At 62.0% G+C, this 55,788-nt stretch carries 52 protein-coding genes and 8 pseudogenes; 42 read left to right on the top strand and 18 right to left on the bottom strand.

Annotation, left to right across the window (positions count from 1 at the left end; genetic code table 11):
• The first annotated feature begins 57 nt into the window (after positions 1–57).
• Together NKI29_RS24275 and NKI29_RS24270 are read left to right on the top strand one after the other, a co-directional pair.
• Complete coding sequence (locus NKI29_RS24275; RefSeq protein WP_023679646.1) at positions 58–291, top strand: helix-turn-helix domain-containing protein; 234 nt, start codon at positions 58–60, stop codon at positions 289–291.
• A gap of 154 nt (positions 292–445) precedes the next feature.
• Positions 446–673, top strand: coding sequence for a hypothetical protein (locus tag NKI29_RS24270; protein WP_352750056.1), 228 nt, complete (start codon positions 446–448; stop codon positions 671–673).
• Positions 674–887: 214 nt separating this feature from the next.
• Here the strand turns inward: NKI29_RS24270 and NKI29_RS24265 are convergent, their stop codons facing one another.
• Complete coding sequence (locus NKI29_RS24265) at positions 888–1,052, bottom strand: hypothetical protein (RefSeq protein ID WP_352624422.1); 165 nt, start codon at positions 1,050–1,052, stop codon at positions 888–890.
• 344 nt (positions 1,053–1,396) lie between these two features.
• Here NKI29_RS24265 and NKI29_RS24260 point away from each other — a divergent pair, with 344 nt between their 5' ends.
• From NKI29_RS24260 to NKI29_RS24210, 11 genes and pseudogenes are all read left to right on the top strand, one after another.
• The gene (locus NKI29_RS24260; RefSeq protein ID WP_352750055.1) at positions 1,397–2,359 is read left to right on the top strand and encodes an ArdC family protein; all 963 of its coding nucleotides are present in this window, start codon (positions 1,397–1,399) and stop codon (positions 2,357–2,359) included.
• 51 nt (positions 2,360–2,410) lie between these two features.
• Positions 2,411–2,557, top strand: a complete 147-nt coding sequence (locus tag NKI29_RS24255; protein WP_352517888.1) for a hypothetical protein — start codon at positions 2,411–2,413, stop codon at positions 2,555–2,557.
• 14 nt (positions 2,558–2,571) lie between these two features.
• Positions 2,572–2,979 carry a DUF2958 domain-containing protein gene (locus tag NKI29_RS24250; protein WP_352750054.1) on the top strand — a complete coding sequence of 136 codons (408 nt, stop codon included), beginning with the start codon at positions 2,572–2,574 and terminating at the stop codon, positions 2,977–2,979.
• Between the two features lie 91 nt (positions 2,980–3,070).
• Positions 3,071–4,792 (top strand): ParB/RepB/Spo0J family partition protein, encoded by a 1,722-nt coding sequence (locus NKI29_RS24245; RefSeq protein ID WP_352797413.1) that lies wholly within the window; start codon positions 3,071–3,073, stop codon positions 4,790–4,792.
• A 544-nt stretch (positions 4,793–5,336) separates the two neighbouring features.
• Positions 5,337–5,660, top strand: a complete 324-nt coding sequence (locus NKI29_RS24240; RefSeq protein WP_023672372.1) for a DUF736 domain-containing protein — start codon at positions 5,337–5,339, stop codon at positions 5,658–5,660.
• A 150-nt stretch (positions 5,661–5,810) separates the two neighbouring features.
• Positions 5,811–6,080: a helix-turn-helix transcriptional regulator gene (locus NKI29_RS24235; protein WP_023679653.1), complete on the top strand. Its 270-nt coding sequence runs from the start codon at positions 5,811–5,813 to the stop codon at positions 6,078–6,080.
• Positions 6,077–6,625, top strand: a complete 549-nt coding sequence (lepB, locus tag NKI29_RS24230; protein WP_023679654.1) for a signal peptidase I — start codon at positions 6,077–6,079, stop codon at positions 6,623–6,625. The genes NKI29_RS24235 and lepB overlap by 4 nt, the downstream gene beginning before the upstream one ends.
• Entirely contained in the window at positions 6,613–7,299 is a 687-nt protein-coding gene (locus NKI29_RS24225; RefSeq protein ID WP_352610897.1) for a lytic transglycosylase domain-containing protein, read from the top strand. The genes lepB and NKI29_RS24225 overlap by 13 nt, the downstream gene beginning before the upstream one ends.
• Positions 7,300–7,488: 189 nt before the next feature.
• The gene (rlxS, locus tag NKI29_RS24220; RefSeq protein WP_023679655.1) at positions 7,489–9,459 is read left to right on the top strand and encodes a relaxase/mobilization nuclease RlxS; all 1,971 of its coding nucleotides are present in this window, start codon (positions 7,489–7,491) and stop codon (positions 9,457–9,459) included.
• A gap of 454 nt (positions 9,460–9,913) precedes the next feature.
• Positions 9,914–11,040, top strand: a pseudogene (locus NKI29_RS24215) (IS701 family transposase).
• A gap of 297 nt (positions 11,041–11,337) precedes the next feature.
• On the top strand, positions 11,338–12,339 hold the full coding sequence (locus NKI29_RS24210) for an NAD(P)H-dependent flavin oxidoreductase (RefSeq protein WP_352772934.1): 1,002 nt from the start codon (positions 11,338–11,340) through the stop codon (positions 12,337–12,339).
• Here NKI29_RS24210 and NKI29_RS24205 read toward each other — a convergent pair.
• Positions 12,327–12,828, bottom strand: a pseudogene (locus NKI29_RS24205) (IS5 family transposase); the annotation flags it as partial. The gene NKI29_RS24210 and the pseudogene NKI29_RS24205 overlap by 13 nt on opposite strands.
• Before the next feature lie 700 nt (positions 12,829–13,528).
• Positions 13,529–15,175, bottom strand: a complete 1,647-nt coding sequence (locus NKI29_RS24200) for an MFS transporter (protein WP_031213434.1) — start codon at positions 15,173–15,175, stop codon at positions 13,529–13,531.
• A gap of 484 nt (positions 15,176–15,659) precedes the next feature.
• Here NKI29_RS24200 and NKI29_RS24195 point away from each other — a divergent pair.
• Positions 15,660–16,684: pseudogene (locus NKI29_RS24195) on the top strand (class I tRNA ligase family protein); the annotation flags it as partial.
• Here the strand turns inward: NKI29_RS24195 and NKI29_RS24190 are convergent.
• Positions 16,607–16,774: a hypothetical protein gene (locus tag NKI29_RS24190; RefSeq protein ID WP_198023621.1), complete on the bottom strand. Its 168-nt coding sequence runs from the start codon at positions 16,772–16,774 to the stop codon at positions 16,607–16,609. The pseudogene NKI29_RS24195 and the gene NKI29_RS24190 overlap by 78 nt on opposite strands.
• Positions 16,775–16,873: 99 nt before the next feature.
• On the bottom strand, positions 16,874–18,019 hold the full coding sequence (locus tag NKI29_RS24185) for a trans-sulfuration enzyme family protein (protein WP_023679121.1): 1,146 nt from the start codon (positions 18,017–18,019) through the stop codon (positions 16,874–16,876).
• 92 nt (positions 18,020–18,111) lie between these two features.
• On the opposite strand from NKI29_RS24185, the gene NKI29_RS24180 reads away from it, so the two are divergent.
• Together NKI29_RS24180 and NKI29_RS24175 are read left to right on the top strand one after the other, a co-directional pair.
• Complete coding sequence (locus tag NKI29_RS24180; protein ID WP_352572066.1) at positions 18,112–18,774, top strand: helix-turn-helix domain-containing protein; 663 nt, start codon at positions 18,112–18,114, stop codon at positions 18,772–18,774.
• A 31-nt stretch (positions 18,775–18,805) separates the two neighbouring features.
• Positions 18,806–19,444, top strand: coding sequence for an FMN-binding negative transcriptional regulator (locus NKI29_RS24175; protein WP_023679119.1), 639 nt, complete (start codon positions 18,806–18,808; stop codon positions 19,442–19,444).
• Positions 19,445–20,427: 983 nt separating this feature from the next.
• On the opposite strand, the gene NKI29_RS24170 is transcribed toward NKI29_RS24175, so the two are convergent.
• A complete protein-coding gene (locus NKI29_RS24170; RefSeq protein ID WP_023679117.1) occupies positions 20,428–20,937 on the bottom strand; it encodes a GNAT family N-acetyltransferase in 510 nt (169 codons plus the stop codon).
• The gene (locus NKI29_RS24165) at positions 20,938–21,222 is read right to left on the bottom strand and encodes a type II toxin-antitoxin system TacA family antitoxin (RefSeq protein ID WP_023679116.1); all 285 of its coding nucleotides are present in this window, start codon (positions 21,220–21,222) and stop codon (positions 20,938–20,940) included.
• Positions 21,223–22,227: 1,005 nt separating this feature from the next.
• Between NKI29_RS24165 and NKI29_RS24160 the strand changes: the two genes are divergently transcribed.
• From NKI29_RS24160 to NKI29_RS24050, 22 genes and pseudogenes are all read left to right on the top strand, one after another.
• Positions 22,228–23,304 carry a hydrogenase small subunit gene (locus NKI29_RS24160; protein WP_023679115.1) on the top strand — a complete coding sequence of 359 codons (1,077 nt, stop codon included), beginning with the start codon at positions 22,228–22,230 and terminating at the stop codon, positions 23,302–23,304.
• Complete coding sequence (locus tag NKI29_RS24155) at positions 23,304–25,100, top strand: nickel-dependent hydrogenase large subunit (protein WP_023679114.1); 1,797 nt, start codon at positions 23,304–23,306, stop codon at positions 25,098–25,100. Before NKI29_RS24160 ends, NKI29_RS24155 begins: the two co-directional genes overlap by 1 nt.
• Positions 25,101–25,113: 13 nt before the next feature.
• Positions 25,114–25,338, top strand: a complete 225-nt coding sequence (locus NKI29_RS24150) for a HupE/UreJ family protein (RefSeq protein WP_051406206.1) — start codon at positions 25,114–25,116, stop codon at positions 25,336–25,338.
• Positions 25,335–25,688: a HupE/UreJ family protein gene (locus NKI29_RS24145; protein ID WP_352797444.1), complete on the top strand. Its 354-nt coding sequence runs from the start codon at positions 25,335–25,337 to the stop codon at positions 25,686–25,688. The genes NKI29_RS24150 and NKI29_RS24145 overlap by 4 nt, the downstream gene beginning before the upstream one ends.
• Before the next feature lie 9 nt (positions 25,689–25,697).
• The gene (gene cybH / locus NKI29_RS24140) at positions 25,698–26,408 is read left to right on the top strand and encodes a Ni/Fe-hydrogenase, b-type cytochrome subunit (protein ID WP_023679113.1); all 711 of its coding nucleotides are present in this window, start codon (positions 25,698–25,700) and stop codon (positions 26,406–26,408) included.
• Between the two features lie 443 nt (positions 26,409–26,851).
• Positions 26,852–27,538 (top strand): HyaD/HybD family hydrogenase maturation endopeptidase, encoded by a 687-nt coding sequence (locus NKI29_RS24135; protein ID WP_352572506.1) that lies wholly within the window; start codon positions 26,852–26,854, stop codon positions 27,536–27,538.
• Complete coding sequence (locus NKI29_RS24130) at positions 27,538–27,870, top strand: HypC/HybG/HupF family hydrogenase formation chaperone (protein ID WP_023679110.1); 333 nt, start codon at positions 27,538–27,540, stop codon at positions 27,868–27,870. The genes NKI29_RS24135 and NKI29_RS24130 overlap by 1 nt, the downstream gene beginning before the upstream one ends.
• A 4-nt stretch (positions 27,871–27,874) precedes the next feature.
• Positions 27,875–28,318 (top strand): thioredoxin domain-containing protein, encoded by a 444-nt coding sequence (locus NKI29_RS24125; protein WP_023679109.1) that lies wholly within the window; start codon positions 27,875–27,877, stop codon positions 28,316–28,318.
• Positions 28,319–28,343: 25 nt separating this feature from the next.
• Positions 28,344–29,189 (top strand): hydrogenase expression/formation protein, encoded by an 846-nt coding sequence (locus NKI29_RS24120; protein WP_023679108.1) that lies wholly within the window; start codon positions 28,344–28,346, stop codon positions 29,187–29,189.
• Positions 29,186–29,407 (top strand): rubredoxin, encoded by a 222-nt coding sequence (locus NKI29_RS24115; RefSeq protein ID WP_023679107.1) that lies wholly within the window; start codon positions 29,186–29,188, stop codon positions 29,405–29,407. The genes NKI29_RS24120 and NKI29_RS24115 overlap by 4 nt, the downstream gene beginning before the upstream one ends.
• 1 nt (position 29,408) lies before the next feature.
• Entirely contained in the window at positions 29,409–29,987 is a 579-nt protein-coding gene (hybE, locus tag NKI29_RS24110; RefSeq protein WP_023679106.1) for a [NiFe]-hydrogenase assembly chaperone HybE, read from the top strand.
• A complete protein-coding gene (locus tag NKI29_RS24105) occupies positions 29,984–31,117 on the top strand; it encodes a hypothetical protein (RefSeq protein ID WP_023679105.1) in 1,134 nt (377 codons plus the stop codon). The genes hybE and NKI29_RS24105 overlap by 4 nt, the downstream gene beginning before the upstream one ends.
• Entirely contained in the window at positions 31,117–31,458 is a 342-nt protein-coding gene (gene hypA, locus NKI29_RS24100; RefSeq protein ID WP_023679104.1) for a hydrogenase maturation nickel metallochaperone HypA, read from the top strand. Before NKI29_RS24105 ends, hypA begins: the two co-directional genes overlap by 1 nt.
• The gene (gene hypB, locus NKI29_RS24095) at positions 31,458–32,336 is read left to right on the top strand and encodes a hydrogenase nickel incorporation protein HypB (protein ID WP_023679103.1); all 879 of its coding nucleotides are present in this window, start codon (positions 31,458–31,460) and stop codon (positions 32,334–32,336) included. Before hypA ends, hypB begins: the two co-directional genes overlap by 1 nt.
• On the top strand, positions 32,336–32,581 hold the full coding sequence (locus tag NKI29_RS24090) for a HypC/HybG/HupF family hydrogenase formation chaperone (RefSeq protein ID WP_023679102.1): 246 nt from the start codon (positions 32,336–32,338) through the stop codon (positions 32,579–32,581). The genes hypB and NKI29_RS24090 overlap by 1 nt, the downstream gene beginning before the upstream one ends.
• The gene (gene hypD / locus NKI29_RS24085; protein ID WP_023679101.1) at positions 32,578–33,723 is read left to right on the top strand and encodes a hydrogenase formation protein HypD; all 1,146 of its coding nucleotides are present in this window, start codon (positions 32,578–32,580) and stop codon (positions 33,721–33,723) included. Before NKI29_RS24090 ends, hypD begins: the two co-directional genes overlap by 4 nt.
• Entirely contained in the window at positions 33,723–34,772 is a 1,050-nt protein-coding gene (gene hypE / locus NKI29_RS24080; RefSeq protein WP_352797411.1) for a hydrogenase expression/formation protein HypE, read from the top strand. Before hypD ends, hypE begins: the two co-directional genes overlap by 1 nt.
• Positions 34,773–34,774: 2 nt before the next feature.
• Complete coding sequence (locus tag NKI29_RS24075) at positions 34,775–36,538, top strand: enoyl-CoA hydratase-related protein (RefSeq protein ID WP_352642970.1); 1,764 nt, start codon at positions 34,775–34,777, stop codon at positions 36,536–36,538.
• Complete coding sequence (locus tag NKI29_RS33495; protein ID WP_023679098.1) at positions 36,535–37,113, top strand: response regulator; 579 nt, start codon at positions 36,535–36,537, stop codon at positions 37,111–37,113. Before NKI29_RS24075 ends, NKI29_RS33495 begins: the two co-directional genes overlap by 4 nt.
• Positions 37,113–39,449 carry a carbamoyltransferase HypF gene (hypF, locus tag NKI29_RS24060; protein ID WP_352797409.1) on the top strand — a complete coding sequence of 779 codons (2,337 nt, stop codon included), beginning with the start codon at positions 37,113–37,115 and terminating at the stop codon, positions 39,447–39,449. The genes NKI29_RS33495 and hypF overlap by 1 nt, the downstream gene beginning before the upstream one ends.
• 268 nt (positions 39,450–39,717) lie before the next feature.
• Positions 39,718–41,399, top strand: a pseudogene (locus tag NKI29_RS24055) (ISL3 family transposase).
• A gap of 283 nt (positions 41,400–41,682) precedes the next feature.
• Positions 41,683–42,648, top strand: coding sequence for a glycosyltransferase family 10 domain-containing protein (locus NKI29_RS24050; RefSeq protein ID WP_198023618.1), 966 nt, complete (start codon positions 41,683–41,685; stop codon positions 42,646–42,648).
• A gap of 137 nt (positions 42,649–42,785) precedes the next feature.
• On the opposite strand, the gene NKI29_RS24045 is transcribed toward NKI29_RS24050, so the two are convergent.
• The 4 genes from NKI29_RS24045 to NKI29_RS24030 form a co-directional block, all read right to left on the bottom strand.
• Positions 42,786–43,139 carry a hypothetical protein gene (locus NKI29_RS24045; protein WP_023679095.1) on the bottom strand — a complete coding sequence of 118 codons (354 nt, stop codon included), beginning with the start codon at positions 43,137–43,139 and terminating at the stop codon, positions 42,786–42,788.
• A 198-nt stretch (positions 43,140–43,337) separates the two neighbouring features.
• A complete protein-coding gene (locus tag NKI29_RS24040; RefSeq protein ID WP_352579643.1) occupies positions 43,338–43,703 on the bottom strand; it encodes an ATP-binding protein in 366 nt (121 codons plus the stop codon).
• Entirely contained in the window at positions 43,591–43,824 is a 234-nt protein-coding gene (locus NKI29_RS24035) for an ATP-binding protein (protein ID WP_352797441.1), read from the bottom strand. Before NKI29_RS24035 ends, NKI29_RS24040 begins: the two co-directional genes overlap by 113 nt.
• A 243-nt stretch (positions 43,825–44,067) precedes the next feature.
• The gene (locus NKI29_RS24030; RefSeq protein ID WP_352571661.1) at positions 44,068–45,252 is read right to left on the bottom strand and encodes a glycosyltransferase family 9 protein; all 1,185 of its coding nucleotides are present in this window, start codon (positions 45,250–45,252) and stop codon (positions 44,068–44,070) included.
• A gap of 318 nt (positions 45,253–45,570) precedes the next feature.
• Between NKI29_RS24030 and NKI29_RS24025 the strand changes: the two genes are divergently transcribed.
• Positions 45,571–45,843 (top strand): hypothetical protein, encoded by a 273-nt coding sequence (locus NKI29_RS24025; protein ID WP_031212413.1) that lies wholly within the window; start codon positions 45,571–45,573, stop codon positions 45,841–45,843.
• On the opposite strand, the gene NKI29_RS24020 is transcribed toward NKI29_RS24025, so the two are convergent.
• From NKI29_RS24020 to NKI29_RS24010, 3 genes are all read right to left on the bottom strand, one after another.
• Positions 45,835–47,901 (bottom strand): carbamoyltransferase family protein, encoded by a 2,067-nt coding sequence (locus tag NKI29_RS24020; protein WP_023679092.1) that lies wholly within the window; start codon positions 47,899–47,901, stop codon positions 45,835–45,837. The two genes, NKI29_RS24025 and NKI29_RS24020, sit on opposite strands and share 9 nt — an antisense overlap.
• A 921-nt stretch (positions 47,902–48,822) precedes the next feature.
• Positions 48,823–49,245, bottom strand: coding sequence for a type II toxin-antitoxin system VapC family toxin (locus NKI29_RS24015; RefSeq protein WP_352480554.1), 423 nt, complete (start codon positions 49,243–49,245; stop codon positions 48,823–48,825).
• Positions 49,242–49,508: a type II toxin-antitoxin system prevent-host-death family antitoxin gene (locus NKI29_RS24010; RefSeq protein WP_023679089.1), complete on the bottom strand. Its 267-nt coding sequence runs from the start codon at positions 49,506–49,508 to the stop codon at positions 49,242–49,244. The genes NKI29_RS24015 and NKI29_RS24010 overlap by 4 nt, the downstream gene beginning before the upstream one ends.
• Before the next feature lie 388 nt (positions 49,509–49,896).
• On the opposite strand from NKI29_RS24010, the gene tyrS reads away from it, so the two are divergent.
• Positions 49,897–51,156 (top strand): tyrosine--tRNA ligase, encoded by a 1,260-nt coding sequence (gene tyrS, locus NKI29_RS24005; protein WP_352797407.1) that lies wholly within the window; start codon positions 49,897–49,899, stop codon positions 51,154–51,156.
• A 50-nt stretch (positions 51,157–51,206) separates the two neighbouring features.
• Here the strand turns inward: tyrS and NKI29_RS24000 are convergent.
• Positions 51,207–51,584 (bottom strand): annotated as a pseudogene (locus tag NKI29_RS24000) (IS30 family transposase); the annotation flags it as partial.
• A 5-nt stretch (positions 51,585–51,589) separates the two neighbouring features.
• Between NKI29_RS24000 and NKI29_RS23995 the strand changes: the two are divergent.
• Positions 51,590–51,907: pseudogene (locus tag NKI29_RS23995) on the top strand (integrase core domain-containing protein); the annotation flags it as partial.
• A 977-nt stretch (positions 51,908–52,884) separates the two neighbouring features.
• Here the strand turns inward: NKI29_RS23995 and NKI29_RS23985 are convergent.
• Positions 52,885–53,272 (bottom strand): annotated as a pseudogene (locus NKI29_RS23985) (Tn3 family transposase); the annotation flags it as partial.
• Positions 53,266–53,481, bottom strand: a pseudogene (locus tag NKI29_RS23980) (leucine zipper domain-containing protein); the annotation flags it as partial. The pseudogenes NKI29_RS23980 and NKI29_RS23985, both read right to left, overlap by 7 nt.
• Positions 53,482–53,621: 140 nt before the next feature.
• Between NKI29_RS23980 and NKI29_RS23975 the strand changes: the two are divergent.
• On the top strand, positions 53,622–55,283 hold the full coding sequence (locus tag NKI29_RS23975) for a tannase/feruloyl esterase family alpha/beta hydrolase (RefSeq protein ID WP_352797405.1): 1,662 nt from the start codon (positions 53,622–53,624) through the stop codon (positions 55,281–55,283).
• Between the two features lie 254 nt (positions 55,284–55,537).
• Here NKI29_RS23975 and NKI29_RS23970 read toward each other — a convergent pair.
• Positions 55,538–55,788, bottom strand: a 251-nt coding sequence (locus NKI29_RS23970) for a tyrosine-type recombinase/integrase (RefSeq protein WP_352797403.1), incomplete at its 5' end; no start/stop codon positions are given.

Here is a 55,788-nt window from a genome sequence, read left to right as displayed (position 1 = left end):
ATAATCCGAAACCGGGATTAGTCGCTGATCCGGTCTTTACCCGACCGGTTCGCCTACATGCCCAAGTCTCTTCGATCGCCCCGCCACCAGCGGTTTCTGGCCCAGCTGGTTTCCCTGCGGAAGGCCAAAGGCCTGACTCAGGCGCAGGTGGCCGAGAAGCTTGATCGTCCCCAATCCTTCGTGGCCAAGTACGAGGGTGGAGAGCGTCGTCTCGACGTCATCGAGTTTCTCGACTTAACTGCGGCGCTTGACGCTGATCCGTGCGAGATTCTGTCCAGCCTGCGGTCCTAACGGGCGCCCGCGCGCCTAACGGCTCGCGCCGGTGCTGTGAACCGAGCGCGCTTTTCTTCGGCAAGCTGCCATTCCGCTGCGGGTGGGTCTTTACCAGGCCATGCCGATATAGGATGATAATCCTAGGTGGGGCGATTCCTCAACGGAGATCGCAATGGCTAGGACCAAACTTTGCAAGCAGCTTTCACAGGCTGAAATCGAGCGCTTTCTGGCGGAGGCGGAACGGCTGCGCAAGAGCATCGTCCAGCCGCTTCTATCACCTAGCAGCAACCATTACCGGGCTCTCCAACGCACCCATGAAGCGCTGTTAAAGACGGTGAAGGATATCACGGGTAAGGATGCGCCGTTCATTCAATGGTTCGGAACAGGACCGGTGAATTAGACCCGACTTGTAGACTCCAGGCCGCAAACGTCGCATTCTCTCTTCGGAGGGAAGGGCGTGGGCAATCATAGCTATCAAAGCAACTCCTGGCTGGCTTTCTTGCCTTCGAATCGACCCTGCCGTTGTCGGCTGCAACATCAAAGCCAATATAAGCCACAAACGGGCGAGCGCGTCTATCATGATCCCGGTCAGGAATATTACTGGGACACGCGCCTCAACCTGTTGAAAGGCGAGCGCTGGTTTTGTTCGGAGGAAGCCGCGCCACGGCGGCGATGTCGTCGAGTTTCTCGACGTAACTGCGGCGCTTGACGATGATCCGTGCGAAAAATCTGTCCGGCCTGCCGTCCTGGCGGGCGCCCGCGCGCCTGACGACGCGCACCAGGTGCTCGTGAACCGAGCCCGCTTTTCTTCGGCAAGCTCAGGCGGTCTCGGCCATTCGGCTTCGCCCCTTGGCGTGGGCAGCCCTTCGGGCTGTGACGGCCGCCGCCCTTGCGGGCGGCGCGGTTTGTCTGTTGGCCTTTCCCGGTGGCGCGGGGTGGGCGGCACTCCCTTCTAGGCCCGCCGCGGCAGCCCGCAACCCTTCGCGTGCCGCTCAGGGTCCTCCTCTTCGTTCCGGTCCTTCGGATGCGGTCCGCCTCCCACGGCGGGCCTTTCCGGTCGCGACTCGCCGCCCACCTCGCTTCCGGGGAAAGGCGCGGCGATTGGCGAGCGGAGGATGAGACGATGCATGCAAACAGCAAGCGTACCGCCAGCGGAGAGGCTGGCGCAGGCAAGGGCGGGCGCCCCGGCGCCAGCCTTTATCAGGAGATCACCGACCGCATCATTGCCGAGCTGGAGCGCGGCACCGTGCCATGGGTCAAGCCATGGGGCAGCGCAAAGGCAGGCCTTGGCCTGCCGAGGAATGCGTCCACGGGGCGCACCTATTCCGGCATCAATATCCTCATCCTGTGGGGCGCGGTCATCGAGCGCAGCTATCCCAGCCAGAACTGGCTCACCTTCCGGCAAGCGCTCGTCCTTGGCGGCAATGTCAGGAAGGGCGAGCGCGGCACGACCATCGTGCATGCCGACCGCTTTGTCCCCAAGGGCGAGAAGGAGCGCGCACGCCACGAGGGCGATGAACCACAGGCCGTGCCTTTTTTGAAGCGCTTCACCGTCTTCAATGTCGCGCAGTGCGATAATCTTCCGGAACACCTCTATGCCGCCGCCGAGCCGCTGCCTCAGTGCGAGATCGTGCCGCAGGCCGAGACGCTCATTCGCGCCAGCGATGCGGATTTCAGGGTCGGCGGCGATCGCGCTTTCTACATGCCGGGCAGCGACCACATTCAGGTGCCGCCGCAGCCGGCGTTCCATCAGCAGATCGACTATTACCGGACCTGCTTTCACGAGCTTGGCCACTGGACCGGCCACCCGACGCGGCTTGCTCGCGACCTCTCCGGCTCGTTCGGCTCCAAGGCCTACGCGCGTGAAGAATTGGTCGCCGAAATCACTGCCGCCTTCGCCTGCAGCAATCTCGGTATCGAGCCGACCGTGCGTCATGCCGATTACATCGGCTCATGGCTGAAGGTGCTGCGCGAGGACAACCGCGCCATCTTCCGTGCCGCCAGTCTTGCCTCCAAGGCCGCCGATTTCCTGTTTGGCCTTCAGGCCGATGCCGAAGGCGAGGCGCAGGAAGGGATTGCGGCATGACGATGCGCGATCCTCAACTGACCGCGACCGAGCCGACGCCAAGGCGAGCAGATGCTCATTCCCGGTGTCCGGCCGATCACCACGCGCGATCGGCTCACCCTCCTGATGGACGCGCCGATGTGTCCGCGCGCGGCGCAAAAGCCGCTCGATATCGGCCTTTTCGATGAAGCCAGCAGAAATCAACTCGACCTGTTCTGACAAGGAGTCTTTCCATGATCCTGATCACCGATCCACTGCGCGCACGACTGCTCGCCAATGGCGCCGCCGACGCCGACATCGACCATTTTCCCGTTGTGAAACTGTTTAATCCGACAGGTGCCGCCACGTGGCTTTTGACCGAACTCGACGCCGATGGCGACACGCTGTTCGGCCTTTGCGATCTCGGCTTCGGCTTCCCCGAACTCGGCAGCGTCAGTCTGGCCGAGCTTGCATCCCTAAAAGGTCCGCTTGGCCTCGGCATAGAGCGCGACCTGCATTTCCAGGCGCGCTTTACGCTCTCCGTCTATGCCGAAGCCGCCCGCATTTGCGGCCACATCACCGAGGCCGAGCGACTTCTGCGGCAGGCAGCAGACGCCCTTTCAAAGCCCCATTCCGAGCTTCCGCCCGACACGGCGGAATAGCAGCGCCGATAGGCGCAAAAACCGTCCCGCCGCGCCGGCCTTCGGCCTCTGCGGCGGGGACAACCTCAACCAAAGCGAAAGGAGAGTAACCATGCAGCTTGCCCACATTCCCTTGGATCAGCTCAACATTTGCGCGCTCAACATGCGCCATGGAAAACGCGCGCCCGACATATCCGACATCCTGCCCTCCGTGCGTGCGCGCGGCGTGCTGGTGCCTCTCCTTGTGCGGCCGAACGGCCAGCCGGAAACCTTCGAGATCGTCGCCGGCAGGCGGCGCTATTTCGCCGCGAAATCGCTTGCCGACGAGCGCGGCGAAGGCGATCCCTTGCCCTGCGCCATCATGGAGGACGGTGACGACGCCGATGCGCTGGAAGCCTCGCTGATCGAAAACCTCGCCCGCCTCGATCCTGACGAAGTATCGCAATGGGAGACGTTTTCGCGGCTCGTCAGGCAAGGCCGCACCGTTCCGGACATCGCTGCGACCTTCGGCATCACTGACCTGAAGGTCAAACGCATTCTGGCGCTTGGCTACCTCTTGCCCAAAATCCGCGAAGCCTATCGGCGCGAGGAGATCGACGCCGAGACGGCGCGCCATCTCACCATGGCGTCCAAGGCGCAGCAGAAGGACTGGCTGGCACTCTGTGCCGATCCCGATCAATACGCGCCGCGTGGCTTTCAATTGAAGCAATGGCTGTTCGGCGGCCAGTCGATTTCCACCAAGGTGGCGCTGTTTGCCATCGACGAATACCCCGGCCTGATCACCTCGGACCTGTTCGGCGAGGACAGCTATTTCGCCGATGCCGACCTGTTCTGGCAAAAGCAGAACGAAGCGATTGCCGCCAGACGCGACACCTATCTCAACGACGGCTGGAGCGAGGTGGTGCTGCTGGAGCCGGGCCAGTATTTCCACCCATGGGACCACGAGAAGACCCCGAAGAAGAAGGGCGGCAAGGTCTTCATCGCGGTCACGTATCGCGGCGAGGTCGAGTGTCACGAGGGCTGGCTGTCACACAAGCAAGCCCGCCGCGCCCGCGAGGGCGGTGAGCAAGACGAAACAGCCGCCAAGCCGCCGCGCCCCGAACTCACCGGCCCGATGCAGAACTATGTCGATCTGCATCGCCATGCTGCCGTGCGTGCGGCCATGCTCGACCATCCCGCCGTGGCGCTGCGCCTCGTGGTGGCGCACGCCATCACCGGTTCCGGCTTGTGGCAGGTGCGCCGTGAGCCACAGCGCGCAGCCAACGAGACGGTGACTGCCAGCCTTGCCGGCTGCAAGGCTGAAGCTGCATTCGGCAAAAAGCGGCGCGAAGTGTTGGCCCTGCTCGGATCACCGGATGAGGATGGCGTGGTCGCCGGCGGCAATGGCGACGCCTTTGCTATCGCCGGCGTGTTCGCGCGCCTCTTGGCGCTGTGCGACGACGATGTCATGCGCGTTCTCACCCTTGTCATGGCCGAGACGTCTGCAGCCGGCAGCACCGTCATCGAGGCGCTCGGCAACCATCTGAACGTCGATATGGGCACATGGTGGCAACCGGACGATGCCTTCTTCGACCTCTTGCGCGACAAGGAAATCGCCAATTCGATGCTGGCCGAGGTCGGCGGCAAGCTGGTCGCGGACGGCAATGTCGCCGAGAAGGTCAAGACGCAAAAGAAGATCATCCGCGACTTCCTGGCGGGCGAGAATGGCCGCCTCAGGGTCGAGACCTGGCTGCCGCGCTGGATGAAATTCCCCGCCGAAAGCTACACCAGTCGCGGCGGTTTCCGCACCGCCGATCAGTGGGCACAAGTGCAGCCGCTGTTCGCGCGCGAATAGTCGATCAGGGCCCGAGCGGCGGTTCTCTCGAGTGCCGCAGCTCAGGTCGCGCGCGCCGCTCCGGGCCGCGCCGGCTGCCGATTGCTCGTCTTGTCGAGTCAGTGCCGCGCGCGAGAAATCCCGACGCCAATTCGCCCCCGTTTCGGCAGCCCTGCACCACGCCGGGTTGCTTGCCGAGGCGCCAGGCGCATGGGTCCAATTGTCCGATCGGGTTGCCGACAGAGCCCGCGCAGCCGGCGCCCTGTAATGCCGCCTGCTCGTTGTGCCGCCGATCGCGCCACCTGTCTCCATGTGTCTCAGGGACCATTCCCCTGCGGCTGGCTTGACGACCTATGGGCGGATCCGGCCCGCCCGAAACCCTCGCCAGCAGCTTTTTTCCCCGCCGCCTGCGGCGGCTTCCTCGCGCCGCTTCGCTTCAAAAAAGCTGCCCGCTCGGGTCCTCCGCTATCGCTGCGGCCGTCCCGGTTCCGGCGGTCCGGACGCGCCCATCACGGTCCGCCATCGCAGGGGAATGGTCCCCTACGAGCACCAAAGGAGACTGAAAATGACCGCGATCGGATACGTTACCAAACAGGAAAACGGCGGCTACAAGGGCCAGCTCAAGACGCTTAGCGTCCGCGCCGACATCGACATCGTGCCCAATCAGGCAAAGAGCGCCGACACCCATCCCGACTTCCGGGTGCTGACGCAAGGGGTCGAAGTAGGGGCCGGCTGGATCCGCACCGGCGAGACCTCCGGCAAGGACTATGTGAGCCTGTCGATTGCCGCCCCGGAGTTCGGCCCGCGCAAGCTCTACGCCAATCTCGGCCGCGCCGCCGGCCAGGATGACGACGACACATACGCCATCATCTGGAACCCGGTCGACTGAACCGCCAGCCTCGAGCCCCGCGCCGCAACCGGCGCGGGGCTCTTTCGGGAGGGGGCGGCGAAAACTCGCCCCCCACTCTTCGCCCGTCCCCAAAACGATCTCGCTCGCCGATCCTCGCCTTCGCTTGTCCGTAGCGAAACGAGGATCATCATGGACGACGAAAACGAACGCGCGGCCCGCGCGAAGAAGGGCAGTCCGTTTCTCAACACCGCGCAGGCCGCCTTCTATATCGGGCTGTCCCAGCGCACGCTGGAGAAGATGCGGCTCAAAGGCGGCGGCCCGCAATTTCGCAAGCACGGCCGCTATGTCCGCTATCACATCGACGAGCTCGACGACTGGTCGAAGGGACGCGCGCAGGAGACCAGGCCCGAGGATGCCGGGCACGATTCCGGCTCGGCCGGTGAGGGAGGCCGCTCATGAGCCGGCGTCCCACTATCCGTCTGATCGGCAGCCATCTGCGGCGCATTCGGGCGCGCAAGACGATCGCCGTGGCTAGTGCAGGCCTCAGCCTGATCGGCTTCGCCGCCTTCGGCAAACCATCGCCCTGGCTGGTCTGGAACGCCTCGGCCAGTGCGCCGGTCGGCCTTTATCGCGTCGCGTCCGGATCGCCGGCTCGTGGCGATCTCGTGCTCGTCCGCCCGCCAAAACCGGTCGCCGATCTCGCCGCCGAACGCTTCTATCTGCCCAGCAACGTGCCGCTGGTCAAGCGCCTTGCCGCGCTGCCTGGCGAGCATGTCTGCGCCTTCGGCGACGCCATCATCATCGGCGGCGAGATTGTCGCGCGCCGGCTGGCAACCGACACGCAGCACCGTCCGCTGCCTTGGTGGAATGCCTGCCGCAAGCTCGCCGCCGACGAGTTTTTCCTGCTCGGCAACGATAGAAACCGCTCCTTCGACAGCCGCTATTTCGGGCCGGTGCCGGCCGAAAATATTGCGGGGAGGCTCGTGCCGCTATGGACCGAGTAACCCTCCTGATGCTGGGCATGGTCGCGATAGCGCCATGCGCCTGTTCCGCCGCGACCGACGCTCAGCCGGCCGCCATCTCCCGTGGTCCGCAGCTCCAACGATGGCAGCCCTTGGTGGCCGAAGCAAGCCGGCGATTCAGCATTCCACAGCCCTGGATTTATGCCGTCATGGATGCCGAAAGCCGGGGGCAGACAATGGTGGACGGACGGCCGATCACATCGAGCGCCGGCGCCATTGGCCTCATGCAGGTGATGCCCGGCACCTACGAGGAGGTGCGCGCAGAGCTTGGCCTGGGAGCCGATCCGCACGACCCTCGCGACAACATTCTGGCAGGCACTGCCTATCTGCGCGCCATGTATGACCGCTTCGGCTTTCCCGGCCTGTTTGCCGCCTATAACGCTGGGCCGGACCGCTACGAACAGCATTTGCAGCGTGGGCGACCGCTGCCCAGCGAGACGGTTTCGTATCTGGAAGAGCTCAAGGCGGCGGGGATCTCGGCCGCCGACATGGACGCGTTCACCGGCAAATCCCGTTCCGGAAAAGCGCCGGAAATCCCGTCCGGGCAGTCGCTGTTTTTCCTGCGAAACGGTGTTTCCGCGACCGATCCGAATGGCCAAATTGTGGTGCCGCTCGGATCGGAGCGAGCAAGGTCAGGCCGGCCGGATCGCAGGTGAGGGCAGGGGTACCGTGGGTCGGGGCAGGAAGGCAGGGAGGCAGGTCCGCTGAAGGCAAGATAAAGGCATCGCCTCCTGGAGCCGGCGAAGTCTTTGTCTGCACATCGTTTTTCACGGAGGCTGCCTTCAGCGTCAGGAGAGCTGCTGCCGACAAACATGTGATTTTGTTAAAGATTACTAGGAGGCTCAATGCAGGATGAAGAGTTCAAGCCGAGCCTGGGCAAAATCGGATCGCGCGGCTCGAAGGCAGGCAAGCGTTTCGCCGGCCAGATTCGCGCCGCGATCAACCGAGCCGGCGGCGGCAGCGGTCGCCGTGGCCGCTTCATCGGAAGCCGGGCGGGGCGCGGCGGGGCTGCTGCCGCCGTTCTCAGAGCGCGCGATCGCCACGCGGCGTTTCGGCAGCGGCGCGCCGTCGTCAAGGCGCGTATCGTCAAGCTGGCCGGCAAGGGTGTTGACGGGGCACGTGCACACCTTCGCTACCTCCAGCGCGACGGCGTCACCCGGGAAGGCGAGCCTGGCGAGCTCTATAGCGCCGACAGCGACCGCGTCGATGGCAAGGCGTTCATCGATCGTGCCGATGGCGACCGGCATCAGTTCCGCTTCATCGTCGCACCTGAAGACGGCATCGAGTATGACGACCTCAAGCCGCTCACGCGGCGCCTCATGGCGCAGATGGAAGGAGACCTCGGCACCAAGCTCGACTGGGTCGCTGTCGATCATTTCAACACTGGTCATCCGCATACCCATATTATCGTCCGCGGCAAGGACGACCGCGGCGAAAATCTTGTCATCGCGCGAGACTACATCTCGTCTGGAATCCGTGAACAGGCGGCCGAGCTGGTCAGCCTCGACCTTGGCCCGAGAACGGACCGCGAGATCGAGCAACGCCTGCGCCAGGAAATGGAGCGGGAACGCTTCACCAGCATCGATCGGCAGCTGCTCCGCATGCGCGACCATGAGGGGCATGTCTCACCGGCCAGCCGAGACACGTTTCGCCAGACGCTGCACCAGGGCCGCCTGCGCAAGCTCGAGCGGATGGGTCTGGCTGAGGAAGTCGGCTCGGGCCGCTGGCGCCTTGATGGCGAGCTTGAAGCGACGCTGCGCCGCATCGGCGAGCGGGGCGACATCATCAAGACCATGCACCGCGAACTGACCGGCAAGGGGCTCGCCCGCAGTGCCGCCGACTATGTTGTCCATGATCGATCTGCAGAGCAGATGCAGCCTGTCGTTGGCCGCATCGTTGCGCGCGGCCTGGCCGACGAAATCACTGACCGCCATTACCTCGTCGTCGACGGCGTGGACGGCAAAAGCCACTATGTTGATATCGGCAAAGGCGAGGCCACCCAACCGACGCCAGAGGGCTGCATAGTGCGGGTCACGCCGAGGGACACCGGGCCAAGGCAAGTCGACCGCACAATTGCCGAGATCGCCACGGCCAATGACGCGCGCTACAGCATCGATATCCATCTCAAGCATGACCCGTCGGCCACCGAACGCTTTGCCGAAACGCACGTGCGGCGACTGGAGGCGATCCGCCGGGCGACCGGTCGTGTCGAGCGCGAGCCGGACGGCACCTGGATCGTCGCACCGGATCATCTCGACCGTGTGTCTGACTACGAGCGTAAGCGAGCGAGGGCCGAGCCTGTCACGGTTCACAAGCTCTCATCGATGCCGCTGGAGAGACAAGTCAGGTTCGACGGCGCCACCTGGCTCGATCGAGAGCTGGTTTCCGACACACCGGAGGCCTTGCACAGCTCTGGTTTCGGCCGCGATGTCCGAGAGGCGCAAGGCCGCCGACGGCAGTGGCTGATTGCGCAAGGTCTTGCTCGGGAAGAGCAGGACCGGATCGTCTATCGCGCCAACATGCTTTCGATGCTGCGTCAACGTGAGCTGAACCGTGTTGCCGGTCAACTGTCTGACGAACTCGGACTCTCGTATTCCGAAGCGCAGCCTGGTGATCGAATAGAGGGTCGATTGCGCCGCTCGATCGACCTTGCCAGCGGCAAGTACGTCATAGTCGAGAAGGCGCGCGAGTTCACGCTGGTACCATGGAGGCCAGTGCTTGATCGGTCTATTGGCAAGGAGGTGTCTGGTGTCATGGGTGGGGAGGGGATTTCATGGACCATCGGCCGGCAGAGAAGCGGACCAAGCATTTCGTGACATGACTACACAACTTCTTTTGCCCGCCTTGAAACAGGTACTCAGTCCGGACGGAGTTCGCCTGCTAATTGCCCGCGGCATTGATCTCGCGAGGGATAAATGGCTGGTCGTGCAAGACTTATCGTTCGCTCTACAAAAAGCGCCGCGATGATTCATCGTGTTCCATGATTCTGAGCCAAAACCCTCCTGCGCCACCACGGCACTCTTCCCGGTGCCACGGAAGCCGCGCCGACGACGGCGGTGCCGGCCTGGTTGCGCAGGGCTGCCGCCGACCCAAACAGTTGCGGCGCATTGAGGACATTGCAATCACTGCATGTGCGGCCATCGGCGCGCTCGATGCGATGGTCCGCCAGCTAGAGAGGTGGGCTGGCGCCTGGTGACAGCGCCTAGGGCTTTCGGCGGCCGCGGTACGGCGAGCAGGCTCGCGGCGTCGAGGATGAAGCCGCACTTCGCGATGTTCTTCTGCTCACACGACCGGGAGACGAGTCGGCCCCACGGGCCGGATGCTTGTTGGCCGCTCACAGCGCTGAAGGCGCGGGTTGGGCGGGTGCTTCCTCGTCGTGAGTTGCGGGAAACGGGCGCAGATTTCCTTGACGGCCTTCTTTCCGGCATTGAGCGCAAGACAGGCTGGCTGATGGCTGAGCAATCCGGAGCGGAGCGGCCCTATCGGATGCAGTCGCTGAGGATGGCGTCCTGATCGTCGACGAGACGGGATTTGTGAAGAAGGGCGATCGTTCCGCCGGTGTCGCGCGTCAGTACTCGGGAACGGCGGGGCGGATCGAGAACAGCCAGGTCGGCGTGTTCTTGGCTTACGCGAGCCGCTACGGCCAAGCGCTGGTCGATCGTCGCCTTTATCTGCCGGAGAGCTGGACAAGGGATCGGGCGCGATGTGCCAGAGCGTCGATCCCGGAGATGGTCGAGTTTGCGACCAAGCCAAAGATGGCGCGCGCCATGGTCGAGGCGGCGCTCGATGCCGGCGTCCCGTGCGCTTACGTTCTGGGCGACGCTGTCTACGGGGCGGACAGCAGCCTTCGCCGGATGCTGGAAGCTCGCGAGCAGCCCTATGTCTTGGCGGTTCGAGGCGCTCACTTCATGCGCCGGGGAGGGGATCGTCTGTTTGAGGAAACCTCGCCCGAGGAACTGGCCAGCGAGTTCGAGCCCGACGACTGGGCCTGTCATGCGGCAGGTGAAGGCGCCAAAGGCCCTCGGCTCTACGACTGGGCACGCATCCGCCGCCCTTGGACGTCAAAAGGCGGCTTCGAGCATTGGCTTCTCGTCCGCCGCAAGCGATCGACATCCGGAGAAAAAGCCTACTACCTGGTCTTCGCCCCGCCCGGTTCCTCCTTGGCCGAATTGGCGGCAGTGGCCGGCCTGCGCTGGGCGATCGAGGAGTGCTTTGAGCGCGCCAAGGATGATCTCGGACTTGATCATTGCGAGGCTCGGTCCTGGCACGGATGGCATCGCCACATGAGCCTGTGCATGGCCGCCCTGGCATTCCTCTCGAAGCTATCGGCTGATCTTCGCCGCAGCGCATGGAGCAAACCGAACGAAACGAGTCCAAAGGAGCCAATCGCCGCCTGATCCGGATGGCTGCGCTCGTCCCGAGCGTCCCCGAGATCCGCTATCTCCTCGCCGCCTCATCTTCCCACCGACACAAAAGCCCTTCATCATCGCCTGGTCGCTATGGCGACGACGACATCAGGCTGCGGCCACCATCTGTCACTACAAACGGCATCGGCATCCGCAACTGTAGTACTAAGGTCCGGACTCATAACCGTTGGTCGACTGGGGGCTCTGGTTGCCGTTAATCGCGGGGCGCTGAGCGGGGCTCGATAGAATCAACCGAACCTGCGATACTCAAGGCAATCTGTTGGAGTGATGATGCGCATCGTAACCCGTCTCACTGATCGGCTTGAACTGCAGCATCCGATCATCAGCGCGCCGATGGCATTCGCATCGGGCGGGGAACTCGCAGGTGCGGTCAGTTCAGCCGGAGGGCTTGGGCTTATCGGCGGCGGCTATGGCGACGCTGATTGGCTGACGCGAGAGTTCGAGCGATCTGGCAACCGACCTGTCGGCTGCGGCTTCATAACATGGTCACTCGCCAGGAACCCGCGCCTACTCGATAAGGCCCTGGAGCGGCGACCAAGTGCGATTTTCCTATCCTTTGGCGACCCGGCGCCTTTTTCGCCGGCGATACGGGCCGCCGGGGTCCCCTTGATCTGCCAGGTCCAGAGCCTCGACGACGCGCGCCGCGCTCTTGATGTCGGAGCCGACATCGTCGTCGCCCAAGGCGCGGAAGCCGGCGGTCACGGTGAGAAGCGAGCGACATTCACATTTGTTCCGGAGGTCGCGAACTTGGTACGGCGACGGGCGCCGGACACGCTCATCTGCGCGGCCGGTGGCATCGCCGATGGTCGTGGGCTTGCAGCGGCGCTGATGCTTGGCGCTGATGGCGTCGTGATGGGATCACGTTTCTGGGCCTCGTTGGAGGCTCTCGTTCATCCAAATCTGCACCAGGCTGCCCTTGCGGCGACCGGAGACGACACGGTTCGAACCTCGGTGATGGACCTAGCGCGCCGCCTGGATTGGCCATCGCGGTTTTCACTGCGCGTTCGGAAGAATGCTTTTACGGAAGCCTGGCACGGCAATGAGGCCCATCTCCTCGCCGACATTGACGCGCAGTCCGCTGCCTACCGCGAAGCGTGGGCAAGCGGCGATCCCACGATAGCCGCGATCATGATTGGTGAGGCCGCCGGCCTCATCCACGACATCGAGCCGGCGAGTGACATACTCCTTCGCACCGTTTCTGAAGCGATCACCCTGCTTCAGGGCGCAAGTTCGCTTCTGTTTGTCGAGGACAACTGTCACAGCCAGTAACCGACCGTAGCGGCGAGGCAGACGGCAGCGAGGAAGTTAGTGGCCGATCGATCGTAGCTGGTGGCAATGCGGCGGAAATCCTTGAGCCGTCCAAACATGGCGTTGCGATCACGGTAGAGGAAGGGGAGAGGCAGTTCTTCCAGCGCCGGTTGGCTTTCGACGGAATGTTCGGCATCGCCCCTTTAGCCTCGACCTTGTGGCGAATGGCATTGGTGTCATAGCCCTTGTCGGCGTGCAGGATCGGGCTCTCGGGCATCTGCTCCAGAAGCAAATCTCCGGCGCTGCAATCGGCGACCTGGCCACCGGTCAAGAGGAAAGCGATCGGGCGGCACAGGCCATCGGTCAGGGCGTGGATCTTCGTGGTTCGCCCACCGCGCGACCGGCCAATCGCCTGATTTTGCTCCCCCCTTTGCCGGCAGAAGCGCAGCGATGCGCCTTCACGGCCGAAGAGTCGATCAGGACCTCAGCCGGAGGACCGCCAGCGCTTGCCGCGCGTGTCGGTTGGCAGCAGCGCCTGCAGCCGCGAAAACTGCTCCTCGGTCAGCCAGAAATAATCGCGATTCATCGGTGGCCTCCCTTTGGAGACCGTGAATCATAAAACCACCGTCAGTGGAACCCTTTATGGGTCCGGACCCTAGCAGGTTGTGACCATTGCTGTGGCAATGCAGCAGTCCTGGATAATAAGTCCAAGATGCCCCGGGTGCGCTTCCACCGCACCACCGGGACCTTCGCTGCAGCTAAATGCAGAAAATCCACGCGCGCGCTGAAGCCCGAAAAGGCGGCGGCGCTGGCGGGTTGAAACTCCAGTCGGGCTACGCCCTCCCTGCGTTCCAACCCGCCAGCATTCTCATCTTGATTGAGGCAACGCTCGCAGCTTCATTGTCGCGCCGCAGGTGGCGGATTCCTCCGTCTGCCCGCTTCACTCCGTGCCCGGCGAGACCCCTCCGCCCCCCTTGCTCCCCGCTGCTCGCCGCGATGCACGGGGACAGGCGACCTGAACCCGTCCCCAAGCCGATCTGATGGCAGAGGCGGTGGGGCTGGACATGGGCCCGTGGTGGACATACGTGCCACACAAATCCTCATGCTCGCCTAACCGGCCGCAAGGTATGGCAATCCGGGCTGACCCGACGAGAGAAGGAGTAGGTCTCGGCCATTCCCGTGTCCGAGCCCAGAAAAGTTACTGGTTTCCTTACGGGCGCGATACAAAGGGCACAGGCTGGACTTGGCTGCCGGGGGCGGGGCTTGTCGACCGCTCGATCGAAAGTGAGAGACGAGGAGGAGAATCACCGACCCGCAGAGCGGCAAGGCGCTCGCCTACCTCCCTGTCAGTCACCGTTAGCCGATGGTTTAGACGAAGATAGTCCGTCCATGTCGGCGTGCGGAATGTCTCGGTCCAAAGAGTCGAGTTCTGAAGATCGCGCTGGAGGGTCCAGTCCCGCGCACCGGCACGGCTCTGAACGCGCCGCCTTTCGCGCATGCAGCTCAGAAATTCCTCGATATTCTCCTCGGGGATCGAGTACTCCACCTTGATCACGATCGGGCCGCTCCTGGGCTTCAAATCGAGGGCCAGTTCTGGTGGCCTGAAGTCGAAGGCCCCTTGATCCGATTCCTCCCATAGCCGTACCGGCAATAGCTTTCCCACAGCTGCAACCAGCAACAGCGCCGCTGCAGCACCTTCCAAAGCCCACGTCAGGGAATAGTACTGCGCGACAGCACCCCAGATCCAGCTGCCCGCTGCCATGCCGCCGTAGGTCAGGGCGTAATAGATCGACAGGGTGCGACCAACGACCCACCTTGGGCTTGCCAACTGCACACACACGTCGGTTCCGGTCCAGGTGACAACCCAGCCGGCGCCAGCGATTGCAAGCGCGATCGCTGCTACAGCCACCGATGATGTGAGAGCCAGTAAAAGGCAACACGTTGCGCAAGCAACGGACGCGAGCGTGATCAATCGATTTTGGGACGTGATGCGTCTCAAGTAGCTATTGCCAATGCCCGCGATGAAGGCGCCTGTGCCGAAGCCGGCCAACAGGACGCCGTAAACAATTGGCCCCCCCGCCAGTTGGTCGCGAACCAGGAGGGGGAGCAGAGCAAGGATCGAGATGCTTGACAGCCCGAACAGGGTTGCACGCACGATCGCCACTCTGATCTCCGAGGAGATTGCCGTGAAGCGCATGCCATCATGAATGGCCGTCGTCATCCGCTCGCGCGGAAGAGGCGAAGAACGAACTTGCCACTTGGAGCGCAGGACAGCGCTCAATGGGACCAGGTCGGTCAGCGCAGCGAAGGCGAAAGCCGTAAGGGGGCCCAGCAAAGCCAAAATTACACCGCCCAGCGCCGGTCCTATGCTCCGAACCACGTTGTACCCCACCGACATCAGCGTCACTGCAGCGGGTATGTCGCGCTTTTCCAGGATGTCGCCGACCGAGGCGTGCCAGGCTGGATCATTCAAGGCAAAGCCGCATCCCGCCAAGAAACTCAGTCCCAAGATCAGCCATGGACTGACAAAGCCCAGTCCAACAGAGAGAGCCAGCGCCGTGGATGCCAATGCGATCAGGCAATGTCCGGCAAGCATCACGCCGCGGCGGCTGAAGCTGTCTGCAATCGCTCCAGCAAGGATCGACAAGAAGAAGGCGGGCAGTGTCGATGCAGCCTGCACGAGCGCAACCATCAGATCGGAGGCTGAAATCGTTGCCATAAGCCAGCTTATAGCCACGCTCTGCACCAGCCAGCCAAGGCTGGATATCTGCGTGGCTGTCCAGATCGAACGAAAGACCGGATTCTGAAGAGGGATCAGTGTGTTTGCCGCAAAGGGCGGGGAATCTTGACGCCGCATGACTTCTCACCTCCACCACGTAGTTCTTTCGCTCACTCACTTGCTGACAGCGGTGCGCTTACGCACAGCTGCGTCACAACCAAGTTCCGATATCGCGCTCGCAACAAAGTAAACAAAGTAGATGTCGCATCCACGGTGCTGATGCGCGATGAGTGTGCCAGTTGGGCGTCAGCTGGTCTGGGTCGCGCAGCCCGATGGGGTGCGGTCTGCCCTGCGACTCTTGGTCTTGGACGGTGCTACCGCCCCGATGGCCGGGTTGTCAAACTGCCACTGTGCTAGCAGCGCCCATCCCATCCTGACAGGCATGAGCATATGACGCAGCGCATCGCTGGTATCGGAGGCGGGTGCAAGATCAAGGGTGGCATCGTCCTGACAAGTACGAGCTGGTGGACGCCTTTGCCCGACCTATCACATCGGCGATTTATGGGGCCGCCGTTCAACTCGTTGGTCTATGCACAAAAAACATAATACGCTTGAAAAGACGTTTCGGGCCGGTGCCGGGGCCGAGGAGGGGGCTGAAGCCTTCACTATCGTCATCCCGCCGCCGAATGTCACCGGCTCGCTGCATATGGGCCACGCGCTCAACAACACGCTGCAGGACATTCTGGTGCGCTTCGAGCGCATGCGCGGCAAGAACGTTCTTTGGCAACCAGGCATGGACCATGCCGGCATCGCCGCGCGATGGTGGTCGAGCGCCAGCTGATGCAAAATCAGATCCACCGCCGCGACCTGACGCGCGATGAGTTCATCGACAAGGTGTGGGAATGGAAGGCAGAATCCGGCGGCGCCATCCTCAACCAGCTGAAGCGGCTCGGGGCCTCGGCCGACTGGAGCCGGGAGCGCTTCACCATGGAGGAGGGCCTGTCCAAGGCCGTGCTCGAAGTGTTCGTGACGCTCTACAAGGAAGGGCTGATCTACAAGGACAAGCGCCTTGTGAACTGGGACCCGAAGCTGTTGACCGCCATCTCGGATCTCGAGGTCGAGCAGCAGGAAGTCAACGGCAACCTCTGGCACTTCCGCTATCCGGTCGAAGGCATGACCTTCGATCCGGAAAATCCGAAGACCTTCATCACCGTTGCGACGACCCGGCCGGAGACGATGCTGGGCGATACGGCTGTCGCAGTCCACCCCGACGACGAGCGTTTCCGGCATCTCGTCGGCAAGAACCTCATCCTGCCGATCGTCGGCCGCAGGATCCCGGTGGTGGCGGACGAGTATTCCGATCCCGAAAAAGGCAGCGGTGCGGTCAAGATCACGCCGGCGCATGACTTCAATGATTTCGAGGCCGGCAAGCGCCACCGGCTGCCGGCGGTCAATATCCTCACCGTCAATGCGGCGGTGAGCCTCAAGGACAATGAGGACTTTCTCGCCGGGCTGGAGGTGACGCCGGAGCGCTAGGCGGTCTGGGGCGAGCTCGACGGTCTCGACCGTTTAGTCGCGCACAAGAAGATCGCCGAGCTGATGCAGACCGGCGGTTTCCTCGAAAAGGTCGAGCCGCATCGCCAGGCCTGAAGCGGCGGTTGCGGCGATCCTGAACAAGGTGCGGTCTCTCCGCGCCAACGCATCCGACACCGAGATTTTCGATCGAAATCTAAGCATCGTCGAAGATGCTTTGCCTGATCTAGGCGCCCAACCGTAGCAGGCCGCATTGCTGCGCCAGCCGCCACGTAAAGCGCTGCCAGAGTTCTTGCACCCGCGTCATTCGGCTGCCGCTTTGAAGGTTCCGCCTAGGGCCTGCATCAGATCATCGACAATGTCCTGAGGATGCTCAAGTCCCACTGAGATTCGCAGTAATCCGCCTGGCGCCTTGGACTTGGCACCCTCGACGGATGCGCGATGCTCAATCAGAGAGTGCGTCCCGCCAAGGCTTGTCGCCCGGGCAACAACCTCGAGGCGGCCGGCCACAGCCATCGCAGCATCGGCTCCGCCTTTGACGATAAAGGATAGCATCGCTCCGTAATGGCTCATTTGCCGCTTAGCGAGATCGTGTCCCGGATCAGTTTGCAGGCCAGGAAAAAGTACTTTTTCGACACGCGGATGAGACGCCAAAGCCTCAGCAACCTTCTGGGCGCCTTCGCAATGCGCGCGCACGCGTACCGACAATGTCTGCAGGCCCCGCAATGCCAGCCAACAGTCGAATGGCGCTGCGACGCTGCCCTTGTGTCTCTGGACCATCCGCAGTGGGCGACCGAGGGGTGACGAGTGCGGGACAATGACGACGCCCGCCATCAAGTCCGAGTGGCCGCCGATGTACTTTGTCGCCGAGTGCATGACCGCGTCCGCCCCAACTTCGAGGGGCCGTTGAAGCACTGGAGTTGCCCACGTGTTGTCCACTACGGCCAAGGCGCCAGCCTCGTGCGCGATTTTGCAGATGGCCGAAATGTCGACAACGCGGATCATCGGGTTTGACGGCGTCTCGACCCAGACGAGGCCAGTCCGCTTCGACGTGACCGCGGCGCGCACGGCATCCAGATCGCGCATGTCGACGGCCGCAAAGTCGAAGCGAGATCCAATGTCGGTCTCGTCAATCAGCGAACGAATGCCGAAATACATGTCATCCGGCAGAACGATCCGACCCGTCGACGGATGGCTCTCAAAGACTGCAGCGATTGCAGCCATGCCCGACGCGAAGGCAATGCCATCTTCTCCGCCCTCGAGCGCGGCCATGGCCATTTCGAACGCGTTGCGCGTCGGATTTCCATCCCGCGTGTATTCGAATCCGGAAGGAAACGAGCCGTCGACGCTACGTCGGAACGTCGTGCTGGTGTGCAGCGGCAGGGACACCGCCCCTGTGGAAGCGTCGACAGCTCGGCCGCAATGGATCGCCTTTGTTTCAAAACGCATCGGTCATTTCCTCGCTAACGGGGCAGTTGCACAATTTCAGGCCGGTCATTATATTGACCGTAATAAGTGAGCCGAGGCACTAAGTCAATATAATGACCGATGTTACGACAGCGTTGGACCCCGAGCGGGTGCTTGGCCAAGCGATAGCGGTTCGGATCCGACAATTGAGGCGCGACCAAAACCTGACCCTGGATCGACTGGCAAAACTGAGCGGCTTATCCAAGGGAACCGTCGTCACGCTGGAGCAAGGCAAGGCGAACCCCAGCATCGGCATACTTTGCCGACTGGCGGCGGCGTTTTCGCTTTCGGTGGCCGATTTGTTGAATGACCATCCTTCCACAGTTCGCCTTCCTATTGAGCGGACAGAGACGAGGACGCTTTGGACAAGCGCTAAAGGAAGCTTTGCACAACTTCATTCATCGATCTCGGGACGAACGATGTTCGAACTGTGGAGCTGGGCCATTATGCCGGGCGACGTGTTTTCCGCAGATGCTCATAGTCCGGATACGCGCGAGCTGATCTCGGTGACTCAGGGGTCCCTAAGTGTCGTGGTGGGTACCCACGCAGTAATTTTGAGCCAAGGCGAGAGTGTGCGGCTTGTCACTGACCAACCGCACTCATACGCGGCGGCATCTGATCTGCCTGCCCACTTCTCGATGGCAGTTCTTGAGCATGGTGGACAGCGAGATCCGGGGCCCTCTTCGCCGGCAACGAAGATGCCCGGGCCCGTTCCGCAAGACACCGCCGCTCGCTAACGACCGCCCATTCGCGACAGGAGATCCACCGTTGTACGTTCCGCCCCATTTTGCCGTCCCCGATCACAACACCCTGCTTGACCTAATCGGGAGACATCCGCTCGGTATCCTGGTCACCCACAGCAAAGGCACACTCGACGCGAACCACATTCCCTTCGAGCTTGACCGCTCGAAGGGAGACAAAGGCGTCCTCAATTGCCATGTTGCACGCAAAAATCCAGTCTGGGAGGAAGTTGCCAATGGCGATGAAGTCCTCGTTATCTTCCGTGCGGCCGACGCTTACATCTCGCCGAACTGGTATCCAAGCAAGCATGAATTCCATAAGCAGGTGCCCACATGGAACTATCTCGTCGTCCACGCCCACGGACGCATCACTGTCCGGGATGATGAGCGCTATGTGCGCCGTAACGTGGCGAAGCTCACTCACATGCATGAAGCCTCGCAGCCTGCCCCGTGGAAGATGGGCGACGCGCCGAAGGACTTCATTGACACGATGGTTAAGGGGATCGTCGCCCTGGAAATCGAGATCACCGGCCTGGTTGGTAAATCAAAACTCAGCCAGAACAAAGAGGTGCGCGACATTCAGAACGCTGGTGAAATGCTGAATGCCCGAGGCGTCAATGGGATGGGAGAAGCGATGCTCGCGGCTGCGGCGGCCAAATCCCGATAGCATCTATCTTGTCCCGACAAGCCGCTGGTGCTGGATTTCCAAGGGGTGACCTTGAGAGACAAATGCTTCGGCCAGCACCTGACCACCCGCTATGCGGCAGATGGACAAGAACTCAGGCCGCCATCGCCAGCCACATCCGCAATGCCGCCGGATCGATGGAAGCTGCTTACCCCGCCAGCCTTTCCGGTCATGTCGCCTGGGTCGTCAATACCTCGAACAGCAGCCTGGCGCTTAAACCGAGTTGCGTGTTCGGTATGGCGGCGCAGCGGTTTCGAGATCGGAGCCGACTGGCAGCGAACGCCACCCCCACGGTGGCGATGCCTCGCAGCCAGGTTGGATGACCAAGCAGCCGGAATGTTCGGCAGGCTTGCACCCGCTTCAGATGCGAGACGGGTCAAGACGATCATCCTGCAAACGTCACGCGGCGGTGGGCCGGTTTCGAAAAGGGCCGGCCCCGGCCGTTCATACAAGTGGAGTTGGGGGCGGGGCCGGATCAAGCCTATCGGGTCGAACCCGCCGGGACCGCGCGTACATCATCCCGGCAACGCCAGGCGCTCGTCCGGGGCCATGCGGGCTTCGGCTTGGCGCGCCGAATGTCTGGACCGGCATCGCGGAGCATGGCGCACCAGTCTCCCACATTGTACGTAGTCGCCATGCTGCCCCTGGCCAGATCGCAAATGACGCACGGCTTGTTCGCGATGGCGAGCTGAAGCACGTTGACGGCCGTGCCGGGCGATGCGCCGTCCCAGACTATCATCCCAAAGTCCGCGCGTCGCGCCATCTCCCGGTCTTTGGCGGCTGGATCCAGTATCCTCTAGCGCCTTCACGAGACGGGACCTGGTAGGCAGCCCAGTCGCCCAGATTATTGCTAGCTTCCTCGCTCTGACCGCCGTCTCCCTCTGGCCCTGCGTGAGGGATCGTCATCCGGCTGCAGGCCGGCGCGCCCGGACGCTGCCGCTACGGGAGGCGCTACGCGCGTGGAGCTAGTGGCCTTTGTCGGCCAGCCAGAGGCCCACGTCCTGGATCGAGCGCATGAGCACCGACGGATTGTCCCGCGCGGGAATGAAGCCCCAGCTCTGCCAGTAGCGCTCGGCCTCGGCGTCGATCGCCCGCACCACCACTGCGCGGCCGCCGACGATGTCGGCGCCGGCGACGCAGCGATGCAGCGCGTCCTTGACCAGGCCGCTGCCGATGCCTTGTCCGGCATAGCGATGGTCGACGGCGAGTTGTCCAATCAACAGGCAGGGGATCGGATCGGGCGGGCGTCCGGTGCGGATGGCGCGCGGTGCGCTGTTTGGCTGGATCACGCCCGGCGCGAGGCCGTAATAGCCGACGACTGTTCCCTCATCGTGAACGACCAGGACCCGGGTAAAGCCGCGGACCTGGTTCGTTCGCGCGAAGCCGGCCAGCCAAGCGTTCAGCGCCGGCTTGCCGCAATCGAAGCTGTCGAGGCGGTGCGCGTCGTCGAGGAGTTCGATGCCTGAAAGCGCCACCTAGCGGTCCCAGGGCGGGGACCGACGCAGCCGCTCGGCCGCCTTCGGCGGGGGCGCAGCGGCGGGGGCTGAGATCGCCTGCATGAAGGCGTCATAAGCTTCCGGGGACACGCGGATGACGGTTTCGTTGAGGATGGCCGTCTGCGCCTCGTGCAGCGCGGCGCGCCGCATGAACTCCGTGCGCGACAGGCCGAGCAGCTCCGCGCCGCGGTCGATGATGGTGAGATCATCGTCGCGAAACCGCATCGAGACGGGTGTTTCCTTCCTGGTGGCTGTGGTGGCCATGGCGCGCTCCTGTGCTGCGGACGTATATACGGTAGTGTAACGCGGAACGCAATACTTCGTTCCCTGGTGACGTCTCGTGGACGGATGGCCTCAGGACTCCTCGCGGCATCGGTTCTTCTCGGCTTCTCGCCTGCAATCGCCATTGCCGCAAGCAGAGCAAGGTGGCTTTGGTCAGCTCCGGCGGATCAATTACGGCTTAGGACGCGCATGTGTTCTTATCGGCCGGATGAGCGGCTCCAGAAGCGAAGTCGCTGCCATGACTGTCGCCGGACGAGCCCCGGCTATGCCGAACCCTGATGAACATCTGACGCGATGGCGACTTTCGGGCCGTCACGCCACAAAGGAGGAACGGCTATGAAGGCTGGGCGGCCGGCACTTTCATTCTCAGGCGCCGCTCTATGCCACCTGCCGGCCAAGCGCAGTTGGCACAAATCTTGAACCTCTCTTTGCGCGGCGGCAGGAGCTGCAATCGCACGTTCGGCCTCACGCAATGAAAGACCGGTCACGACCGCGGCACGTGCAGCCTCAGACAAACCAGTCTGCATTTTATTCAACGGCTTAGCTGCGAGTGCGGCGGCGCGCGGCCGAACATCACCGTGTCGCGGATGCGACAAACCCGACAACAGCGGTTTCAACGCAAGCGGCGACAAGTAGATGGTGCAAATCCCGCGATTCCCAGTCTGCTGTAGCCGCGCAGGCCAAGCGCGATCTGCTCGGCCGTCCTGACAAGCCGCGCGTGGCTCTGGGCGAGGTCGGTCGAGGCCCGCCGAAATCCCGTCGGCACCCGCCGCCAGGCCTCTTCGCTCGTCTCGCCGCATCGCGGAAACTTTGTTCGAAATCTGCCAGCCCGGTTTCCACTCCTTTGCCGGCGACCGGAACAAGTCAACGCCTCGAAGAGCATCTGAGTTTTGAATTTATTCGGCTTTTTAACTCTGGCATCGGACTTGCTCCGCCTTCGCATGTCCGCGGCACCAGGAGACGCCGCCGCCTGTGGAGGAAGGCCTGATGCAACAAACATTCTACGAGGTCATGCGCCGACAGGGGATCACCCGCCGAAGTTTCCTGAAATTCTGCAGCCTGACGGCGGCTTCCCTCGGCCTTGGACCGGCCTTTGCGCCGAAAATAGCTTACGCGATGGAGTCCAAGCCGCGCATTCCGGTGCTGTGGCTGCACGGGCTTGAATGCACTTGCTGCTCCGAAAGCTTCATCCGCTCGGCGCACCCGCTCGCCAAGGACGTCGTGCTGTCGATGCTTTCACTCGATTATGACGACACGCTCATGGCGGCCGCCGGCCATCAGGCCGAGGCGATCGTCGACGAGGTCGTCGAACAGTACAAGGGCAACTACATCCTCGCGGTCGAAGGCAATGCGCCGCTCAACGAGGACGGCATGTTCTGCATCATCGGCGGCAAGCCCTTCGTCGACCAGCTCAACCATGCCGCCTCCAACGCCAAGGCGATCATCTCCTGGGGCTCCTGCGCCTCCTGGGGCTGCGTGCAGGCCGCGCGGCCGAACCCGACGCGGGCCACGCCCGTCCATAAGGTTCCGGGCCTGCCGGACAAGCCGATCATCAAGGTTCCCGGCTGCCCGCCGATCCCAGAAGTGATGACGGCCGTCATCACCTACATCCTGACCTTTGAAAAATTCCCAGAGCTCGACCGGCAGGGCCGGCCGAAGATGTTCTACAGCCAGCGCATCCACGACAAATGCTATCGGCGCCCGCATTTCGACGCCGGCCAGTTCGTCGAGTCCTTCGATGACGAGGGCGCGCGCAAGGGCTATTGCCTCTACAAGGTCGGCTGCAAGGGACCGACCACTTACAACGCCTGCTCGACGGTGGGCTGGAACGGCGGCCTCTCCTTCCCGATCCAGGCCGGCCATCCCTGCATCGGCTGCTCCGAGGACGGCTTCTGGGACAAGGGCGATTTCTACAGCCGCCTGACCCGCGTCCACGGCTTCGGCATCGAGGCCGATGCCGACAGGATCGGCACGACGGCCGCGACCCTCATCGGCGCCGCCGCGGCCGCGCATGCGGCGGCGAGCGTGGTCAAGCGGATGCGCGAAAAGGGAGGGAACAAGTGATGGTCATCCAGACGCCGAACGGCTTCAATCTCGACACCTCCGGCCAGCGCGTGGTCGTCGATCCGGTCACGCGGATCGAAGGCCATATGCGCTGCGAGGTGAACATCGACGAGAACAACATCATCCGCAACGCGGTCTCGACCGGCACCATGTGGCGCGGGCTCGAGGTCATCCTCAAGGGCCGCGACCCGCGCGACGCCTGGGCCTTCACCCAGCGCATCTGCGGCGTGTGCACCGGCACGCACGCGCTCACCTCGGTGCGTGCGGTCGAGGACGCACTGGGCATCATAATCCCGGAGAACGCCAATTCGATCCGCAACATCATGCAGCTCTCGTTGCAGGTGCACGATCATCTGGTCCACTTCTACCACCTGCACGCGCTCGACTGGGTCAATCCGGTTAACGCATTGAGAGCCGACCCGAAGGCGACGTCGGAGCTGCAGCAGGCGGTTTCGCCGAGCCACCCGATGTCCTCGCCGGGCTATTTCCGTGACATCCAGAACCGGCTGAAGAAGTTCGTCGAGAGCGGCCAGCTCGGGCCGTTCAAGAACGGCTACTGGACCAACCCGGCCTATCTGCTGCCGCCGGAGGCCAATCTGATGGCGGTAACGCACTATCTGGAAGCGCTTGACTTCCAGAAGGAGATCATGACGACGCGCACGATCTTCGGCGGCAAGGACATCCATCCCAACTGGCTGGTGGGGGGCGTGCCTTGTGCGATCAACATCGACGGTGAGATGGCGGCCGGCGCGCCGATCAACATGGAGCGGCTGAACTACGTCCGCAGCGTCATCGAGCGCGCCATCGCCTTCGTCGACAACGTCTACATCCCCGACATCATCGCGATCGGCAGTCTCTACAAGGGCTGGCTCTATGGCGGCGGGCTGTCGGGCAAGAGCGTTCTTGCCTATGGCGACATCCCCGACAAAGCCAACGACTATTCGGCAGCCAACCTGATGATGCCCCAGGGCGCGATCATCGATGGCAACCTCAAAGAGGTGCTGCCCGTTGACGTGCGCGATCCCGAGCAGATCCAGGAGTTTGTGCCCCACTCTTGGTACAAATACCCGGACGAGGCGAAGGGCCTGCATCCATGGGATGGTATCACGGAGCCGAACTATCAGCTCGGGCCGAATGCCAAGGGCACGCGCACCGACATCCGCGAAATCGACGAGAGCGCGAAATATTCCTGGATCAAGGCGCCGCGCTGGCGCGGCCATGCGATGGAGGTAGGGCCGCTCGCCCGCTATGTCGTCGGCTACGTCCAGGGCCACGAGGAGATCAAGGAGCAGGTCGACTCGACGCTGCGGGCACTCGGCGTACCGCTGACGGGGCTGTTCTCGACGCTCGGCCGCACCGCTGCGCGCGCGCTGGAAGCACAGTGGGCGGCCCGCAAGCAGGTCTACTTCATGGACAAGCTGATCGCCACCATCAAGGCTGGAGACAGCTCGACGGCCAATACCCAGAAATGGGATCCGAAGTCCTGGCCCGCCGAAGTCAAGGGGGTCGGCTTCACCGAAGCGCCGCGCGGGGCGTTGGGCCACTGGATACGCATCAAGAACGGCCGGATCGAAAACTACCAATGCGTCGTGCCGACCACCTGGAACGGCTCGCCACGCGACCATGCCGGCAATATCGGCGCCTTCGAAGCGTCGCTGATGGAGACCAAGGTGGAGCGGCCGGAGGAGCCGGTCGAGATCCTGCGGACGATCCACAGCTTCGATCCGTGCCTTGCCTGTTCGACCCATGTCATGGGTCCGGACGGACAGGAACTTGCCAATGTCAAAGTGCGCTAGGGGAGGAATCGAAATGAGACACGCTATCCTGAAACTTGGCGCCGCAGCTTCGCTCGCGGTCCTTGCCAGCCCGGCGCTCGCCCATGTCGGCGCAGGGCATGCCGACGGGTTCGCCGCCGGCATCGCCCATCCGCTGATGGGACTCGACCACCTTCTCGCCATGGCGGCGGTCGGGGTCTGGTCGGCGGTGGCCATGCCGTCGCGGGTCCTGGTGGCCCAGCAACCTTCGTGGCGATGATGATGACGGGTGCGGCGTTGGCCTTTGCCGGCATCCGCCTGCCAGCGGTCGAAGGCATGATCGCGCTATCCGTGCTTGCTCTCGGCATCATGATCGTCGCCGGTGCCGGCCTTCCCGGCATGCTCGGCATCGGCTTTGCCGGGTTCTTCGCCCTCTTCCATGGCCATGCCCATGCGAGCGAGACGACCGGCGCGGCACTTGCCTATATTGCCGGCTTCACGCTCTCGACCGCGGCGCTGCATCTGGCCGGCACCGGCATCGGCCTCAGGCTCGCGTCGTCGCCTTGGGCGCGCGCCGGGCTCGGCATGGTCATTGCCGGCTCGGGCGCTACGCTCGTGTTCGGCGGCTAGGGGGCGGCCATGAGCGCGAGCCAAACTCCGCATGGCGAAGAAGGGGTCTATGTCTACGAGGCGCCGCTGCGCCTCTGGCACTGGGTCAATGCCTTCGCCATCCTCATGCTTGCCGGCACCGGCTACCTGATCGGCTCGCCGCCGCCGGCGGTTGGCGGCGAGGCGAGTTCCAGTTTCCTCTTCGGCTGGATACGCTACCTGCATTTCGTTGCGGGCTATGTCCTGATCGTCGGCTTCGCATTCCGCATCTACTGGGTCTTCGCCGGCAACGAGCATTCCCGGCAGATATTCCTCCCGCCTGTCTGGAACGGACGGTTCTGGAAGGAGCTCTGGCACGAGGTGCTCTGGTACGCCATGCTGGTGAGCGAGCCGATGAAGTGTTCCGGGCACAACCCGCTCGCGACGCTCGCCATGCACTTCCTGTTCGTCTGGTTCACCATCTTCATGATCGTGACCGGACTGGCGCTCTACGGCGAGGGGGCCGGCATGGGGTCCTGGCAGTACGACCTGTTCTCGAGCTGGGTCATCCCACTTCTCGGTCAGAGTCAGGACGTGCATACCTGGCACCATCTCGGCATGTGGGTGATCATCTGCTTCGTGATCATCCATATCTATGCCGCGGTGCGCGAGGACATCATGTCGAAGCAGTCGATCATCTCCTCGATGTTCTCCGGCTGGCGGACCTTTCGCGGCAACGGCGCGCCTCGTGATTCCCACTAGGACTTTCGCGACCTCACCTGCCGGCGCAGGCGTTTGCCCGCGCCCGCTCCTTTATTCAAGACGGGTTGCCTTCAAGTCGATCCACACTTCGTCTCGGCTTGCCTCGACACCTCTCCTCCGTTCGACGGGGAGAGGAAGTGCCAACCGCAACGCCCGGCGCCCTTCCTCTATCCCTTTCAGGGCAAAGGTGCGGAGCGAGGCGGAGTGGGGAGGGCGAGTGAACGCAAACTTTCCATCGGCCTGGAATTCGGTTCTCAGTCCGGCCGTTGCCGTATCCGTCAATGGAAGGATACTTTCCGTTTGTGCGGTAAAATCGTCATCGCGCTTTCCATACGCGTCGTTCGCTATCCAGAGATCAACCTATTTCGCAACCATTTGCCGGCCCCCGGCCAATTGGCCCGCCTCTTGCTGCTGGAAGAAAAAGGTCGAAAGGAGGCTTCCCAATGAACGACGCGCCACGGGTGCTCGTGCTCGGCATCGGAAATCTGCTATGGGCCGACGAGGGCTTCGGCATCCGCGTGGTGGAGGAGTTCCACCGGCTCTGCGAAACGGCGGACAACGTCCGGGCCATGGATGGCGGCACGCAGGGCATCTACCTCCTCCAACATATCCGCGAGGCCGACATCCTCGTGGTGTTCGACGCGGTCGACTACGGCTTGGCGCCCGGCACGCTGAAGCTCGTCGAAGGCAGCGAGGTGCCGGCCTTCCTCGGTGTGAAGAAGATTTCGCTCCACCAGACTGGCTTTCAGGAAGTTCTCGCCATGGCCGAGATGATGGGTGACTATCCCGCCCATCTCCTTCTCGTCGGCGTGCAACCGGTCGAGCTGGACGACTACGGCGGCAGTCTCCGGCCCGCGGTGAAGGCTCAGATCGAGCCTGCAATCGAGATCGCCATCGAGTGGCTCGCCTGGCTCGGCGCGACGATCGCCAAGCGCACCGAACCGCTGGCCGAAGAAGAGACGCTCGCCTCGCGCGAAATGCGCATCGGCATCTACGAGAGCGGTCGACCCCGACCGGAAGAGGCCTGTCGTCACGGCGCGCGGCTTCTCGAGAATGGTGCCTTCGCTGGTCCGGCGAATTTCGAGTGCGAGGTCGACGCGCTTTTGCAATCGTCTGGAAGGCAGGGCTGATGTGTGTCGGCGTTCCCTTCCAGGTGGTTGAATGCAGCGGCGGCATTGCCCTGTGCACCGGTCGCAGCGGCACGCGGCGCCTCGATATGACCCTGGTGGGCGACCAGCCAGCGGGTACGTGGATACTCGCCTTCCTCGACACCGCGCGCGAGACTGTCACTGCCGAGACGGCGCGCCTGATCGCCGACGCGATCGAAGCGACGGAGCGTGCGCTCGCCGGCGACACCGACCTCGACCACCTCTTCGCCGACCTGGTCGGCCGCGAGCCGCAACTGCCGGAGCATTTGCGGCCGGGGCAAGCCCTTTCACCGCAAGGCACGGAGGACGCCTGAGTCCATGTTTTCACCCGTTCTCACCATGATGATGGAGCGCCACCGCATCCCGGTGGTTGACGAGGCGAACATCGACGCATTCGCCGAGGCCCACGACCTCACCGCGCTGTTTTTTCCCGGTGACTGGTTGCGGCTCGCCGAGAGCAACGATGTGGCGGTGATCCTCCCGGAGCTGGTGCAGGCCTTCCAGGGCGTGTTCAAGCCCGCCGTGGTATCGCGCGAGAGCGAACGCGAGCTGCAAAGCCGCTATCGCTTCGACGCCTTCCCGGCGCTTGTCTTCCTGAGGAACGGCGAATATCTCGGCGCCATAAAGCGCGTGCTCGACTGGGAAGACTACCTCACTGAGATCGACGGCAAACTGAGGCGCGGGCCGAGCGCGCCGCCGCGTTTCGAGCTTCCCGAAGCCTGCGCGACCCACGACCGTCACGACCACGATCATTTCCAGTGAGCGAAAGCGGCCGGGAGGGCGCATCATGGCAGCATCGCTATTCGGCGGCATCGGGCCGGGTTCACAGCCGAGCGAAGGGGACGGCAGCGACTTGCAGTATATGGAAATGCCGAAGGGCATGGCGACCTCTGCGTCACCCATGTTGCCGGAGAAGGAAAATGTCGCCGGGCTCGAAGCTGCTTTGGCGGTGCTCTCCGCGCTGGCTGAAAGCCTCGGCCGGTCCTCGCCGGATTGCGAAAACGCGGTGCATGATCTTTCCGGCCTCGACGACGCCAATCTTGCGCTGATCGACCAGGCGCTGGGCGAGGGCGAGGTCTTGATCATCTGCGGCGACGACCTGAAGGCTCAGGAGTCGGTGCTCGCCGGTATCTGGCGCGTGCGCCAGACCGGAACGGATGGCAGGCTCGTGCGCGATTTCGTCGAGGTCGGCGCCTTTCCCTCGGCCGTGCTGGAGAGGGCCTTCGCCGGCTGCCGCAATACGCTCGCTGCGCCGGCGACCTATCCGACGGGCGTCTTCAACGCGCCGCCGCTGATTTCGGAGCTCAATGGCCGCATCCCGCTCGTCGGGCCCGACGTCGGGCCGCACGCCATAAACCTGTCGCTGCTGCCGCACACTGAAGAGGACTTGACCTTCCTCGACGGCCTGCTTGGCCACGGGCCGGTGGTCGTGCTGTCGCGTGGCTACGGCAATTGCCGCGTGACCACGACGGGGACGCGCGGCGTCTGGTGGGTGCGCTTCTTCAATTCGACCGACGATCTCATCCTCAACACGATCGAGGTCACGGCCTTGCCGGGGGTGGTCCGCGCTGCGCCCGAGGATATTGCGGACAGCCGCCAGCGGCTCCTCGAAATCCTGGAGGTCTACCGGTGAACGACTCCTTCTTTGCCGGTTCATATGGCGGCGACAATGCCAAGATCGGCCCGATGTCGCGGCTCGAATGCAGGATTTGCTGGCATGTCTACGACCCGGCTGAGGGCGACGACTACTGGCAGATCCCGCCCGGCACGCCCTTCGCCGAACTGCCGGCCAACTGGAGCTGCCCCACCTGTGACGGCTCCAAGCAGGGCTTCATGGTCGTGAGCGATTGACATGGATCATTCGCAAGCCGTCGCTGCCCATCTAGAGTTCGTGTTTCAGCGGATCGAACGGACGGCCATGGCAGGAATTCCGATCCTCAATCCGGCGCTTTGCGTCAGCGCGGTGGGCGTGCGGCAGTGGCAGGGCAAATGGCTCGCGGTTCTTGTCACGCCCTGGTTCATGAACCTCGTGCTTCTACCATTTGGCGACGGGCAAGCGCGCCCGCGCGTGCCTACGGGCACGAAGGAGCATGCATCATTCCCGGCGGGCCGGTTCGAGTTCTTCCGGGCCTATGAAGAGGAGCTCGGCTGCTACCGCATGTGCTCGCTGTTCTCGCCGATGTTCGAATTCGCCGACCAGGAGAGTGCGCAAGAGGCCGCGCGGCAGGTGCTTGCGGAACTGTTCAACCGTGAGGCGGAAGAAGACGAAGACGGCGAGATGATCCGTGTCTGGGAAGGCCGGCTACCTGAGGAAGAGGCAAGCGCGTTGGACGAGGTTGAGACAGCCGGAACACCCGCGAGCTCCCAGCCGGCGAAATTGACCCGCCGCTGGCTGTTCGGTTTGGGCGACAAGGAGGAGACCGCTGCATGAGCGTTGATGGCCGCGTCTCCATCGATCTCGTCTGCGATGGCGGTCGCGTTATGGAAGCCATCGTCACGCCGCCGCGCCCGGTTGCGCTTGGCCCGATCGTGCGAGCCCGGCCGGTGACGGAGGTCATCTCGGCGATCGGTTCGCTGTTCAGTGTCTGTAGTATTGCGCAGTCGGCGGCGAGCGTTGAGGCAGCCGAGGCGGCCCTGGAGATCGGGACGGACCGGCGCACGAAGCAAGCGCGGCGGCTTCTTGTGCTTACCGAAACGCTGCGCGAGCACCTGCTGCGCATTGGCTTGGATACTGCCAGTCTCGCGGGCGAGCCTGCCGACGGTAAAACCCTGCGCCGGTCTATGCGCCTGCCGCAGCGCCTCAAGCAGGCACTTTTTCCAGGCGGGAATGCGTTCGTTCCCGGCGTGTGCGTGGGGATTCCGGGCGCGGACGCTGCCGAAACGGCCGCCGAAGCGAGCCATCTAACGCAGTCCGTGGTCTACGAAGGCGAAAAGCCGCTTGGCGAGATGGATCGCGATGCCTTCGCGCAGTGGGCTATGGAGCGCGGCACGATTGCGGCCCGTCTCATCGCCCCGGTCTTGGCAAGGGGCTGGGCCATGATAGGCCACCCCGAAACGACAAACGGGGGAAACGAACATTTGCCGAAGGAAACGTCGGCCGACACGAGCTGCCTCGCCAGGCAGGCTGGTGCGCCGCTCGTTCGCGCTTTCCTTTCCGAAAACGGTGGAGCCGGCCTGGCCGCGCGGCTGGCTGCCCGCGTGGTCGAGGCATCGACGCTGCCGGCGCAGATCGCCGGAGGGCTCGCGGCCCTGCGGGATGTCGCGGAGGGGTCCGAAGTGCCTACGCGCGAAGTCTTTCGCGACGAGAACGGGGGCCGCTCTGCTACTGCCTTCGCCGAGGCAGCACGCGGCCGGCTGGAACATCGGATTGTTTTGAACGACGACCGAATCGCCGACTACGCCATCACGGCTCCGACCAGCATTCATTTCGCCGAGAGCGGCATTGCCGCGAGCTCGCTTTCGGCGCTCGCTGCATCCAGACGTGAAGATCTGGCGGTCCAGGCCGATCTCCTGGTCCGGGCCATCGACCCCTGCGTCGGCTACGATATCAGGCTCCGCTGATGCACGAGATGGCGATATGCGAGAGCGTCCGTGGCATCATCGAGGAAGAGGCCGCGAGACAGGATTTTCGGAAGGTGGGCCGCGTCTGCATGGAAATCGGGCGGCTATCCGCTGTCGAGGTCGAGGCGCTGAAGTTCGGCTTCGATGTCGTCATGCGTGGCTCTCTGGCGCAAGACGCAAGGCTGGAAATCGTCGAGACGGAAGGCAGGGCCTGGTGCATGCCTTGCGGCCAGAGCGTGCCGATCGCGGCACGCTTTGATCCATGCCCGGACTGCGGAAGCCATCAGCTGCAGGTGACCGGCGGCCAAGAAATGAAGATCAGGGAATTGGAGGTGAGCTGATGTGCACTATTTGCGGATGCGGCGAGGGCGCCGTCCGGATCGAGGGCAAGGCGCATGGCCATCACCATCATCACGGCCACGATCATGATCACCACCACGATCATGATCACGGCCCCCATCATGACGATCATGTGCACGATTGTGGCTCGGGCCCCGGTGGCACCCGTGCGCCGGGCATGAGCCAGGCGCGGATGGTCAAGCTGGAAAAGGATATCCATTCCAAGAACAACGAGTATGCCGATGCGAACAGGAAAATGTTCGCCGAGCGCGGCGTGCTTGCGCTCAACCTCGTCTCCAGCCCCGGCTCTGGCAAAACGACGCTGCTTTGCCGCACGATCGAGGCACTGAAGGGCAAGTTGCCGATCGCCGTGATCGAGGGCGACCAGCAGACTTCCAATGATGCCGACCGCATCCGCGCCACCGGCGCGCCCGCGATCCAGGTCAACACCGGCAAGGGCTGCCACCTCGACGCGCATATGGTCGGCCATGCCGCAGATCACCTCGACCTTGCCGAAGGAGGCCTGCTCCTCGTCGAAAACGTGGGAAACCTCGTCTGTCCGGCGGGCTTCGACCTAGGCGAGGCACACAAGGTGGTGGTGCTCTCAGTCACCGAGGGAGAGGACAAGCCATTGAAATATCACGACATGTTCGCCGCCGCCGATCTCATGATCCTCAACAAGACTGACCTGTTGCCGCATCTCGACTTCGACGTGGAGGCCTGCATCGCCAACGCCCGAAAGGTGAACCCGCGGATCAAGGTGCTGAGGGTTTCCGCGCGCACGGGCGAGGGGATGTCGGACTGGACGGCCTGGATCGGCGCGGTCCGCGCCATGGCGCTAGTCGGCCATCGGCGGGCGGCCGAGCTCGGAGCAGCCTGATGTGCCTGGCCATTCCCGCCCGCGTCGTTGAACTGCTCGATGACGACATGGCCGTGGTCGCGTTCGACAGGGTCACGAAGCGCATCTCATTGGCTTTGGTGGCAGACGTTTCGCTTGGCGATTTCGTGCTCGTCCATGTCGGTTATGCGCTCCACAAGGTGAGCCCCGAGGAGGCCGAGCGCACGCTGCAGCTGATGGCCGAAGCGGGCGTGCTGGAGGAGGGGCTGGAGGAGATTTCGGCGTGAAATATGTCGACGAATATCGCGACCAGGAGCTTGCGAAGACCATCGCCGGCGCCATCGCGATCGAGGCTGATCCGGAAAAGAGCTACCATTTCATGGAGTTCTGCGGTGGGCACACGCATGCGATTTTTCGCCACGGCGTGCAGGACCTGATGCCGCAGAACGTGCATTTCGTGCACGGACCCGGATGCCCCGTTTGCGTGCTTCCCATCTCTCGCCTCGACGATGCGGTGGAGCTCGCCGAGCGGCACGGGGTCATCCTTTGCACCTACGGCGACATGATGCGCGTGCCGGGCACCAAGCAACGCAGCCTGATCCGCGCCAAGGCGGACGGAGCGGATGTCCGCATGGTCTATTCAACGCTCGATGCCCTAAAGATCGCGCGTGAAAACCCCGAGCGGCAAGTCGTCTTCTTCGCCATCGGTTTCGAAACCACGACGCCGCCGACGGCCGTCGCGATCAAGACGGCGCAAGCCGAGGGGTTCAAGAATTTCAGCGTGTTCTGCAACCATGTGCTCACGCCGGCCGCGATCTCTCACATTCTTGAATCGCCGGAAGTGCGGGAACTGGGCATCGTCAAGATTGACGGGTTTCTGGGACCTTCGCACGTCTCCTCCGTGATCGGCTCGCAGCCATATGAATTCTTTGCCGAGGAATTCCAGAAGCCGGTTGTCATCGCCGGCTTCGAACCGCTGGACGTCATGCAGTCCATCCTGATGCTGATCCGGCAGGTCAATGAAGACCGGCACGAGGTCGAGAACGAATATACCCGCGTCGTGACCGAGGAGGGCAACCTCAAGGCGCAGGCACTGGTGAGCGAGGTCTTCGAGCTGCGCAAGACCTTTGACTGGCGCGGCCTCGGCACCGTGCCCTACAGCGCCCTGCGCATCCGCGACGCTTATGCCGATTTCGACGCCGAGAAGCGTTTCGAGCTGTCGGTCAAGGCTTCGCGCCAGGTGAAGTCCTGCGAATGCCCTTCGATCCTGCGCGGGGTGAAGAAGCCGACCGACTGCAAGCTGTTCGGCACCGTGTGCACGCCGCAGAACCCGATTGGCTCATGCATGGTCTCCTCCGAAGGCGCCTGCGCGGCCTACTGGACCTATGGCCGTTTCCGCGAGCCGAAGCTGTTGGAGGCGGCGGAATAATGAGCGCGAACGATCCCAGCCTAGCCGTCACCACCTCGTCGGTCCGCGGCGCGGTGGACATGACGCATGGCGCGGGCGGCCGCGCGATGGCCGAGCTGATTCGGGATATTTTTCAAAGACATCTGGCCAACGAGTTCCTGGCCCAGGCTAACGACGCGGCCCTGCTCGGCACCGTCTGCGGACGCCTGGTGATGGCAACGGACGCGCATGTCATCTCGCCTCTGTTCTTTCCGGGCGGGGATATCGGAGCACTGGCGGTCCACGGCACGATTAACGACGTCGCCATGATGGGCGCGCGGCCGCTCTGGTTGTCCGCGTCCTTCATCCTGGAGGAAGGTTTTCCGTTGGCCGAACTGGAAAGAATAGTTGTTTCAATGGCTTTTGCCGCCCGGGAAGCAGGCGTACCCGTGGTTACGGGCGACACCAAGGTGGTGGAGAAGGGCAAAGGCGACGGCGTTTTCATCTCCGCGACCGCTGTTGGCGTGCTGGCGGACGGCACAGACATCTCCGGAAGCAATGCCCGGCCGGGCGATGCAATCCTTGTCTCCGGCACCATGGGCGACCACGGAGTCGCAATCCTGTCGAAGCGCGAACACCTTGATTTTGAAACGGAAATTATCTCCGACAGCCAAGCTCTGCACGATCTGGTGGCGGCGATGCTTGGCTCCGTTCCTGGTATCCGGGTGTTGCGTGACCCCACGCGCGGCGGACTGTCGGCGACGCTGAACGAAATCGCGCAGCAGTCCAAGGTCGGAATGGTAATCCGGGAAGCGGCGGTTCCGGTGAAGCCGGAGGTCGCGGCGGCGTGCGAACTGCTCGGCCTCGACCCGCTGAATGTTGCCAACGAAGGCAAGCTGATCGCCATCTGCGTGGCGCAAGACGCGAAGACTTTGCTCGCCGAGATACGCGCTCATCCCATGGGCCGGGATGCCGCAATCATTGGCGAAATCGTCACAGACCAGCATGCGCTGGTGCGGATGAAAACGAGACTTGGCGGTATGCGCGTGGTCGACTGGATCGCCGGGGAACAGCTCCCGAGGATCTGCTGAAGATGCGCATTCTGCTTCTCGTCACCGCCTTCAACGCCTTGAGTCAGAGGATTTTCGTGGCGCTTGGCGAGCACGCACACGAGGTCTCGGTCGAGATGGACGTCAACGACGAGCGGACCATGGAGGCGGTAGATTTGTTTCGGCCGGACCTCGTTATTGCCCCGTTTCTGAAGCGGGCAATCCCGAAAGAAGTCTATGAAAATCGATGCTGTATGATCGTTCACCCAGGCATCGTCGGCGACCGCGGCCCCTCCGCGCTGGACTGGGCGATGGTGGACGGGGCGACGCAGTGGGGTGTCACGGTGCTGGAAGCGGCGGCCCAAATGGATGCGGGGCCGGTCTGGGCGAGCGCCACCTTCGCGATGCGAAAGGCGACGAAATCGAGCCTCTACAGCAACGAGGTGACCGACGCGGCGGTGACGGCGGTGCTCGAAGCGATCGCGCGGTTCGAGCAGGGCGAAAAGCCGATTGCCCTGGAAGAACAATCTGTAGCGCCGCTGGGCCGGTGGCGGGACGCGATCAAACAGGCGGACCGGCGGATCGATTGGGCTGCCGACACGACCGAAACGGTGCTGAAGAATATCGCAGCAGCCGACGGCGCGCCCGGCGTGCGGGACGAACTTTTCGGCGAAACGGTCTTCCTTTTCGACGCGCGAGACGCACGTGAACCAGGGGGTGACTTGCCTCTCGCGCGGGGTGAACGGGGCAAGATATCGCTCCCCGAGCCGGGAGTGGTCGCCGCCAGAAGCGGGCCGGCGATCGCCATCGTCACCGTCGACGGCGCGTTGTGGATCGGCCATGTCCGGCATCCCAATTCGCCACACCCGTTCAAGCTGCCGGCGACCATGGTCTTCGCGAAGGAAGTTGCAGACCTGCCGGAGATCCCGCTCAATTCACCGGGCGGTTATCAGGACATCATCTACGAAGAAGAAGCTGCGGTCGGCTATCTGCACTTCCCCTTCTATAACGGTGCAATGGGAAAGGACGCCTGTCGAAGACTTTTGGACGCTTATACAAAAGCGACGGAGCGTCCGACCAGGGCGATCGTGCTGTGCGGAGGGCCGCAGTTCTGGTCCAACGGGCTCGACCTCAACCGGATCGAGGCGGCCGACAGCGCGGCCGACGATTCCTGGGTCAACATCAATGCCATCGACGACCTCGCCGATGCGATCATCCGCACGACAAGCCACATCACCGTAGCAGCGCTTGCCGGAAATGCGGCAGCGGGCGGCGTGTTTCTCGCCCGCAGCACCGACCAGCTCTGGATGCGCTCGAGCGTCATCCTCAACCCGCATTACAAGGACATGGGCAATCTCTACGGCTCGGAGTTCTGGACCTATCTCCTGCCGAGCTGCTGCGGGACTGAGAATGCCCGCCGGATCGCGGCAGCGCGCCTGCCGATGGGCGCGAAGGAGGCGCTGAATCTGAATCTGGCCAACCGGGTGTTCGCGGGGGCAAGCGAGCTGTTCACGGCGCAAGTGAGGGCGTCGGCTGCCGCGCTGGCCGGGAGCGAAGAGTTTCCGGGGTTGCTCGCCGAAAAACAAGCCCGGCGCGCAGCCGACGAGGCGGCCAAGCCGCTTTGCGCCTATCGCGAGGAGGAGCTTTCGCGGATGCGCCGCAATTTCTATGGCTTCGACCCAAGCTACCACGTCGCGCGGCATAATTTCGTGCACAAGGTGCCGAAGTCGCGCACCCCAGTGACGATCGCCCGCCACCGCGACGTCGCCTGGCAGGCCGGCCGGGAGGGAAGGAAAAAGGCATCGTGAGCGACCTGCCGGGCATATTGATCGTCGACGACGAAATCCGCTCGCTGGAGGCGCAACGGCGCGTCCTGAGCGAGGATTTCGATGTCCACGTAGCCAGCGACACCAAGGCCGCCAGCTCGATCCTGGAGATGGAATGGATCCAGATCATCCTGTGTGACCAGCGCATAGCCGGCACCTGCCGCACCGAGTTCCTGAAGCAGGCGCGCACCCGCTGGCCGGACATCGTGCGCATGATCATCTCGGGCTACACCGACGCGCATGACACCATCGACGGCATCAACGAGGCCGGCATCTACCAGTACATCACCAAGCTCTGTCATCCGGAAAACCTCACGCTCACGCTGAAGAACGGGGTGCAGCTCTTTCTCCAGATCGCGGTTCGTCGCCGCCACCACGCGCAGATCGACCTGCTCTACGCATTGCAGAACTTTTCGCCACGCGACTGGGCCGGCAATCGTGGCCCGCTGGAGCTGGCGCTCGAAGGTGCGCCGGTGCGGCTCGGCGAGACCGAGCCGGTTGCAGTCCAGCACATCGTGCGGTCGTTGGACCCGTGCATAGTGTGCACGGTGCGCTGATGGGCCCGCCGCTCGCCGAGCCCGCAGTGGAGGGACGCCTGGTCCGGGTGACGGGGCTGGTGCAAGGCGTCGGCTTCCGGCCGACAGTGTGGCGCATCGCGACCGCTATGGGGCTATCAGGTCACGTCCGCAACGATGCTGCAGGCGTGGAGATCGCGCTGTGGTGCAGCGATGCCGAGTTCGAGACCTTCGCGGACAGGCTAAAGGCGCAATGCCCGCCGTTGGCGCGGATCGACGGGATCGAGACGGCGACGCTTGAGGGGCCGCGGCCGGCGGGCGGCTTCGCCATAGCGGCGAGCGCGGGCGGGCGGGTGAAGACCGGCATCGTGCCCGATGCCGCCTGCTGCCTGGAATGTCTTGCGGAAGTGCTCGACCCCAAGGACCGGCGCTATTTCTACCCGTTCGCCAATTGCACGCATTGCGGGCCGCGTCTGTCAATCGTCAAGGCTATCCCCTATGACCGCCGCTCGACCGCTATGGCACGATTTTCGACCTGCGAGGAATGCCGGGCCGAGTATGAAAATCCGGCCGACCGCCGCTATCACGCCCAGCCGATCGCCTGCCCGGCCTGCGGCCCGCGCGTCTGGTTGGAAGGTCCAGACCACGTCGTGGTCGGCGGCGGCCCGCAGGCGGTGATCCGCGAGGCGGCGGCGCTGATCGGGGAAGGGCGGATCGTCGCGATCAAGGGCATCGGCGGGTTCCACCTCGCCTGCGACGCGACGGACGAAGCGGCGGTGGCGCAGCTGCGCGCCCGCAAGAAGCGCGACGGTAAGCCGTTCGCGCTGATGGCGCGCGACTTGGAGCAGCTTGCCGAATTCGCGGAGCTGTCGGGCGAGGAGCGCGTGGCGCTTGCCGCCCGAGCGGCGCCGATCGTGCTGGTGAAGCGCCGTGACAGCTGCGGCGTTGCGGCGGGCGTGGCGCCGCAGCACGAGCGGCTCGGTTTCATGCTGCCCTACACGCCGTTGCATCATCTCTTGCTGCGGGCGCTGGACGGTCCGGTGGTGATGACCTCCGGCAATCGTTCGGGCGAGCCGCAATGCACGGACAATGACGAGGCGCGGCAGGAGCTTGCCGGGATCGCCGACTTCTGGCTGATGCACGACCGCGAGATTGTCAACCGGCTCGACGACAGCGTGGTGCGATTCGACGGGCACGGCATTTCGGTGTTGCGGCGCGCGCGCGGCTTCGCGCCGGAGCCGCTGGCGCTGCCGGCGGGCTTCGATGGCCCGGTCAGGGCGCTGGCTGCGGGCGGCGACCTAAAGGCCGCGTTCTGCCTGGCGGGCGACGGCAACGCGCTGCTGTCGCAGCATCTCGGCGACCTCGACGAGTTGAAGAACCAGAACGCGTGGAGGCAGGCGTTGGGGCTGTATCGAAGCCTGTTCGACACGAAGCCGGACCTCATTGTGGCCGACCGGAATCCGGGCTACCGTTCGACCCAGCTTGCCATGGAGCTTGCCCGTGAGACCGCGGCGAGGTTTGTGCAGGTCCAGCACCATCACGCGCATCTCGCCTCGTGCCTTGCCCAGCACGGCCGCGCAATCGACGCACCGCCGGTGCTGGGCATTATCCTCGACGGTCTCGGATACGGCGATGACGGCACGATCTGGGGCGGCGAGTTCCTGCTCGGCGGCTATCGAGGGTTCCGGAGGCTGGCATACTTCGAGCCGGTCGCCATGCCCGGCGGCGACAAGGCCAGCCTCGAGCCGTGGCGCAATGCCTATGCGCATCTGCGGGCGGCTTTCGGTCCGGATTTCCTGGCCAAGCTTCCTGCCGATCGGCCCTTCGTCCCCGCCTTGGCCGAAAAGCCGCTTCGGGTGCTGGACCGGATGATCGAGAGGGGCGTCAATGCTCCGCTTGCCTCCTCGGCGGGGCGGCTTTTCGATGCCTGCGCGGCAGTCCTCGGCATCTGTTTGGAGCGCCAGAGCTACGACGGGCAAGCCGGCATGGAGATGGAGGCGCTCGCCAGCCCGTTCATGGATGCGGCCGAGGCTTGGCCAGCAACCTCGCGGAAGGGACCGGTTATCTCCTGGAAAGGTCTGTGGGAAGCGCTTCTTTGTGATCAGGCTTTGGGCGCCGAAACCGGGCTGATTGCTGCGCGCTTCCACAGGACGCTGATAGAGATCATCTCGCGGAAGGCCATCGGACTCACTAACGAAAACGGCGTCGGCACGGTCGCACTGTCCGGTGGCGCTTTCCAGAATCGGCTGCTGCTCAAAGGCGTACTTGCCGAGCTCACAGTCGCAGGATTGGAGGGGCTGGCGCACGTAAGCATTCCCGCAAACGACGGCGGTCTGGCGCTCGGCCAGGCAACGATCGGCCTAGCCCTTTCGTATTGAGACCAATCGTTGAAGAAAAAATATCAGCATCGTCCAAATAAGGCGCTGCGCATTGTGACGTGCGGCGGCCAGCTTTGCGCATTTCGTCCGGGCCGTGAGTGGCTGATCGCGTATGGCCGGGTAAAAGGACTAGCCAGGAATGATGCTCCGAGGGAATCGTCGAGGACGGGTACGCAGCCAAGGATCGTGTCGCTTGGCAGTTAATGGGGCTCTGCCTCACTTTGTGTGGTTCATTCGCCGTTGGCGAGGGATGCCGCTATGTGCGGGCATGCGAACGAAAACAAAATGGTCCCCCGGCCCAGGGGCTAAAATACGGGGTGTCGCGCTCACTGATGATGACAGTTGGCTTGTTTCCGCTGCCGGACCGGCGTTCGGCATTTTGCCCAGATTGCGGACGACGGACCCGAAGTCGGCATGGCTGGTCCAACCGCAGCCTTCAGAATCTGCCGGTCCAGGGCAAGACCGTGACGGTGAAGCCTCGGTTGAGCCGCTGGCGGTGCGCACATCAGAAATGTGAACGACAACCATTCACCGACCGTCTGCCGACGATTGCTTCCCCTTGGAGGGTCGCGGAGATTGTCGGTCTGCTCGGCCATAGCACCGGCGGCCGTCCCGGCGAGCGCTTGATGCGACGGCTCGGCATGCCGGTCTGCGACGACACTATCCTGTGGCAGCTGAAGCGAGATGCCGCGGTCGCTCACAGCAACTCCACCATTCGGGTCGTTGGCATCGATGACTGGAGCTGGCGGCGATCATGGCGCTACGGCACGATGATCGTGGACCTGGAGCGCCATTCGGTTGTCGACATCCTGGATGACAGAAGCGTGGCGAGTGCGTCGCAATGGCTAGAGCGGCACCCTTCCGTCGAGATCGTGAGCCGAGACCGATGCGGGCTCTATGCGCAAGCTGTTCGCGAGGGTGCACCGCAAGCGCGCCAGGTGGCTGATCGGTTCCATCTCATGTAGAATCTGCGGGTCGCAATCGAGGAGCAGATGAGCCTTTCGGGCCGCGCCACGGGGCCTGCATTGCTGCCCGATAAGGGTATCGGGAGCGCGCAAGTCGATCTGATGCAGGATGATCCGCACGTTGACGCAACGCATCGGCGCCGGGTGCGCCACGCTCATCGACAATCGCGGCAGACGGTGTTCGAAATGGTTCACGCCTTGCGCAAGGAAAGGGCTGTCCTGTTCCGAGATCGCCCGTCGTACCGGCTACGGCCGGCGCAGCATCGCCAAATGGCTGAATTTCGACACGCCACCCGACCGACGCAGGGCCGCGTCGAGCCGACGTCACCCTTATATTTCGAGGCGTTTCTTAGCCAGTCCTGGAGAGACGGCAATCGCTGCGGACGACACCTGTTCCACGATATCAAACAGCGCGGCTACACGGGCAGTTTCTCGAATCTGGAGCGGCTTCTCCCAAGCTGGCGCCGCGCCGAGAGGACGGGCGAGGACAGTGCGTCGCCTGCTTCGATCATACGCCATCAACCAGCCCGCGATGCTGTCCCCATCCAGGATCCGGCGACCGGCCATGTGATCTCGCCGGTAGTCGCCGCGGCCCTCTGCATGAAGGCCCGGGGTATGCTGACGATCAACCAGGCGAGAAAGGTCGACGTCCTGAAGCAAGGATCACATGAGTTTGCCACGATGCGCAGGCTTGCCATGCGCTTCCGCGGCATTTTGCGGGGCCTGTGAATTGGACAAGCTCGACACTTGGATCGAGGATGCCGTCAACTCCGGGCTCGTCGCCATCACGCGTTTCGCTCGGGTCCTACGCCGTGACGTTGACGCCGTTCGCAATGCCATTGAATTACGGTGGAGCAACGGCCAGGCGGAAGGGCAGATCAACCGCCTGAAGACGATCAAGCGTGCGATGTACGGCAGAGCGGGCTCCGAACTCCTTAGGGCACGCATGCTGCCACTCAACCGGCCTGATCACCACACAAAGTGAGGAAGAACCTGGTTAAGTGCAAAGCGACAATTGCCTCGACGGCGGGTCCCGGCAGGTTTATGCTGCCCAATGTTACCGCAAGCCGGAATGGCGATTGAGTACCTTCACGAGTGAAGGGATTCCCGCGGTCTTAGAGATGAGTTGTCGAATGGCGCGAAGTCGCACAGAATCGTGTGTTTGATATCGATCAGGATCGCGAGCTATTTCAGGCGCAGAGAGGTGTTGCGCCCGATGCACAAGTTGCTCCCGGTCCAACGGAAGTGAATGGGGTGGAACTGCTTTGTTGGCCAAATTGTTGACGGAACGTCCGGCGCCCATTGTTGCTACATGTCTGGATTCTTGGGGCGTTTTGGATGATGCAATCCACCATCTCACTCCAAAGGGCAGTGGAATCTGGAACAATGTCGCTTTTGTACGCACGACATCCTTCGTGCCCGATTGGCATATCGTCTTTAACTCTGCTTCTCTTTTTGGGCTCCCTGTTGATATCGAGGCGAGCCCAAACAGGACAATTTTTGCAATCGGCGAACCGCCGACGAAAGCTCATCGCGCATTTCATGAAGGGCAGGGGAAAAATACTATCGTCCTGACGTCTGACGCAGAGCTGGCTGCTCGGCAGAATGCAGGGCGCCGATTCGTTTTGGCTCCACCTATCACTCGGTCTTGGTCTGTAAACAAGACATATGACCAACTTCTGGTCAGCGAAGTCGTGGACAAGCCGCTTCGGCTCTCATGGATTACCAGTAACATCGCCCTGCTTAAAGGGCATCGATATCGGCTGGCGTTTCTGGAACGGCTGAGAGAGGAGCTCGATTTTGACCTGTTCGGCCGAGGTTTTCGGCTGATTGGAGATAAATGGAACGCACTCGCACCTTACCGTTACAGTATAGCTTTCGAGAATACTCGTGCTGATTACTATTTTACAGAGAAGCTTATGGACTGCTTCGTTGCTGAAACAATGCCGATCTATTACGGCAGCCCGGCAATCACGAGGTTCTTCCCTTCGGACTCAATGGTTCTGATTGACCCAGAGGACAAGAACGTAATCCAAAAAATTCAAGAAATCATCAACTCGGACCTCTGGAAGGAGCGTCGCGGCGCAATACGAGAGGCGAAGCGGTTGGTCCTCGAGAAATACAATACGTTTGCTTATCTCGCGGGCTTCATCGAAAGCGTTCAGGATAAACCCTTACCGCCAGAAATTATACACATCGATTCGCCTGAGGTCGATTTTGGAATAGACGAATGAAGTACTCCAACGCTCGCTTCGCGTGCCCGGCGGTTGGTGGTCTGGCGAGATCGGTACGGAAAGCTCGGCGGAGAATGCCTACTGCGCAGAACGGCCGGTACGGGCGCACGAGGTCATGCGCCCCCGGCTGCCGCTGATTAGACGAACTGGGGAAGGCCAGGAACTGAATTGAGGACCTCGTCCACGAGTTCGTCGCCGACACGTTCCTTGGTGAAGGCGATCGTCTCGTTGGCGAGGCCGGCGATCTTTGCCATGCTGAGACCCTCACTCATCAATTGCTGGCCGAGCCCCATAAGGCCGCCACCCTCTGGGTCGTCGCCATGATACTTCGCTACTAATTCCGAAGCTCCCGGAATGGCCTCGATCATGCGGGCAACGGGACCGTCGGCCGCGTGGCTTTGCAGGAAACCCAGCATTAACCCAACGGCCTTCTCTGCGAGAGCCGGGCCGATGCCGGCACCAGTGGCGATGCGCGGTAAGAATTCTTCCATGCAGGGTCTCTCTCTCTTTACACGGGGCCGGTCCGGCGCCCAGCGCCCTTGGCCGAACCACAATTGAACTCCACAAAAATAGGCCGAGCGGAAGTGCTATTGCGCGTAAAACCGCCTCTGTCAACGCAAGCTGCGTCGGACGTGCGTATTTCGCAAAAACGAGACAGTCGTTCCGCTAAATCGGGGACAGCAGTTTCACTAATTCGCGGACAGCAGGATGGGGTCGGCGCTCGGTTGCCTGGTTGAAGTCATTTGCGATTGATTTCGCCGTTTTCGGCGCCGGTCAAGGGCGGCGGTGTTTTTTGCTTTCTCATGCTCGCCGATCATGGCGTGCCACTGGGCGATCGGCAGTTGGGCGGTGATCAGCGTTGATTTCCGGCGATAGCGTTCCTCGAAGATTTCCAGCAGATCGAGACGCTGCTGGTCGGTCAGGCTGTGGGTGCCCCAGTCGTCAAGGATGAGCAGTTGCACCCGAGCCAGCTTGTCGATAAGACGGGGAAAGCGGCCGTCGCGACGCGCCAGGGCGAGATCTTCGAACAGACGCGGCATGCGCAGGTAGAGCACGGAATGATTCGAGCCGGGCGGCCTGACGTCCGAAGGCGCAGGCCAGCCAAGTCTTTCCGGTGCCGGTCTGCCCGGTGATGACGAGGTTTTCATGCGCCTTCAGCCAGGCGCCTTGGGCCAGCTGTCGCTTGGCACTTAATTGGGGTCTCCCTCACTTTGTGTGGTTCATCTGCTGTTAGTGGCGCTGTCGCTATGGACGGGCATGCGAACGAAAACGAAATGGTCGCCCGGCCCAGGGGGTGACATCGCCACTGCGGTCCTTCGACCAAGTCGATTCAATTCTGAATTTCGGCCTTTAGATGTTTGTAGCGATTGAATCAGCGACCAAGATCCGGGCAATCGCGGTTATGGTGACCGCGAGCCACTAAGCTTGTGCCGTACCCTTACAATGATTCATCAAGGCGTTTACCTCGGCAATCACGAGATCCGGCGTGATGTCGAACTTGCATCGGACTTTGACCGGACAATGCCGCACTTGGTCCAGACCACACCCGCGACATTCAATAACACTCATAAGCATGCTGACCAGGGGACCTCGAAACCCCCAAATCTCCGGTAGATGTGACGCCGTGAAAATGCCGATAGTAGGGCGGCCAAGCTGGGCAGCGACATGCCCGGTGCCTGAATTGTTCGAAACGACGAGCGCGGCCGAATTCACGAGATAATTGAATTCCAATTCCGACAAGTCGACAGCCGTCCGAATGTTCGCGGCTCCACGATCCCGAGCTATGTTCGCAACCTCCTCAAGCGCTTCCAGGCATTCGCCACGGGCAACGAGGACCACCTCACCACGGGTCGAAAGAGCAGCGACAACTTTGCCAAAACTTTCAATCGGCCAATCTCGCAGGCTGGAATTGGAGAACGGAGCCACGACAATCGGGGCATTGCCTGTAGTCGAATTCTGTGGGTGACCCGCTCCGCTTTCGAAATAGGCAGCTGCCTTTGCGACCAGAAAGAGGAGGATTTCTGACACATGCTGGAGACGCACCTGCTTGCGGTCAATGAACCAATCAAGCCATCTACGAGGGATTTTGTTAGCAAGCCCTATTTTTTGGACCAGCTTGTAGAGGATGGTTCTGCGCAGTTTCAGATTGAATGGCGCTATCGCAATATCGATCTGATGCATGCTGTACGGATCAACTATCGCCGCACGGTGCCTGGCGGGGACTTCAAGCAAGATGGGCCTTGTTTCTTCCGGAACACGCATATCAATGGCAAGATCAAACTCGCCGGTCAGCAGCGGCCTTATGTCGGCGGCTTTTTTGCGCGTTTTGACTTTTGGGTTGCGAGGAAAAAAGTCAAAAGCAATGTGATCGTCGGCGAGGTCGAACTGTTTTGCAGTAGCGATGTTCCAGCTTCCCACCACCAGCGTAATGTGGGCATGCGCAAAACGCTGACGAAGGTCCTTTAGGGGCCCTAGAGACATCCAAAAGTCGCCGACATGATCAAGCTTGAGGACCAAAATTCTCATCCTTGCGCTTGACTGTTCCGGCTCTTCCCAGCTGCGGTATATAATTTGATTGCGGTCGTGCTTTGTAAAATATGCCATTGCCATTCCGAAGATTATACGGTCAACACTGATAGCCAGTGACGCGTGTGTAGGGTTGGAGTGCTCCCCACTTGTCCGCGTCTCCGCAAGAATTCTGCCATCAGATCCAAGCCGCGCTCCAGCAGGAGCTGTCGGGCGAAGTCTGCATCTCTAGCGGTGGTAGCGCGCCAAGAAGCCAGCTATGTCCCGACCCGCAATGTGAAGGGCTTCGTCACGGTCTTGCATGCAGTGAGTTCGAGAAACGCCGAGTAGACGGCGATCGCCAAGCCGCCGTCCCCAGATCTCGAGCATAACGGCAGTGGCCTCGCTCTTTGGTCGATGCTGATCCTGAATGAGACCGTCGCCGCCGGCGACGACATCGCCGGCCGGATTGACCGTCTCCGGCACGCCCTGTCGCTGTGGTCCCGCATCATGGTGGTTAACAAAGGACCCGCCGCAGGCGCTTTTTTCTGCGCGTCCGGGTCGTCCAACATGAAGTGGACGAATCAACCCTGTGATGAAGTCGACCGCCTGCCAGCAGTGAGCTGGCAGGCGGCGTCGATGAACACGTTTATTCGCCGAGCTTGGATAGCGGCATCGCTATCACGCTGAGAGCCTGTTATGCTGGTCCAGCGTTTGATCGCAGTCTTGATCCGTGCGAGCAGCTTGTGAGGGATGCAACCGAACGAGGCGCTGCTCCCACAGTCGTCGCAGGCCCTCCATCACAGCGTCACGCTTAGCCTGATCCGGCGCAATTGTATTGAGGAGATCTCCCAACATGGCTTCGCCCTCAATCCGCATCAGCAGATTAAACAAGTCGTGTGAAATTCGCACACTGTCACTGTTGAAGTGGGTCGTGCTGATCTCGCAGTGAGTTTCCCGACGATCTGGCGCTTTGTAAGCGCGGGTTTGATGGAGGGACACATAGGGCGGCAACGAAACCGCAAGCGCAGTCCAATCCTGCAGCGTTGCAGCCCGCTTTTTTACCAGGAAGGGCCCGACCACAAGTCCATCCAGCTCTGTCGTCAGAAAGGTGGCAATCGCGTCTGCAACCGAATCCACGATCGGTTCGGCATTGTTGTTAAAGGACGTATTGAGCAGAATTGGAGTGCCTGTGCGCTTCTTGAACGCATTGATGACCTCCCAGTACGCGGGATTGGCGTTGTGCGATACTGTTTGCAGGCGAGCGGTACCGTCGACGTGCGTGATGGCACCGAGCAAGGCGCGCTTTGAGTCACGCACGCGAACGACGAAATTCATGAATGGAAATTCGTGCCTACCGTCCGGGAGGTCGAAAAATTCGCTCGCATCCTCCTCCAGCACAGATGGCGCGAAGGGCCGATAGCCTTCGCGCTTCTTGACCATCGCATTGATCCGGTCCTTGTTTGCGGCGGGCCGAGGGTCGGCAAGAATGCTGCGGTTGCCCAGCGCACGTGGCCCAAACTCCGAACGACCCTGCACCCAGCCGATCACGGCGCCGTTGGCGATCCAGTCGGCTGCACTGCTTGCCACGTCATCAGAGCGTTCAACCTCGAGATGTCCGGCCCATGCATTCAGTTCCTGTTGCACGGCGCGCTCGCTCCCGAGATCAGGACCCCAATAGACCTCCTGCAGTCGCTCACACGGCGCGGGGCGGCCCATCTCGTTAGAGACTATCAGCGCAGCTCCCAATGCGCAGCCAGCGTCGTGAGACGCGGGTTGCACGAAGATGTCTTCGAAAAGCCCTGAATACAGCAGCTTACCGTTCATCGTACAGTTGTGGGCCACCCCCCCCGCCAGGCACAACCGCTTCATGCCGGTGGCCTCACGGTGATGCCGGAGAATGTGGAACACGATCCGCTCAAGCGCTTCCTGCAGTGACGCACTCACATCTCGATGCTGCTGGGTGAAGGGCATTCCCTTTCGCCTGACCTCGATATTGCGGAGCAACGCCGGACCGATGCGGTCGAGGTGAACACGGTAGCCACCGCCGTTGGCGGAGAGCTCGTAGAACTGCTCGAAGAGCTCGCGATAGGGAGCGGGGTCGCCGTAGGGCGCGAGTCCCATTACCTTATACTCGTCGAACAAGCCGTAGCCGAGATAGCGGATCGTCTCGAGATAAAACAGCCCAAGAGAATTGTTCTCGGGGAAAGCCTCGAGTTGCGTAATTTCTGTGCCAGACCCTACCGCCAAGAGGCCCGATAGGAAATCACCAGAGCCATCAATCGCTAGAATGAGACTTTGTTCGAAGCCCGACATTGCAAAGGCGCTCACGGCGTGCGCCTGATGATGACTTACGAATGAAATACGCGAACTGTCCAACTTAGTGCCGAACTCACGCGTTAACAGATCCTGCACCAACGTTTTAGCATCCAACGGAATGGAGAGAATGTCCGGGTGGGATGCGGACATACCTTCAAGCATGGCGTTGGCATAGGGCTCGCTGGCGTAGAGCGCGACACGATCAATGTCGTTGAGCTGAACCCCCGCCGCTGACAGACAGTATTGAATCGAACGAATTGGGAGCTTGTTGGAGTGTTTCATCCGATTGAGGCGTTCCTCTTCGACGGCTGCTATCACCCGTCCGTCTCGGACGAGCACCGCGGCGCCATCGTGCATAAAGGCGTTCCGAAGCTCGAATCGGTTTTCATGGACTTGGTCAAGTCCGCCGCTAATTCCTAGACACAGCATTTCTTTCTCCACATAGTGACGGGCAAGCCAAATTGGCCTGCCTCCGTTTCCAACTAAATAGGCCGCATTGTCGCTTGCAGCTGCAACCGCCTGTCAGGCATCACCGGCATCAAAGAACGCCTCATAAGGGGTCCGCCTGAATCAACATGAGATGCTTCGATCGTGGCGCCTGCCGTTCCATGACGCCGAGAGCTTGGCTGGATCACCGCGCCGTGAACTGGCCCGATTTCATTCCCCGAAAGACCGTCGCACAGCGAGTGACACGTGCTGCACTGTCCACCTGCTTCCCGGTCGCACATCCGATAACGCCTTCGGCTGTGCAGGAGGCCGCATCGCGTCATGCGTCGGCCAAACATGGCACCGACTGGAAGCACGGCAATACCGCGTAGATGTAAAGTGCGCTGATGTTGTATGGTAGCGCTGCCGGCCGGGTCTCCAATCCGCTGCCCAGACGAGCCGACCGGATCTGCCTGCGGCAATAAGCCCGCCCACAAGCAGAATCGCGCTGGGCAGCGGGCTCGCCTGCAAGACTTCGCAGCTCAGGAACATTGGGGACGACTAGCGTCGAACCGCCGACATGGTCGGCCAGTTGCAACTCACTTCTCGGCACGACCTCCACTGCACGTCAGGGCGCATGGAAGATTTTCTCCTTGGATGGGTGATCGGTGCGGACGTGCTTTTGTCCATGCAAGATTTCCGAAGAGTTATGAAATCGTTTGTTTCGATCAAAGTCATCCACGCTATGAATAGCTGACGGACATGCGCTTCAAAGGGCTTCAGGCTTCCTGGATGGCTACTCCGATTTGAAGCGCGTGGCATTCCATGCGCTCTGTCACAACATTTCAGCAAAGGGTATGAGAGCAAACCCACACTTCTTTTTCGAAATTCGCTTCGAGCATTCGGGATGAGGTGCTGGGCGATTCACGCAGTCCACGGATCGAAGAGCTCTATTCCGAAGCCTTCGAAATCCTTCATATTACGCGTTGCCAGAGTGAGCTCCTGGGCAATCGCTGTGGCTGCGATCAATCCGTCCATTGACGTCAGCCCGCGGCCGCGGCGCTTCGCAAGACCCATCAGATCGCCCCAGGCCAGAGCAACCGGCTCGTCGACGGGGAGGACTCTCTGCTCGAAACGCTGAGGCAGGTCTCGGGCAAGCCATTCGGCCAGCGCCTCACGCTTCCGACCCTCGCCCATGAGAGCAACGCCGCGCCGGATTTCCGCGATCGACACCACGCTGATGAACGAGCGATCCTCGTCGAGCTTGTCCAGCCATTCCAGAACGCGTGCGTCCGGCGCCGGCCTTGTCACCTCGGACAGGACATTCGTGTCCAGCAGTAGCCTCACAGCGGCAGATCACGCGGTTCATCGCGTTGACGCTCAAGGTCGAGTTCCGCGCCGCGTAGCGGCGACTCCAGCAGAAACTCCGCAAGCGTACCCTTGCGCACCGTCTTGCGTTGCCATTCCTCGGCGGAGACGACAACGACGCTTGGCCTACCGTTGCGCGTGATCGTTTGCGGCGCCGCCTGCGCACGCTCGATGACTTCCGACAGCCGCGCCTTGGCCCGAGCGACGGTCCAGTTGGCATCCTCTTTTGGAGCAGACTGCATTCTGGCCTCCGTGACCATTGTGACTACGGTGACTATATAAAAATGCATAGTGACCGCAACAGGGGAGGGGGACTTTTTTCTAGAGCCCGGACGCCTTGGTGAGATGTTGTCGCAAAAGTTGAGTTCTGCGACGGTGCAAAAGTCAGTTGCAAAATCGTCGCGACAAAGGCTCGGCAGCTCCCCGAAGTAGCCATTTCAGATTGCTTGCAGGTGCGGATAAAGTCCTTTATGCATCGGCACATGATCAAGTCCGCGCCCATCGCTGCAATCTATTATGCGACGCTTCCATAAGGAGCGGCGCGTTTCGATCATGCCTTGAAACAAGCCGCCGTCAGGCGGCTTGTTCATTGAGAGGACCCCCTGGCGGCAAATACCAGGAGGATTCCCTATGGCACTTCCCGATTTATCAACCGGTCATTCCGAACCATGTTCGGCCGCTTTGAAGACGCTCATTGAGCGCGGCTATGTAAATCAAGGGACCGACCTGCCGGGTGTCGATGCCGCCTTTGAAGCAGGCGTCGTACCCGCTTACGCTGGTTTCGATGCGACGGCTGACAGTCTTCATGTCGGCCATCTTCTTCTGATCATGGCGCTTCGTCATCTTCAGCAGACTGGCCATAAACCCATCGTTCTCATTGGGGGTGGGACCACCCGCATCGGCGATCCCAGCTTCCGTTCGGAGGCGCGGCCGATGCTGACGGACGACCGGATCGCCGCCAACATTGAAGGGATCAGAAAGGTCTTTGACCGTCTCCTTGTCTTCGGAGACGGCCCGACGGATGCCGTGATGGTGAACAATGCCGACTGGCTGGACAGCATTCGTTGGATCGACATGCTGAGAGACGTCGGCAGGCATTTCTCCGTCAATCGGATGCTCTCTTTCGACAGTGTGAAGTCGCGGCTGGAAAAGCAGGAGAACCTGAGCTTCTTAGAATTCAACTACATGATCCTCCAAGCGTTCGACTTCCTTGAGCTATCCCGCCGGACCGGTTGCCGTCTGCAGATGGGTGGAGCCGACCAGTGGGGGAACATCATCAATGGCATCGACTTGATACGGCGGACGGATGGAAAGGAAGTCTTCGGAGTGACTACGCCGCTTCTGACGACTTCTTCAGGTGTCAAGATGGGTAAGACGGCTGCCGGAGCTTTGTGGCTCAACGAAGATCGCCTTTCGCCATACGATTACTGGCAATTCTGGCGTAACACGGAAGACGCTGATGTCGTTCGGTTCCTGAAGCTTTTCACCGATCTGCCGATGGACGAGATCGAGCGATTTGGACAGGCTGAAGGAACCGAGCTAAACGCCGTCAAAGAACGTCTGGCCAACGAAGCTACGGCCCTGGCACATGGAACTAACGCCGCCAAACAGGCGGAGGCCACGGCTAGCCAAGCATTTGGGCAGGGCGAAGCCGCAGAGGGGCTACCGACGCTTCATCTAAATGACGCCGAGGGCTTGGCCGGAGTAGCCCTTGTGGATTTGCTGGTACGCGCCGGATTGACCTCCTCCAAAGGGGAAGCGCGAAGGGCGATCTCGGGACGAGGTGTGCGGATCAACGGCAACGTCGTCGAGATTGATACAATGATATCGTCCCAAGACCTCCCGATCCGGCTTTCGCTCGGCCGGAAGCGCCACACTGTTGTAAAGTAGGGTTTCAGCAAATGCTGTCGCAGAAATTCTGCCCGCTTAGCGGGGTGGGTTCAACTGATCCCTGCAACACACTCCGCGAACTTTTCAGCTGGGGTTTGATAAAGCAAGGTCTTTCGCGGCCTCTCATTGAGCTGCCGTGCGATCGCGCTGAGCTTAGTCTGGCTGTGCAGGGATAGATCGGTTCCGCGCGGCAGATATTGGCGCAGTAATCGGTTGGTGTTTTCGTTGGAGCCGCGCTGCCACGGCGACCGCGGATCACAGAAGTAGACCTCGACGTCGGAGGCCAAGGTCAGGCGCTGGTGATCGGCGAGCTCTTTACCTCGGTCCCAGGTCAACGACTGGTACAGTTCGCCGGGGAGTTTCCGTGCCTGTTTGATCAGTGCCGAGACGACGCTTTCGGTATCCTTGTTGGCGACCTTGACCAGCATCCCTTCAGCACATCTTCGACGGCATCTGCGACGAACATGGCATCGAGCACCGGCTCACAAAGATCAACCATCCCTGGGCGAACGGCCAGGTCGAGCGGATGAATCGGACCATCAAGGACGCCACCGTCAAGCGCTTCCACTATGACGATCACGATCAACTGCGCCGGCATCTCGCCGACTTCATCTTAGCTTACAATTTCGCGCGCCGGCTTAAGACCTTCAAGGGCCTAACACCCTACGAGTTCATCTGCAAAATCTGGGCAAAAGAGCCCGAACGGTTCCGACTCGATCCCACCCATCAAATGCCGGGACTAAACACCTAGCCTCCACCTTCGTTGCTTCATTGCTAATGAGCTTAGCAGGTGTTCGATGGTAAGCTCGCTGGTTTCTGCGGGTATCGCCCCGAGCGGCTTGAACGCACACGCCACAGAGCAGAGATCGGTCCATTTTGTTACGAACGAACATCTTGCTTCCGGTAGAGCTTTCTCGAACCAAGGTCCGAAAAGGGTCGCGAGCTGTCCGGTTCCCATCTGTCTCAGTAGGGTGGACAACCGACATGCAGCGGTTACCCGCCCATGCTCGTGTGTTGTTGGTTTGAAGGCTGAGGGTCTGTCACTATCCACTTTCCAATCATACGAATCGGATCACTGTCTTCGTGGTCGATATGGCAGGGCTGCTCGTGTCGTCCTGCACACTCGCGATCGTTCCCAACTTGTCCCGGGGAGCCCGTCTTTACGGGGTAATCGAAAACGTCGTGACAGATGCCAACCATCGCCGGACTGGGCTACTGGGCTGGGCCGCGCCGTCCTTCATGCCGCGCTCGACAAAGCATGGAACGCCGATTGCTACAAGGTTCTGTTGGCGACTGGATCTCGGAGGGAGTCCACTCTGCGCTTCTATGAAGGTGCAGGGTTCCAGCAAGGCGGAAAACTTACTTCGAAATTCGCCGCTTGGAGGACGCTTTGGGTCGATTTTCCACCTTCCCTGACGGCCCGGAGGGGTGGGAATCGGCCGCTCGCGTCGTCCCGGCTGCCTAGCGTGGCGGATGAATTAACAGCCAGCGATTTGGCTCTTGCTCGACGAACTCTTTCTGGACGTGCCTGAGCACGTTCCGCTGCCCGGCAAACGGAACCATGTTGACCGCTTGATCGAAGGGGACCCACTGAAACTCGCTGTGTTCGGCATTCAGTCGCACCGTCTCTGTCGACCCCGCGAAACCCACGAAAACCGGCAGGAGGCTAATGGCGTCGCGGTCCGCTTCATAGAATTGCTCGCATATGTCGGCCGAATAGAGCCTCTGCAGCGTCAAGCCCGTTTCCTCCTTAGTCTCTCGCCAGGTCTTCCTTACGATCCGGTCATGGGTCTCGACCACGGCATCGGCGACCGCCGCCTCCCATTCCACGGCGCAAACGGCAAGGATCGCCCAGCGTCGATCCGAGCTGATATCGCGCAAGCCATCGGTGAACATAGCGCTCACCCTGCCGACGCAGGCGAGCGATGCGGTGTTGCGGATGCCGGCGAGCACTTGCGGATCAAGACCCACCGCGCAGGAACTCCAGTCGGTCAAGCAGCCGGTTTGCCGCCGCGGAATTGTTGCCGAGCTCGAACTTGCGAAGCAAGATGAAGCGGCTTATGTTACCGGCCAACATTTCGGTCAGAAGCCCATCCAACCGCTCGCGCGCACCAGCGTCGGCCGGCGCAGCCGATGAGGGCGAGATGAGCGATCCCGCAATCCTGGCATTTCCTCGGCGCGATACCGGTCGAGCCATTTGCGAACCGTCCGCGGGCAGACGCCTGCGGCTTTGGCGACGGCCTCAGGCGTCTGTCCGCTCTCGACCTGCATTACAATTCGCTCTCGACCGAGCGGCGTCAGACGGGTACTCTTATGGATGTTCATCCGGTCCCACTGGAATCACTGAAGCTTCGACAACCTCAGCTTTCCCGGTTCGGACCGGATGGATAACCTTCTGAAAGCTCACAACTAGCTACCAATGCGATCAGCTTTCGGGCTATCGGGGGCATCCAGGGAGGATGGGTATGTTCTTGGCTAACGGGCTCAAGCTGCGGGACCGCGGGTGCACCCTGGCACTGATTTTGGCGATCATATGTGTATGTGCGCCTGCACTGGCGGCAAACGCGTCGGATCAGGCGTGCCGGTCCATCGCCAAGCTCACAATTCCAAGCGTGATCTTTACCGAGGCTAGCCTTCAAAAGCCGCAGGAGATCCCCGCAGATCCCTTCACTGCATTCACCGGCGCCTCGCCTCAGGCGGTAAAAGTGGGCGGGCACTGCCTTGTCCGAGGTGTTATCGGGAAACGCCAGGGGGTCGATGGTCAATCATATGGCACCCGGTTTGAGGTGCGTCTTCCGACGACCTGGAACGACATGTTCCTTTTCCAGGGCGGCGGCGCAGTTGATGGCTTCCTGGCGCCGGCCGTCGGGACCATTCCTTGCCGGAACTCGACCGCGGCTCCCGGGCTCTTGCGCGGCTACGCTGTTGTAAGCATGGATGGCGGGCACCCAAGCCCCGATCCGGCTTTCGGGGTCGATCAAGCCGCACGCATTGATTTTGCGTACGCCTCCATTGGCAAAGTCACTTCGGTCTCGAAGCAGGTGGTGGCCAAGTTCTATGGGGCGGCTCCGAAAAAGTCGGTGTTCATGGGATGCTCGAATGGCGGTCGTGAGGCGTTGATAGCGGCTCAGCGATATCCGCTCGAGTTCGACGGGATTGTTGCAGGTAGCCCGGGTTTTCGTCTCAGTGCCGCCAACATTGCCCAAGCCTGGGATACTCGCGAGTACATGAGCATCGCTCCCAAGGATGAGGCCGGCCATCCCATTCTATCCCGCGCCTTCTCCCAGCAGGATCTGAACCTCGTCGCCAACGCGGTTCTCGCTGCCTGTGATGCCCGCGATGGCATTGAGGATGGCGTCATCAACGCCTGGCAGCAGTGCCGGTTCGACCCAAAGGTCCTGTCCTGCCAAGGCGATAAGACGGACAGCTGCCTCACGGCTGGTCAAGTGCAGGCCATGAGCCGCGCGTTCGCGGGTCCGGAAAGCTCCGATGGCGAAAAGCTTTACAGCGATTGGCCATATGATACGGGCGTTGCGGGCGCGGACTGGAGAATGTGGAAGCTGGGCAAATCCCCCACTTCCCAGTCGGATGCAAACAACATCGTTCTGGGAGCCCGCTCGCTTCAATACTACTTCATGACGCCCCCGGCGCCGAATTTTGACCCCCTGAAGTTCGACTTCGACAAGGATCCGGCACGCGTTGCGGATACGGCCAAGCTCAATGATGCGACCGGCACGTATCTCGCCAGCTTCGCTGCCCACGGTGGAAAGCTGCTCTTGTTTCAGGGACTTTCCGATCCGGCCTTCTCGGCCAACGATCTGGTGCGCTGGTACAAGCAAGTCGTCGAGGTCACAGGCGGCGGCGATTTGGAAGCGACTCGCCGTTTCGTGCGCATGTTCATAATCCCGGGGATGACCCACTGCGGCGATGGCCAAGCCTTCGACGACTTTGATCCTTTGGCCGCCATCGAGGGCTGGATAAACCAAGACAAGGCTCCGGACTCTCTCGCGGCTGGCAGCAAGGCATTCCCTGGCAAGCACCAGCCGATCTGCGCTTATCCCACTCAAGCTGCCTATGACGGTAAGGGAAATCCCGATGAGATCGCGAGCTATTCGTGTCGGGGATAAGAGACCTCGTCATTTGTTCGCTTCAATCTGCGCGCATTCCCGGAACAGGTCTCCCGGACCAAGGATCGGTTGGAAAAGCTAAACCCGGAATTTGTGGGCCGTGCCATAACGCAGTTGATGATCATGCCTGACTACGAAGCGTCGGCCGCCGATAGTCTGGATACAGCGCTCGCTGTGCTCGATGAGGTATTGTTATCGCCTGAGATCTGACCGCCTCATCCCAGCGGACAAAACGGGGCAGGGGAGGGGGCTTTTCAGAGCCCGGACGCCTTGGTGAGATTGACGCGGAAACGATCGCGCCGGCGCTGGTAGCGGCGGGTCATCTCTGCGGAGGCATGGCCGAGCTGTTTTTGCACATAGCGTTCGTCGACCTCGGCCGACGAGGCGAGGCCGGCGCGCAGGGAGTGGCCGGCGAATTTCTTGGCCCGTTCGCCCTCCGACAGATCGCCGCGCACGCCGGCGGCGAGCGCCGTGCGCTTGACCAGGCGTGCGACCTCCTGGTCGT

It is taken from the genome of Mesorhizobium sp. M0678 (assembly GCF_040320505.1).
In the GTDB taxonomy this organism is placed as follows: domain Bacteria; phylum Pseudomonadota; class Alphaproteobacteria; order Rhizobiales; family Rhizobiaceae; genus Mesorhizobium.
This window is presented reverse-complemented; position numbering and strand designations above follow the sequence as displayed.

Excerpts from the sequence above, each read along its gene's own strand:
- lepB (WP_023679654.1), top strand. The coding sequence starts at position 6,077 with ATGAGCCGGCGTCCCACTATCCGTCTGATCGGCAGCCATCTGCGGCGC.
- NKI29_RS24120 (WP_023679108.1), top strand. The coding sequence starts at position 28,344 with ATGGCAGCATCGCTATTCGGCGGCATCGGGCCGGGTTCACAGCCGAGC.
- NKI29_RS24180 (WP_352572066.1), top strand. The coding sequence starts at position 18,112 with ATGACCGATGTTACGACAGCGTTGGACCCCGAGCGGGTGCTTGGCCAA.
- NKI29_RS24045 (WP_023679095.1), bottom strand. The coding sequence starts at position 43,139 with ATGGAAGAATTCTTACCGCGCATCGCCACTGGTGCCGGCATCGGCCCG.
- cybH (WP_023679113.1), top strand. The coding sequence starts at position 25,698 with ATGAGCGCGAGCCAAACTCCGCATGGCGAAGAAGGGGTCTATGTCTAC.
- NKI29_RS24155 (WP_023679114.1), top strand. The coding sequence starts at position 23,304 with ATGGTCATCCAGACGCCGAACGGCTTCAATCTCGACACCTCCGGCCAG.
- NKI29_RS24145 (WP_352797444.1), top strand. The coding sequence starts at position 25,335 with ATGATGATGACGGGTGCGGCGTTGGCCTTTGCCGGCATCCGCCTGCCA.
- NKI29_RS24075 (WP_352642970.1), top strand. The coding sequence starts at position 34,775 with ATGCGCATTCTGCTTCTCGTCACCGCCTTCAACGCCTTGAGTCAGAGG.
- hybE (WP_023679106.1), top strand. The coding sequence starts at position 29,409 with ATGGATCATTCGCAAGCCGTCGCTGCCCATCTAGAGTTCGTGTTTCAG.
- NKI29_RS24245 (WP_352797413.1), top strand. The coding sequence starts at position 3,071 with ATGCAGCTTGCCCACATTCCCTTGGATCAGCTCAACATTTGCGCGCTC.
- NKI29_RS24010 (WP_023679089.1), bottom strand. The coding sequence starts at position 49,508 with ATGCAGTCTGCTCCAAAAGAGGATGCCAACTGGACCGTCGCTCGGGCC.
- NKI29_RS24200 (WP_031213434.1), bottom strand. The coding sequence starts at position 15,175 with ATGCGGCGTCAAGATTCCCCGCCCTTTGCGGCAAACACACTGATCCCT.
- NKI29_RS24025 (WP_031212413.1), top strand. The coding sequence starts at position 45,571 with ATGCTGATCCTGAATGAGACCGTCGCCGCCGGCGACGACATCGCCGGC.
- NKI29_RS24240 (WP_023672372.1), top strand. The coding sequence starts at position 5,337 with ATGACCGCGATCGGATACGTTACCAAACAGGAAAACGGCGGCTACAAG.
- NKI29_RS24090 (WP_023679102.1), top strand. The coding sequence starts at position 32,336 with ATGTGCCTGGCCATTCCCGCCCGCGTCGTTGAACTGCTCGATGACGAC.
- NKI29_RS24255 (WP_352517888.1), top strand. The coding sequence starts at position 2,411 with ATGCTCATTCCCGGTGTCCGGCCGATCACCACGCGCGATCGGCTCACC.
- NKI29_RS24125 (WP_023679109.1), top strand. The coding sequence starts at position 27,875 with ATGTTTTCACCCGTTCTCACCATGATGATGGAGCGCCACCGCATCCCG.
- NKI29_RS24030 (WP_352571661.1), bottom strand. The coding sequence starts at position 45,252 with ATGGCATATTTTACAAAGCACGACCGCAATCAAATTATATACCGCAGC.
- rlxS (WP_023679655.1), top strand. The coding sequence starts at position 7,489 with ATGCAGGATGAAGAGTTCAAGCCGAGCCTGGGCAAAATCGGATCGCGC.
- NKI29_RS24130 (WP_023679110.1), top strand. The coding sequence starts at position 27,538 with ATGTGTGTCGGCGTTCCCTTCCAGGTGGTTGAATGCAGCGGCGGCATT.
- NKI29_RS24225 (WP_352610897.1), top strand. The coding sequence starts at position 6,613 with ATGGACCGAGTAACCCTCCTGATGCTGGGCATGGTCGCGATAGCGCCA.
- NKI29_RS23975 (WP_352797405.1), top strand. The coding sequence starts at position 53,622 with ATGTTCTTGGCTAACGGGCTCAAGCTGCGGGACCGCGGGTGCACCCTG.
- NKI29_RS24135 (WP_352572506.1), top strand. The coding sequence starts at position 26,852 with ATGAACGACGCGCCACGGGTGCTCGTGCTCGGCATCGGAAATCTGCTA.
- NKI29_RS24260 (WP_352750055.1), top strand. The coding sequence starts at position 1,397 with ATGCATGCAAACAGCAAGCGTACCGCCAGCGGAGAGGCTGGCGCAGGC.
- NKI29_RS24275 (WP_023679646.1), top strand. The coding sequence starts at position 58 with ATGCCCAAGTCTCTTCGATCGCCCCGCCACCAGCGGTTTCTGGCCCAG.
- hypB (WP_023679103.1), top strand. The coding sequence starts at position 31,458 with ATGTGCACTATTTGCGGATGCGGCGAGGGCGCCGTCCGGATCGAGGGC.
- NKI29_RS24105 (WP_023679105.1), top strand. The coding sequence starts at position 29,984 with ATGAGCGTTGATGGCCGCGTCTCCATCGATCTCGTCTGCGATGGCGGT.
- NKI29_RS24160 (WP_023679115.1), top strand. The coding sequence starts at position 22,228 with ATGCAACAAACATTCTACGAGGTCATGCGCCGACAGGGGATCACCCGC.
- tyrS (WP_352797407.1), top strand. The coding sequence starts at position 49,897 with ATGGCACTTCCCGATTTATCAACCGGTCATTCCGAACCATGTTCGGCC.
- NKI29_RS24190 (WP_198023621.1), bottom strand. The coding sequence starts at position 16,774 with ATGCTTAGATTTCGATCGAAAATCTCGGTGTCGGATGCGTTGGCGCGG.
- hypA (WP_023679104.1), top strand. The coding sequence starts at position 31,117 with ATGCACGAGATGGCGATATGCGAGAGCGTCCGTGGCATCATCGAGGAA.
- NKI29_RS24150 (WP_051406206.1), top strand. The coding sequence starts at position 25,114 with ATGAGACACGCTATCCTGAAACTTGGCGCCGCAGCTTCGCTCGCGGTC.
- hypE (WP_352797411.1), top strand. The coding sequence starts at position 33,723 with ATGAGCGCGAACGATCCCAGCCTAGCCGTCACCACCTCGTCGGTCCGC.
- NKI29_RS24020 (WP_023679092.1), bottom strand. The coding sequence starts at position 47,901 with ATGCTGTGTCTAGGAATTAGCGGCGGACTTGACCAAGTCCATGAAAAC.
- NKI29_RS24270 (WP_352750056.1), top strand. The coding sequence starts at position 446 with ATGGCTAGGACCAAACTTTGCAAGCAGCTTTCACAGGCTGAAATCGAG.
- NKI29_RS24250 (WP_352750054.1), top strand. The coding sequence starts at position 2,572 with ATGATCCTGATCACCGATCCACTGCGCGCACGACTGCTCGCCAATGGC.
- NKI29_RS24185 (WP_023679121.1), bottom strand. The coding sequence starts at position 18,019 with ATGCGTTTTGAAACAAAGGCGATCCATTGCGGCCGAGCTGTCGACGCT.
- NKI29_RS24165 (WP_023679116.1), bottom strand. The coding sequence starts at position 21,222 with ATGGCCACCACAGCCACCAGGAAGGAAACACCCGTCTCGATGCGGTTT.
- hypF (WP_352797409.1), top strand. The coding sequence starts at position 37,113 with ATGGGCCCGCCGCTCGCCGAGCCCGCAGTGGAGGGACGCCTGGTCCGG.
- NKI29_RS24210 (WP_352772934.1), top strand. The coding sequence starts at position 11,338 with ATGATGCGCATCGTAACCCGTCTCACTGATCGGCTTGAACTGCAGCAT.
- NKI29_RS24235 (WP_023679653.1), top strand. The coding sequence starts at position 5,811 with ATGGACGACGAAAACGAACGCGCGGCCCGCGCGAAGAAGGGCAGTCCG.